Raw genomic sequence first — 57,671 nt, forward strand, 5'->3', positions numbered from 1 at the left:
TTTAGNNNNTGAGGGGGTTAGGTAGATTGAGTACATATCCGTTGCTGCGGTAACGGCTGCTTAGGGTTCCGCCCTTACGGCGGGTCACTTTTNNAAACGCCCAAAAGTAACCAAAAGGCTTTGCCCCACCACTCGGTGCCTCGCCTAGGCTCGGCGTACCCTCGCTCCGGCATTCATCTGGGGGCATCGCCTCCGGTCGGCTTCGCTTCGACCTCCTCTCGATGTGTGCGGCTTCGCCGCACGGCGCTACGCGCCCACCCCCCAGATGAACGCCTCCACTCGGCCTCCCGAAGGGGCGGGTAGATCAAGATCAAGAGCTGCAGGCGAGCTAACGCTCGGCCTAATGAGTGGTGAGAAGCCTCGGGTGTACACCGTCCATTGTAGGAGTGAGCCTGATCGCGATGGCGGCCTGACAGCCGACCAATTTCTTTCAGGCATGCACCAAACCTTGTGGGAGCGAGCCTGCTCGCGATGGGGGTGTGTCATCCGACCAATCTCTTGCAGGTACCCACATTCCACTGTAGGAGTGAGCCTGCTCGCGATGGCAGCCTGACAGCCGACCAATCTCTTGCAGGTACACCCATTCCACTGTAGGAGCGAGGCTTGCCCGCGATGGCGGCCTGACAGCCGACCAATTTCTTTCAGGCATGCACCAAACCTTGTGGGAGCGAGCCTGCTCGCGATGGGGGTGTGTCATTCAACATTGATGTCGGCTGACCCAATGCCATCGCGAGCAGGCTGACTCCTACAGGGAATGTGTGCTGATTTGAGGGGTGTGTTTAATTGTGTTTAGCGTTACTTCCTGAAAGCTACAGTTCCTTGCGCCGTTGCCTACGACTGCGCCAGAATCCGCCGGCTTGTGCGCTTTGTGCCTGGTCTTTATCGTTTCCGGGTCGCTGAATTCAGCGGCCAGGTTTAGCGACCTGAACAGGTATAAGCGCAACAAAGCTCCATTTTTATTGCAGGCTGATGTCTGCAGTCGTGTTATGGCGGCTGTGCGCGGGAGATCTTCGGATCTGCCGGGTGTCTAGGTGACCGGTTCGCTAACCTGCGTACAGCTGCCACCCCTTTATGTTTAGCGACAGGTACCGGTGGTTCCAACAGGTATAAATGGAGTTTCACCATGTTCAAAGCCACACCCAACCCCCCGCAATCCGACGACGTTTCCCCCTACGATCCCCTCGATCCCAAAAAGCTCAACGAAGCCGCCGACCGTGCGCTGGATCACTATCTCAATCCGCTGAAAAGCGCGATCCCGCCACGCAAGCCCAGCACCATTTACCTCATCGCCCCGGATATCGACACCGAAACCCTGTTGGTCAATGCCTGCGAATCCCTGGCATCGGCAAGTGTGCTGGCGAGTGATTTCGCAAGCCAGTTGCAAGGCCCCCAGCGCAACACCATGCTGGCGCTGCAGCAGGTCATCATGCTGGGCGAACTAGCAGTGAACCGAGCGCTGGATAACGTCGATCCGCAGGGGTAAGCCACACCACTGATCGTTCCCACGCAGAGCGTGGGAAGGATCAGCCGCTCGGTGGCGAAGCCGTCGTAAAACCAGTGAATGCGGTGTGTCAATGGAGATGCGTATGCCGGGTTTAGGTCTGCTGCGCATAGCAGTGAACCGAGCGCTGGATAACGTCGATCCGCAGGGGTAAGCCACACCACTGATCGTTCCCACGCAGAGCGTGGGAAGGATCAGCCGACGCAGGCACAAAAAAACCGCGACCCTCCCCCAAGGGCCGCGGTTTTTTATGCCTTGCGATTATTGCTGCAGCACGGTCGCCCGGTTGTCAGCACCCATCTGTTGAACGGTCGCCGTTTGGGTCATGCCACTCTGGTCGACACTGGCGGTGTTGCCGGTGCCGCCCTGGGTCACGTACGCCACGTTCATGGTGTCAGCCTGTTTGACGGTAATCATGTTGTCGCTGCCATACAGTTGCGTGGTGAACGCCTGGTTGCCCGTGCCGGACTGGTCGAACTCGGTGGTGTTGCCGGTGCCGTTGGTGGTGCCCTGGGCCAGGTTGGTGGTGCCGCGCTGGTCGGAGATCAGGATGTTGTCGCTGCCGTTCTGGTCGAAGTACAGCTCGTTATACGAATCGGCCTGGCTGATGGTGGTTTTGTTGCCGCTGCCGGTCTGGTTGGTGGTCATGATGTGGCCGACGCCATCCTGTTTGAAGCTGGCGATGTTGCCGTTCCCCGCCTGGGTGACGGTCGCACGCTGGTTGCTGCCGAATTGGCCGCCCAGTTGCGGGCCTTTCCAGTTGCTGGCGTAGACCTTGTTTTCAGTACCCACGGAGGTGGCGTTCAGCACATGGCTGTCGCCGCTCTGATAGGTGAAGTGCACGTTGCCGGTGCCTTGCTGGTACAACGCGAGCACCGAGCCGACGGAGTCGAACTGGTCGGCGTAGATGGCGTTGACATCGCCGACTTGCAGGACCTGGGCGTTGTTGTTTTGGCCAAAGCTCTGGTCGACCACGGTTTCGTTGGTTTGCCCGTACTGGTTGACGGTGGCCTCGCTGCCGGTTTGTCCGCCTTGCCAGACTTCCGTGGCGTTGAAGTCGCCAAACTGGTTGATGGTCACGACGCCGCCATTGCCGTCGCGCTGGTCGCCATAGGCATAGTTGCCTTCGCCGGCCTGGTTGATGCCGATCTCGCCGCCCATGTGCGCGATCTGTTCGGCGGTGCCGTAGTTGGCGGTGCCGTACTGGATGATCGTCGCGTTGTTGGCGATGCCCAGTTGAATCTGCTCGATATTGGCCTCGTTGGCGTCACCGAACTGGAAGGTCTGGCCTTTGGTGGCTTCCTGGCTGTCCTGATAGAGGAACGAGAAGTTGCCACTGCCCGCCTGTTGTTGCAGCGCCTGGTTTTCACCCATGCCGATCGACTGGCTGGCATGGGCGGTGTTGAGGCTACCGACCTGTTGCTGGACGATGGTGCTGCCGTTCTCGAACAGTTGCTCACCGTAACTGGCATTGAAGTCGCCGACCTGATCCTGGGTGATGGTGCCGGTGGCGGTGTCTTGCACCGCCATGGCATCGTTACCCTGACCCAGTTGCTGTTGGGCTGCGGTACTGAACGGGGCCGCGGTCTGTTTCACTTCGGCAATGTTGGCGGTGCCGACCTGGGCCTGGGTGGAAACGCTGTCGTCGGCCATCGCCTGGGCACTGACAATGACCAGTATGGCGGCGGTGAGGGGCGTCAGTTTGAACATGATGAAACCTCCAAGTGGTGCAGTGCTTTAGCGATATTGTTTAACCGAAACGCTCATGCCATTTCCCGACTGGGTCACGGCGCTTGAAAGCCCCGTACCGGCCTGGTCGATGCTGGCGTCGTTGTTATTGCCGTTCTGGGAAATCTGCGCGCGGTTGTGGCTACCGTTTTGTGTGATTGAGGCGGCGTTGCCGGAACCTTGCTGGGTGATCAATGCCATGAGGTCGCTGCCTTGTTGCAGGATCCAGGCTTCCTGGTTGCTGCCCGACTGGACGATGGTGCCAAGCAACGACTGGCCGTTCTGTTGCACCAGCGCCACGTTGGCCTGACCGTTCTGGTCGATCAGCGCGTGCTGGCCCACCGGTGGAGGCAACTCGCCGAGGTCGGCGGACGGTGCCAGGTCGTCGTTCTCCATCAAATCGTCGGCGCGCGCGCCTGCACTGCTGCAAAGCAGAAGCAGGCAGAGCAGGGCGGCGGTCGGCGTTTTCATGGCGTTGTCCTGTAGGAAGAGGCCGGCCCCACCCACCGACATCGGCGGGTGGGGCGAGGGCTCAGTTGGAGATGACCGTCACGGTACGCACGGTGCCTTGGGACGAGCGGATGGTCGCCGTCGGATTAGCTGACGGGATCACCGTGGTGCTGTTGTTCACCGTCAACCTCCAGCGGCCAGTCACTGGCACCGTGGTGGTGCCCAGCGTTACCAGCCCGGTCGGGGTGGTGACCTGCACGGTGATGGTGTTGCCGGTAATCACCGATGAGGTGCCCGCAAAGTCCCAGGTGAAGCGGTTATTGGAGCGGGCCGACACCGTTGCCGTGGTCACTGTGAACGTTTCCGCAGCAGGCCGTGGCGAGACTTGCACCGTGACCGTCGCCGGCGTCGACAGGGCGCCGAAGCTGTCCCGGGCGATGTAGGTGAAGGTGGTGGTGAAGGCCGTGGTGACCGTGGCCGGTGGGGTGTAGGTGACGACGGTGCCGTCAGTGGTGACGGTGCCGCGACCGGCTGGCGGTGGGGTCACGCTGGCGACGGCGAGCGGCACGTTGCCTTCCGGATCGGTGTCGTTGGCCAGCACGCTGATCGGAATTGCCACACCCAGGGTCGCGATGCTGTCGGCGACGGCCACCGGAGGCTGGTTAGGCGCCACGGTGATGGTCACGGTCGCCGGAGCGGTCGAGGCCAGGCCTTTGACGTCTTGAGCCTTGTAGGTGAAGGTCGCGGTCAGCGGTGCATTGACCACGGCCGGCGGGGTGTAGACCACCGAAGTCGTGCCGCTCAATGCCACGGTGCCTTGCCCGGCAGCCGGTGGGGTCAGTGCGGTGATGCTCAGCGGCGTGTTGCCGTCGGGGTCACTGTCGTTGGCCAGCAGGTTGAGGGTCAGCGGCACACCGAAGCTGGTGCTGCCGGTGTCGGCGACCGAGAGCGGCGCCTGGTTTTCGCCGGTGTCCGGTGCCGTACCGACGACCACGACTGGCTCGGTATCACTACCACCAGCGGCGGATTTGACCGTGACAGTGGCCGGTGGCTGGGTCAGGTCGGCAACGGTCAGTTTTTGCAGGGTGCCGGATTTCGACAGACGTCCGTAACCTTGCGCAACCATGTCAGGCACCGCCACTTCATCCGTGGAGGTGGCCTCGATCAGCAGGCTGTGATTGCTCCAGTTGTAGCGAGCGGTCTGGATTTTCACCAGGTCGGTGAGCTTGCTCGACACCGCTGTAGGTCGGGTGGTGCCGGTAGGGTTGGTGGCAGTGATCACCACGACCGGAGGTACGGGGCCGGTGATCAGGTGATTGCCGAAGAACAAGCCATTGTTGTCACCGACCATAGTGGTTTGGCAGGGCGTAGGCGGTGGGCCGGGTACCAGGGCGAGGGTTTCGCGCAAGCACAGGGTCGAGCTGTTGTCCGCTTTGCCGAAGACTTCGACCCGGGTGCTGCTGCCGGTACCCGAAGAAGTGCGGCGGTAAGTGGCACGGCCGAGCTCCACATGGGTTTGTGCACGGTTGTCGAGAACTTTGCCGGACACGGTGAAGAGGCTGGTTTCGATGGTCCCCGCCGGCCCCTGGATACGCACGAAGTTGGTGTTGTTGGGACTGCCGGTGACCGGCTCGGTGAGGTTCGGGTCACCGACAAAGGTTTCTACGGCCCCGGTGTCCGGGTTCACTTCGGTGTAAGGGCCGTTGACGCTGCGCAGGAACGGTCCGATGGCACCGTTGAGTGCCCCTGTGAAATTCCCCGGCACACCGACGCCGATGTCGCGTGTGATGTTGATTGCGCGACGACCGGGAGTCGTGACATTGACTGTTTCCACGCCATAAGGGTGAGTGATGGTGTAGGTCCCGGCGACGGGTACGTTGATCCGCATGCGAATCCGCGCAAAGCTGATTTGATCGCCATCGAGCGGATTGCCGCCGGCAAATGCTGCTTCTATCCCGGCGACATAGGCGTCCATACCATAGCCAGCGGCGTTGTTGGGAATGGTGGTCTCGGCGAGGAACCAGAAGGATTCATCTGGCCAGTTATCCGGGAACACCATCGGCAGGGTGTCGTCGAAAACGCCCGGTGCCGGCAGCAGGGTACACATGTAGGCCGGTGGCGTGGCAGCCGGCACCCGCGAGCTGGCAGCCCGGGACTGACACAGTTCCATCGAGAGTAAATTGTTGTCCTGATACCACATCGGGAATTTCCCGGTGGCGAAGGTATATGGGCCGAGGTCGACAGCCGCGAGTTGCGCGAATGCGCTGCCGGACAGCGATAGAGTCAGTCCCAGGGCGTTGAGCGCCAGGCGTGGCCAATTGTTCATGATGCCTCCTGATGAGGATCTGGGCATGTGAGCGTTCATGGCAGGATGACCACTTCTTCGGTATCGGTGCCGCCATTGGATGACGTCACTCGAACCTTGGCGGGTGGAATCGGCGAGATACCGGTGGCCAGTGATTTCACTGCGCCGTCGCCACTGAGGGCGCCGATGGCGACTCCTGTGCCGGACGTGGCGGTCAGCACCGGTGGCGAGGTCTCATCGCTGGTGGAGGCCACGACGGTTATTTGCCCGGTGCTCAGGCTGTACTCGGCACGCTGAATGACGACCAGGTCGGACAGCGACATCGACAGGGTGGTCGGTGTGCTGCTGGGGATAGCCACGTGGTTGTCGGCCGTCACTTGCAGGGTGCTCGGTAACGTCGGGTTGTTCGAGGACTGCGCATACCAGTTGCCGGTGGTGTCAGCCTCGGTCAGGTGCAGCGCCGGGTTGTTGCTGTCCAGGGTCACGGTGGCCGGTGGTGGCGGGGCCATGACGAACACGTCTTGCTGGGCTACCGGGGCGCTTTCACCGGCCTTGCGCGAGTAGGTGCTGCGCTGGGTAATCATCGGAGTCGGACGGACCACCGTCGATAACTTGCCGGAGATGGCCATCACCGTTGTGCGCAAGTCCAGTCCGTTGGGCCCTTCAATGCGGATGAAATTGGTGTTGAAAGGGCTGCCGGTGAAGGCTTCCGAAAGGTTCGGGTCGCCGACGAATTGCTCTGCCGCACCGGTCACCGGATTGGTTTCGGTGTAGGGGCCGTTGACGCTGCGCAGGAACGGCCCGACATCACCCTTGAGGGCGCCGTCATAGGTTTTCGGCACGCCGATACCGATGTCCCGGGTCATGTTGATCGCCCGCCGCCCGGGGGTATCGATGTTGAACACATCGACGCCGTAGGGGTGGGTGATCACATAGGTGCCGGCAGTGGGCACGTCCACACGAATGCGGATGCGCGCAAAGCTGATTTGATCACCTTCGAGCGGGTCGCCACCGCCGAAGGCCGCTTCGACGGCACTGACATAGGTCAGGTCGATGCCTCGGGCTGCATCGACAATGGCGCCGTCGCCGGTGAACCAGAACGCTTCATCGGGGAAGTTGGTCGGGAAGACTACAGGTTGTGCATCGTCGAAGATCCCGGGGGCTGGCAACAAATTACACATGTAGGTCGGCGCGCCTGGAGCGCTCGGGACTCGCGAACTGACCGCCTTGGACAGGCACAGATCGAGGGTTCGACCATGAGTGTCCTGATACCACGCGGCAAACGAGCCGTTGGCGGGAACATAGGGGCCGGGGTCGACGGCAAACAGCGCTGCCTGGGCAACACCTTGGGCTAGAGCGCTGACGACCAGGGCGGCCGCCGTTTTGGACAGTAAAGGGTGCATGAGTATTCCCTCTATCAGAGTACCTGCCCCGTAGGGATGGGTCAGTTGAGAGGGTTTTGGCAACTTCCATACCAATCTTTCAAAACACCCGGCAGAGGCCCGCAGTGAAGGCTTGGAGCGCGCAAACGGTTTCACGGGGCCGAGGGCGTAAGCGGGCGACTGTCCCCAGCATTGGGGGTAGATGGGGGCAGTGGGGCAGGGGGGGAATCGGTGGGGGGGACAAAACCCGAAGTCGGGCAAAGACCGGACAGTGGGCTATAACCCTATAGGGAGTTTCCGGGAACAACGTCCATGACCAGTCAGACCACAACCCTCCAGAAAGAAGAGGGCGATATCCGCCTGAGCTCACGCAAACAGCCGTTCAATCTGCTGCGCTGGTTCTCGCTCATCAGCATGGCAGTGATCGGCACGGTGGCCGTGGCGCTGGGTGCGGTGTCGACGCGTTTCGTGATTACCGAAAGCGTGCAGCGCGATGCGTTGCTTACGTCCCAGTTCATTCAGGCGATTGCCTCGGCCGAGGTGCGCCATGTCTCGATCCCCAACGTGCGGACCATGGGCGAGCTGCTGGATCCGCGCAAGGACAGGGACTTTCCCGAGGTTGACCCCATGGCCCGCGCCAGTGCCCGCGGCGAATTCCTCGACCATATCGAGCACCTGCCCGACGTGATCCTGGCCAATATTTATGCCCCTGACCGCATGGTGATCTGGTCCACCAACCCGGCGCTGATGGGCACCACAATCCATTCCGACGACGACCTGGACCAGGCCTTCTCCTCTAAGACGCCGGTTTCAGCCAGCTATCACAACGTGGACAAGGGGCGCATGGAGCAGAAGTTCATCACGCCACCGGACTACATCTTCATCGAGAACTACATTCCGCTTTTCGATGCTGACGGCGATACCGTCACGGCGATGGTCGAGATCTACAAGGAACCCAAGGACCTGATCGACCGCATGGAGCGCGGGCTGGTGCTGATCTGGCTGGCCACGGCCCTGGGCGGCGGCCTGATTTATCTGGGGCTGTACTGGATCGTGCGCCGGGCAGCGATCCTGCTGGCGACCCAACAAAAACAATTGATCACCAACGAAACCTTCGTGGCGCTCGGGGAGATGTCCTCGGCGGTTGCCCACAGCCTGCGCAACCCCTTGGCGACCATCCGTTCCAGCGCCGAACTGGCCCTGGAGTTCGACACTGGCCCGGCCCACAAGAACATCAATGACATCATCGGTCAGGTGGATCGCATGTCGAAGTGGGTCAGGGAATTGCTGCAGTCGTTACGCCCGCTCAACGATGAGGCCGAACCGGTGAACCTGGTGGCGGCCTTGCATGACAGCCTCATGGCCTTCGAGCATCAGATTGCCAAGGTCGGGGTGAAGGTGGTGTTCGAGCCGCAGGAGACGCCGATGGTGTTGAGCCAGCAGGTGCAGCTCACGCAGATCCTCAACAGTTTGCTGGCCAATGCCGTGGAAGCGATGGACAGGGGCGGCACGCTGACCATCACTCTGGAGCCGACCGATACGCGGGGGATTTGCGTCGTCGTGAGCGACACCGGCAAGGGCATGAACGAAGAACAGCGCAGCATGGCCTTCCGGCCTTTCTTTACCACCAAGCAAGGCGGACTGGGTGTCGGGCTGGTGCTGGTGAAACGGATCATGGAACGTTTTGGCGGCGCGGTGACCCTGGGCAGCCGTGAAGGCGAGGGCACGAGTGTCCGTCTGTCGTTCAAGCGGATCCCCTGAAACTGGGTGTGAACTTTCCCCGCTAGCGGGTGTCAGGACCCAGTCGTTTTCCCCGGTCGTGGCACATTGATGTTGATAAGCCATTGTTTTGTTGAGTGTTAATGCTTTTGTATAAAACTGTTACAAATCTGGCGAGGTCTTTGCAAATCCACCACTACCCCTTCACGATTTCGAGGCGGCTGGTGATGGACAGAAAAGCGCGGTTCCCCTTCAAATGGTTCGGCCTGATAACGCCTCTAAGCGTCCTCCTGACAATGGCTCTGGGCACAGCGACGCTGCGTGCCAGCCCCATCGATGACGAACGAGAGCCTGAGCCGAACGATCCTTCCAGATATTACGACGAACCCGCTGACGAAGCGGCGGCATTGAACGCCATCCTGACCATGCCCGAGGCCAACGAAGATTCCTTCGATTTGCCTGATGGCGTCAAAGGCAGCCGAGACACGACGCGCAAGGAAAACATCCTGCCGCCGGCCGTGCAGACCAGTTTCAATTACCCCACCAATGGCAAGCCGAGCCCTTTGTTTGGTGCTCAGCCGTTCACTCAGCAGCTGGTGCTGTTCGAAGAATTCGGCCCGGAAAAACTCGGCGTGACGCGCCAACGCGCCCCGGCCTGGCTCAGCCGCTGGATTCGTGAACCGGACCGCATGCTCGCGGAAAAGGACCCTATCGCGCTGGAGCTGTTTGAACGTTTCGACAAAATCCCGATGCCCAACCTGCGTCTGGATGAGAACGCTGCGCAGTCAATTATGGGATTTTTGCAGGAAGAAACCGATCGTCAGCAACCGCTGCAAGCGGCGCAGTTGCAATAGCGGCGAAATACTATCAGTGAAGCCGTCAACCGCGATCAATGCCACCTACACTGATCCCAGACACGGCTGAAAAGGCTTGATGCACTTAGCCAGGACACTCCCATGCAGACGCTGGAACAACAAAAAGTACCTGCGCCGGACACACCGGCAGCAGAAGGCCTGGGTCGAAGTGGGCAGTTCAATCTGCTGCGCTGGTTTTCGCTGGGCAGCTTTCTCATCATTGCTGCGGTGGCGCTGGGGTTGGGGTATGTGTCTACGCGATTTGTCGTCGATGAGAGCATCGAGCGTGATTCCATGCTGACTGCGCAGTTCATCCAGGCCATCGGCGATGCGGAAATTCGTCATGCCGGCATCACCCGCGAAAGAACCATGGGCGAGATGCTTGACCCGCGCGAGGACAACGCCTATCCCGACGTAGATCCCGGCGCCCGTGCCGCGGCCCGGATAGAGTTTCTCGATCATGTCGAGCACTTGCCGGACACGCTGTTGGCGGTGGTGTACGCATTGGATCGCACGGTGGTCTGGTCGACCAATCCACAGATGATCGGCATGCGCATCGAAGGTGATGATGAACTGGACGAATCTTTTGAAATGAAGGAACTGGTGTCCACCAGCTATCACGAGATCGACGATGAGCGTCCTGAGCAGAAGCTGCTGCGTGAGCCTGAATACCTGTTCGTCGAGAATTACATCCCGATGTTCAATGCCGACAAGAGCAAAGTCATCGCCATGGTCGAGATCTACAAGGAGCCGACGGATCTGGTGGAGCGCATCCAGCGTGGCTTCAAGGCGATCTGGCTGGCGACCCTGCTCGGCGGCCTGGTCATCTACCTTGGGCTGTTCTGGATCGTGCGGCGTGCGTCCAAGTTGCTGCAGAGCCAGCAAAAGCAATTGATCACTAACGAGACCTTTGTGGCCTTGGGGGAAATGTCCTCGGCCGTCGCCCACAGCTTGCGCAATCCGCTGGCGAACATACGCTCCAGCGCCGAACTGGCCCAGGAAATCGCGAGCCAGAGTGCGCAGAAAAACATCGGAGACATCATCAACCAGGTCGATCGCATGTCGCGTTGGGTCCGGGAGTTGCTGGTGTCGTTGCGGCCGATGAACGACGACTCCGAAACGGTGGACCTGGTGCTGGCCATCGACGACACCCTGAGTGCTTTCGACGCGCTGATCCGACGTTCGAACGTGGAGGTGCGCTTCACGCCGCAGACCTGTCCACCGGTCGTCAGCCAACAGGTGCTGCTCACCCAAATTCTTAATAGCCTGTTTGCCAACGCCCTGGAGGCCATGCCCAAGGGCGGCGTGCTCAGCGTCGATATTGAACAGCCCCGGTCGGGACAGGTGCGGATGACCTTGAGTGATACCGGCAAAGGCATGACCAAGCAGCAGCAACAGATGGTCTTCAAGCCGTTTTTCACCACCAAACAGGGAGGGCTGGGCGTTGGCCTGGCCCTCGTCAAACGAATAATGGAGCGTTTCGAAGGCTCGGTCGAACTGACCAGCCAGGAGCAGGAAGGAACCCGCGTCTGTCTCAATTTCAAAGTGGCAACGGGAGGGGAATATGGAGCACAGCATACTGCTGGTCGAGGATGATGAACTCCTGGCCGAGAATATTCAGACCTACCTGGAGCGCAAAGACTTCGAGGTGACGGTCTGCCACTCGGCTGAAGAGGCGTTGGATAAACTGGGTACGTTCACCCCTGATGTGGTGCTGACCGACAACTCGCTGCCGGGCATGAGCGGTCACGACCTGATCCAGAAGCTGCGCATCAGCGCGCCGGATCTGAAAGTGATCATGATGACCGGCTACGGCAATGTCGAAGATGCCGTGGTGGCGATGAAAGAGGGCGCTTTTCATTACGTCACCAAACCGGTGGCCTTGCCGGAGCTCAAGCTGCTGCTGGACAAGGCCCTGGCCACTGATCGAATGGAGCGCACGCTGTCGTTTTATCAGGAGCGCGAGGCGCAGAAGTCAGGAGTACAGGCATTGATCGGCGAATCGGCTCCGATGCAATACTTGAAAAACACCATTGCCCAATTGCTCGACGCCGAGCGGCGCATGGCCAACACCGACCTGCCGCCCGTGCTGGTGGAAGGCGAAACCGGTACCGGCAAGGAACTGGTGGCTCGGGCGCTGCACTTCGACGGCCCGCGCGCCAAGGGCCCGTTCATTGAATTCAACTGCGCGTCGATCCCTTCCAATCTGGTGGAGTCGGAACTGTTCGGCCACGAGAAGGGCGCCTTCACCGACGCCAAGGACCGTCGTGTCGGCCTGGTAGAAGCGGCTGATGGCGGCACGCTGTTCCTCGATGAAGTCGGTGAAATGGACCTGCTGCTGCAAGCCAAACTGCTGAAGCTGCTGGAAGACCGGACCATCCGCCGTGTCGGCTCGGTCAAGGAACGCAAGGTTGATTTGCGGGTGATCAGCGCAACCAACTGCAACCTCGAACAAATGGTGCAACAGGGCAAGTTCCGCCGAGACCTGTTCTTCCGTTTGCGCATTATTTCGATCAAGGTACCGCGCCTGTATGCCCGCGGCGAAGACATCTTGCTGCTGGCCCGGCACTTCCTGGCGATCCACGGTAAACGCTATGGCAAGCCGAACCTGCATTTCAGCGATCAGGCTGAAGAGTTGCTGCTCAGCTACAGTTGGCCGGGCAACGTGCGCGAATTACGTAACATGCTCGAGCAAACCGTGTTGCTGGCGCAGAGCGATACGATTGCCGCCCATCAGCTCAACGTCTGCCTGAGCCTGGTGGATGATCCGATCGTGCTGCAAGAGCCCCAGCACCACGAACCGCGCCCGACCTACAACGGCACCGAGTCGATGAACCTGCCGGAAGTCGAGCGCGACATGGTGCGCAAAATGCTCGACAAGACCGACTGGAACGTCACCAAATCCGCACGGTTGCTGGGCCTGAGCCGCGACATGCTGCGTTACCGGATCGAAAAGCTCGGCCTCGCACGCCCGGACAAACGCCAGTGGTGAGGTTTACTGCAACGTCGCCCCCTGACGGATAAGGCATTCGAGCACGCAGGTGGGGTCGAGGACTTCCTGGTTGACGTAGACGCCACGTACCGGATCGTAGGAGCGGATGAATACCCGGACTGAGGCATCCGCGATGGTTGGTAATACAGAGTCGCGGAACTCATGCTGGCTGGCGATCGGGATGAAATCCTGAGGCGCTGTCGGGATGTATGACCCAGGCGGTACGGTGCTCAGGGAGGGCGGCACCGGGTGGGCGAAGGGCTGGTCGGCCCCGTAATAATTGAAGTTGCTGCTGTAATCGGTGGTGGGTGTCAGCGTGTCGTCCGCATGGGCGCCGGTGATGGCGGTCAGGCTGAGGGTGATCAACAGCGTCAGATCAGATTTTTTCATGGCAACACCTGCGAAATCGGTTTTCCCGCACTTCCCCAAGGCCATTAACTATAGCTGCCCTGCGGGCACGCGTTCGCGATGCCTGGATTACAACATTCCAACAAATGCCCAATGGGTTTTTCAGAACGTTGATCTAGACTCGTGCCGGTCAACAAAGACCCGAATCCTGGAGTGCGCAATGGAAATGCCGACCAAAGAAAATGCCATCGCCAGCAACCGCGATGCCTGGAACGACTCCGCCCGACACCACAAGGATGCGCCCGATTGGCAGGCCCTGGTGAAGGCGGTCAGTCATCGCGATTTTAGCTGCTTCGATGACACACTTCGCGGTGTGCTGGAGCAGGTCGGCGTCGAGGGCAAGGACGTGGTGCAACTGGGCTGCAACAACGGACGGGAAAGTATTTCGCTGTTTGCGCTGGGGGCTCGCAGCGTGGTGGGCGTCGACCAGTCCGAGGCGTTTCTCGATCAGGCGCGGGAACTGGCGTCCCGCTCGCCGCATGAGCCCCAGTTCATCGAGGCCGACATTCATCACCTGCCGGCTGAACTGCATGAGCGCTTCGACGTGGCGCTGATTACCATCGGCGTCTTGAACTGGATGCCCGACATCGGCGAATTCTTCCACCATGTCGCGCAGACCCTCAAGCCCGGCGGTGCGTTGGTGGTGTACGAAACCCACCCCTTCCTGGAAATGGTCGACCCTGAGGCCGCCGATCCCTATCGTCTGGACAGCTCATACTTTCGCAGCAAGCCGTTCGTGCAGGACCAGCCGATCGTCTACGAAGGCAAAGTCGACCAGCAAACCGCGTCGTCCTACTGGTTCGTCCACACCCTGGGCGCCATCTTCACCGGCGCCATCGAGGCGGGGCTGCAGATCAGCCACTTCAAGGAGTACCCGCATTCCAACCGCGAGGAACTCTATGACCGGTATGAGCGGCAGACCGCGCAGTTGCCGTTGTGTTTTACGTGGGTGGGGGTGAAGCGAGCAGCCTAGCCAGAAGAATCTCTCAAAGCACCGAGTGATTGATCGAATGACCTGGCTGCGCACAGAGATCGATGCCGAGGGCATGGATGACCTTCAAAACCGTATCAAAGCGTGGTTTTGCACCGGGCGCGAAGGCTTTGTACAGGCTTTCGCGACCCATACCCGAGTCCTTGGCAATCTGTGTCATTCCGCGCGCTTTCACCACGTATCCGATAGCACGAAGAAATTCCTCGTTATCGCCCTCTGCGAGCACTTGTGAGAGGTACTCGCTAATGGCTTCGTCACTGTCCAGCAGTGCCGCCATATCGAAAGTAGTCAAAGTCTGGCTCATGTTTAAACCTCCTTTGCCAATTTTTTAGCCCGCCTGATATCGGCGGTTTGCGAAGATTTATCACCACCGGCCAAAAGCACAATGACGACACTGTTTCGCAAAGTGAAGTAGACCCGATAGCCGGCGCCGACGTCCACGCGCATTTCGGAAACGCCGTCTCCCACCGGCTTGATATCACCCAGGTTACCTGCAGAGGCACGATCAATGCGACGAGCGATAGCAATCTTCGCCCGCAAGTCACGAACTGAGGCATGCCATGCCACGAAGATCATAGTTTGTTGAACAATATAATTCATTGCTCAAATGTATCTACTTGGATACGAATGAGCAGTCAGGCGCTTCCTTCGCCAGGGATGGCTTTTCCCATAGATGTGTGGGACGTATCACGCTCTCGCCAGCGAAATCACCCGGCCCTCCTGTAGTTGATCGTCGTCGAACACAAAATCTGCGTGCGCTGAAAATCCACTGTGGGAGCGAGCCTGCTCGCGATAGCTCTCGGTCAGTCACATCAATACTGAATGTGCCGCCGCCATCGCGAGCAGGCTCACTCCTGCATTGGATCGTCGTCGAACACAAAATACGCATGCGCTGGAAATCCACTGTGGGAGCGAGCCTGCTCGCGATAGCTCTCGGTCAGTCACATCAATACTGAATGTGCCGCCGCCATCGCGAGCAGGCTCACTCCTGCATTGGATCGTCGTCGAACACAAAATCTGCGTGCGCTGAGGATCTACTGTGGGAGCGAGCTTGCTCGCGATGGCTATCTGTCAGTCACATCAATGCCGAATGTGCCGCCGCCATCGCGAGCAGGCTCACTCCTGCATTGGATCGTCGTCGAACACAAAATACGCATGCGCTGGAGATCCACTGTGGGAGCGAGCAGGCTCACTCCTGCATTGGATCGTCGTCGAACACGAAATATGCGTGCGCTGAAAATCCACTGTGGGAGCGAGCCTGCTCGCGATAGCTCTCGGTCAGTCACATCAATACTGAATGTGCCGCCGCCATCGCGAGCAGGCTCACTCCTGCATTGGATCGTCGTCGAACACAAAATCTGCGTGCGCTGAGGATCTACTGTGGGAGCGAGCCTGCTCCGGGCGGCGTTCCGACGAAAGCGGTGTGCCTGACACATTGATGTCGGATGTCACGCCGCAATCGCGAGCAGGCTCGCTCCCACATTTGAATCCCTCCGTACACAAAGCCCGTGTGCACCGCAGATCCACTGTAGGAGCGAGCCTGCTCGCGATAGCTCTCTGTCAGTCACATCAATGCCGAATGTGCTGCCGCCATCGCGAGCAGGCTCACTCCTGCATTGGATCGTCGTCGAACACAAAATCTGCGTGCGCTGAGGATCTACTGTGGGAGCGAGCCTGCTCGCGATGGCCGCAACTCGGTCTGTCTATCGGATATCAGGCGCTAGCCGCCCCCGTCACCACTGGCCGTCCCGGTTTGCGCAGTGGATCAAGTCGGGAGCCGGTGTAGCGGGTTTCGCGGTAGAAGCGCCAGCGGCCGAACAGGCCGTAGACGTGGGTGACGCGACCCTGTTCATGGTAGCCCATGCGGATGTGCAGCTTCAGAGCCGGGATGTTGTGGGTTTCGCAGACGTCCACCACCTTGTGGCAGCCTTGGGCGCGCATCGCGTCCCACAGGGCGATCTGGACGTCCACCGACAGGCTGGTGCCGAAATAGGCGCGGGTCATTTCACCGCCGAACTCGAAAAACTCACCGGGTTTGACCGGGAACCAGCAGCCGTAATAGTGGCGGTCGTGGTAATCGCGCGTGCTGCCCCAGATAAACCCGATCGCGTGGCCGTCTTCGTCCAGGTACATGTGCCCGGTGTGACCTTCGGCCGCGAGTTCGGCCATGGTCTCGACGCGGTCACCAAAATTCTTGGTAAAAGCGATGGCATTTTGCGGTGTGATGGTCTCCATGCGCACGCCCGAATAGGGGCGCAGTTTGTGCGGCGGTACCGGGCTGATCAGGTCGCGCTCCATCCATAAAAGCTCCCAGTGGAAGAACACGTAGCGTTTCCACAGCGTGTTGAACGTGCGGCTCAAGCCCTTTTGTTTTATGCGTTCGCGAAGCTTTTCGATGATGCTCATGACGCTCTCCTTAGCCAAGGCCAGGGTGTGGTTGGAAACGCTTTTGATGGGTATAGATCAAGCTTGAAAGTTCATGTCAAAGCGCCAGCTTTGAATGTGTTGCAACGTATGTAACTCATTCGAGCGCGGCTTCACCGGTCATCAAATGGCTGTTTGCAGCGCCATAGGACACTCGCGGAACACCGTGAAGGCGCCGCTCTAGCACGAGGGTTAGCGACTCGTCTGCCTGCAAATAGGCATCGCCGAAATCCGCGCCCAGCTGCGTCGGATGAGCCACGATTTCCAGCAGGCCGTCGGTCGGCATTTCTTCATTGCGCAGGTCCACCGGCGTGCACACATAATCGGCGGTCACACCCGCCAGGCTCTGCAAACGATTATTCAGCAAGGTCTTGAACACGCGCTTGGGCAAGCTCAGGTTTTGCCCCAGATTGCGCGCAAGACGCACGGCCACTCCTTGGCTGGCGGCGAAGCGGGCGACGATCTCACCGATGGGCCAGATGTTGTGAACGTGCTGATGGGAATCGATGTGGCTGGGCCGTACACCGTTGTCCACGCAGCGTTGCCATTGGGCGGTGAGCTCCTCCAGCACCGCGTCGCGGTCCCTGCGGCTAAGCCAGAGGCGATGGCGGGACAGGTTGAGATCGAAAACCCCGTTGCTGTCACAGAAGTTCCTTCGACCCAGAATCGACTGACTCAACGGACGCCCATACGTGAGGTTGAAATGCAGGCCGATCCGGTCCTTGAGCAACGGATGCTGGGCCATGACGCATGCCGCTTCAAAGGCCGGCATATTGGCCATAGCCGTGGCGGAGCTGATCACCCCCGCCTGGAAGGCACCGAGGATCACCGCGTTTTCGCACGGGCTGAGACCGAAATCGTCAGCGTTGACTATGACTTGGCGCGGCATGGTCGCTCTCCCTGTTTGTGTCGCTTGGCTTCGCTGCTTTGACCACTGCGGCAACGGGCGCCGGTGCAGTGGCAGCGGTCGCTGCTGCCCGTTTGGCTTGCCATTTCTGCAGTATGGGTTTGAGTCGCTGCCAAAGTCTCAGGGCCAGGCCCAACGCCAGGCCGCTGGGGCGCCAGGAATAGAAACTCCAGCGCCAATGCTCCAGTTGCCCGGTCATGCGTTCGTGCAGTTGATGGCTGGAGTTTTCCAGGCTCACCCGCGAGGCATCGATCCAGCGCCAGTGCTCGTCCAGCCCCCAGCGAATCCACTCGTCGAGCAGCACCCGACCGCTGCCCAGATCGGCGTATTGCGGCAGGAACGCCAGGTTGTAATCGTACAGCCGGCCTTGCTCGAGCAACCCGAGGCGATAGCTGATGCAGCGTCCGTCCAGTTCCAGCACCACGACCCGCACCAACCCCTGTTCGGCGAGGGTGGTGAAGGCTCGGTCCATCCATTGTCGGTGGCGTTCGTCGGCGAAAATCCCGACGCCTTCATCGCCTTTCCAGCTGACCGCTTCGACTTCACTGATGGCCTGCAACAACGGGCCCATGGTCGACGCATCGGGGGTGATCCGCCGAACGACAGCGCCACAGGCCGCGATGCGTTTGCGTGCGCGGCGCAGTTTATAGCGCGGGTCACCCGAGACTTCCTGGTGGTCCGCGTCGCTGATTACGTGCACTGGCACCCGACAGCTGAGGCGCCGTTCACCAGTCGAACTGTGCGCCATCCACTCGGTCAGCGCGCTTTCTTCGCCGACCGGCTCCGACAACTCGTTGAGTTGCAGCAGGGCATGGGGAAGCTGTCGACGGATCTCGATCAGTGCCTTGCGGATGTTCTCCGAGTCCGTTTTCGCAAGAAACGCGAGGCGGTCGGCAAGGGGATAGCCAAGGTGATGCAGCACGCGAAACGGCAGCCTGGAAAAACGTTCGACGGAGGCCACCAACGGCAAACACAAAACCAGCTCATGACCCTGCCAGCCAAGCAACACATGCAAGCGTTGCCCGGTGGTCAGTGCCTGTTCGGACGCGCGCATCCAGGCCAGGGTGTTGAACGGCGTGTGGTCCGTCACTCGCAGACGTAACGCTTCATAAGCCGTTTCCGGGAAATCAGCGGCGCACATCGAAGTGCGCCATTCGAATCGTGCTGCCATAGGGTCAGGTCACCGCTGCTGTAGCAGGTTCACGTGCCGGTTTGCGCAAGGCATCCAGGCGTGAGCCGCTGTAATGGGTTTCGCGGTAGAAGCGCCAGCGGCCAAACAGCTCGTAGACGTTCATGATCCGCCCTTGTTCCTTGTAGCCGGTGCGTATGTGCAACTTGAGAGCAGGGACATTGTGGAACTCACAGACATCCACCACTGTGTGGCAACCCTGGGCCGCCATGGCTTTCCACAATTCCGTTTGCAGGTCCATCGACAGCGCAGTGCCCCAGTACGCGCGGGTCAGCTCGCCGCCGAATTCGAAGAACTCGCCTTCTTTCACCGGGAACCAGCAGCCGTAATAGTGCTTGTCGTGATAGTTGCGTGCCGCGCCCCAGATGAAGGCCACGGCGTCGCCTTGATCGTTCAGGTGCATCTGCCCGGTGTAACCTTCGCGGGCCAGTTCGGCCATGGTGTCCACGCGGTCACCGAAGTAACGGGTGAACGCCACGGCGTTCTCCGGGGTGATGGTCACTACCTGCAGCGGCGGGTAGGGCCTGAGTTTGTGCGGTGGCACCGGGCTGACCAGATCGCGCTCCATCCACAACAGTTCCTGATGGGAAAACACGTAGTGCTTCCAGATTTTACTGAGGGTGGCGCGCAGGCCTTTTTGCCTGATGTGTTGGCTGAGTTTCTGTAAAACGCTCATTTTATTGACTCCTGACGGTCTCGGCCGTGAGTGGAGTGATGCGAGGCGCGGCGAATGGCCGGGGTCGCAAAGCAATAGTTGGCAATTCATGAGGCGCTCCAGCTGAGATTGAACAGGGTCCGTCCTGGCAGCTCGAAGCTGACGCGACCGTCCTGGCAATTGAAGGGTGCGTCGCGGGCGCGGTTGTCGGCACCGAAATAGCGTAATGAACCGTTGGCCAGCGGACACGGGGCACCGGTCAGGGCCACACGCTGCAAGCGCGTGGCTTTGTTGACGCCCAGAAGGCTGCGCTTCTGGTCCTCGGCCATGGCCAGCACGTCAACCTCGAAGGCGTCGTTCTCGAGGAGCAACACGTTGTGCAGCCAGTGCTCGCGGATGAACTGCTGGGCCAGGCCCACCGGCTTGAGTTCGAAGCGATCGTCGCCGAGGACGCGCAACATGCCTTTGGGGTAGTTCGGTTCGTCAGCGGCCTGGAACCAGCCCAGCATTTCCAGCAAGCCATCCTGGGACGAATTGATGACAACCGACGCCCACCACATCGATGCGAAGTGGGTTTCCTGATCATAAGGACTGAGGCTGGAGCCGCTGGACATGTTGGTCTGGTCCAGCAGCAAGGCTTTGCGCGGCCGACCCTGGGCGTCGAGGCCCACCAGATCGGCGGCGCGGCGCACGCTGTCACGGTAGACCCGTGTTGCCAGCAGGTCGCGAATCATCCATTCGTGCCAGGCCAGGGCATCGATGTTGTCGCCGGATTCGGCCAGCAAGCGCTTGGCCCAATCGATGCCGCGCTTGTCGGCGGCGTTGTCGGCAAACGGGCCGTTGACCAGCCGCGAACTGGCGGGCATGGCGATGCGCACGCCAGCCTTGGCGTTGGCGGGATTGCTGCGCACTTGCCGGGCCATGCTGTTGAAGATGCTTTGGTAGTTGGCATAGTCCGGGTAGTTGAGGTTCGGCTCGTCGGCAAAACCGATGTAGTGCGTGCCTTTGCCGCCCAGGGCCCGGGTCGCTGCGAGCCAGGCGTCGAGCCCGGCGTTGCTCTGGGTGTCGGCGCGCAGGTCAGCCTGGCGCTGGCTCCCGGCCAACAAGGTGATGTCCTGGGTGATGCCGAAGCGGTCCTGGTACAGCCGACGGAAAGCGTCTTCGTAGTGCGGATTCTTCGCTGTGATGTCGACGAAGCTGTAATAGGTTCCGGCTTGTGGCTTGAGTGCATCGAGCACTGCGTAACTCGATTCCGGCACCTTGACGTAGGGCAGGGCGATGCCCAGGTTCGGGGTCGGTCCCAGCATTTTATTGTGCAGTGTCAGCCGGACCTGGCCATCATCCTCGCGCAGGGGCTTGAGCTGCTGCGGATTTTGGGCGAAGAGGTTGGCGGTGCCGTCGAGCCAGAACGCCACTTTGCCACTGCCTTGCAGGCGCAGGCGCCAGACCTGTGCTTCTGGTGCGACGGGCAACTCGACCTTGTCGAACTGCCAATAGCCCCGATACGGTTTCAGCGCCAGCGCGACTTGTTTGCCGTCGCCCACACGCTGCGCTTGCAGGGCACTGACACCGCCGTGGAACTTGCCGGCCAACACCGCGTGTTCACCCGGCGCCACCTTGAAGTACAGCTCATCGCCATTGTGGGTTTCGGCGCTGAAATGCACCTTGGCCGGGGCGAACAACGCCACCGTACGTTCGTCGTGTTCAACCCGGTAGCGACGGAAGCTGTAGCCTGGAATTTCCAGTTGATAGTTCGAGGCACTAGGGGCCAACGACCAGCTCTGGCTGCCGCGCGATTCACTGGCGGCGATCAGGCGCTCGCCCTGGAGTTTGCCCTGGCCGTCGAGCAGGTACAGGCGTTCTTCGTTGGCATCCGCCTGCCACGCCGGCGCCCAGCGAACGGTCAGGGTGTCGGGGCGATCCGGTTGCAGGTACAGGCTGCCGTCGCGAATATCGGCCCAACGCATGGGCGCCGCCTGGGCGCTCAGCGCGAGGCCCAGGCTCAACAGCAGGACCAGGCGTTTCATGCCGACTTCCGTTGCAGCATGTGCAGCATCGGCGCTACATCGCTGGGCAGGATGATCAGGGTTTGCCAGACCGGCACACCGCTCAACCGGCAGTACATCACCAACAACGCCAGGGTCACCGCGACGTAGGCGATGGACGATGCCGCCGCCGCGCCGACGATCCCGTAAGCCGGGATCAACACCAGGTTAAGCGCCAGGTTCAGCAAGGCGCCCAGCCCCATCAACAGCGAAATCGTGCCGGGACGGTTTTTGCCCAGCAGGTCCAGGCGCAGGATGCTCGCGTAGCACAGACCGAGCAGGCCCGGCAGCAGCGCCAGCAAGGCAGGATACGCCGGCTGATAGGCCGCGCCGAACAGCGTCACGATCAGCCATTCGCCTATCACTGCCATGGTCACGCAGGCGCCAAGCATTACTGTGGCGGTCAGGCGCAAGGCCAGCGGCGTCACTTTGTCGATGCCTTCTTCCTGTTGCAGCAGGCGTTTCATCAGCGGCGTGGTCACGGCTTCCGGGACAATCAGCAGCAACTCGGCAGCGGCGCTGGCCATGGCGTAATGACCGAGCGCAGTGCTGCCGAGCAGGGCGCCGATGAACAGGTAATCGGAACGCAGAATCACTTGCTGGAACAGCAGGTCGGGATGGCTGCGGGCGCTGTAGCGCAGCAGTTCATTCTGACTGGCGCGGTCCCATTGCAATTTCAGGGGCTGAGCACGTTTGAGCCAGAACCAGCCCGCCAGCACTACCAGGCTGATGCCTGCCAGCCAACTGATCAGCGCCGCTTCCAGCGCCGAGTCTTTCCACATCCAGAACAAGGCGAGAAACAGCAGCAGCGGCGCCAGGGATTCCACCAGGCGCAACGCATTGAATGCCACCACGCCGCCGGAGGCGTTGTGCAAGGTCAGCAGGCCACTTTTCAGTACGGTCAACGGCACCGCCAGCAACAACAGCCAGGCGAGCAGGCCCAGTTGCGTGGTGATGTCGAGTTCACTGCCGAACTCGCGCACCAGGGCGACCACCAGCAAGGTCAAGAGACCCGCCAGCAGGCAACCGAACACCAACACCTGACTCAGCAGCAAACCCATCGGCCGCTGCTTGGCCGCCTGAAAACCCACCGCCGAATTCAGCCCGCCGCTGGTGGCGGCGCTGATCAGGTCGGGCAAGGTGCTGAGCAGGGCAAACAAACCCCGTTCGCTCGGCCCGAGGATCCTTGCGAGCAACACGTTGCGCATCAGCCGCAAACCGATCATCGCCAGTTTGGTGCCCATGCTCAGGGCCAGGTGCTTGAGGTAATGGCTGCGGCTCATGCGCGTGCCCCGCGGTACAGGCGCCAGGACAGCAGCTGCGGATTGCGCGCCACCCGTTGGCTGACGCCGAAGCGGGGCAGGTTCAAGGGATCGTCGGTGCCCCGATAAATCCCGGTGCCGGTGCCCAGGGCGAACGGGTAATCATGATCGGAAACGTGTTCGCGCACCCGCGCATCGTTGTCGCCGTTGGGGTAGCAGTAAACCGGCAGCGGCCGGTTGCAGCCATTGTGCAAGGCGTCGCGGCTGCGGCTGAGTTCTTCATGCAAACGCTGATCGTCGAGACCGGTGAGAATCGAGTGGCTGGCGCCGTGCGGGCCGAACCGCACCAGTCCTGAGGCTTCCAGGGCGCGCACCTGATGCCAGTCCAGCGCCTGGGGCAATGACTCGTCCGGGCACTCGTCGGTCAGGCGATTCAGGTCAGCCGGGCTGAGGGTTTTCAGGCTTTGCAGAAAATGCAGCAAGGCCAGGCTGCGACGCTCCACATCCAGTTCCTCGAAGGGCACCGGCAAGGGCCGACCGACCTCTTTCAGGCAGTCGATCAATTGCTTTCGAGCACGTTCGCCGTGGCTGCCCCAGAGGGTTTCACCGATGCTTTCCCACCAGAACCGCTGACGGCTGCCGATGAAATCGGTGGAGAGAAAAATGCTCGCCGGCACCTGGTATTTTTGCAGCAGCGGGAAGGCATTCAGCGCATTGTCACGCCAGCCGTCGTCGAAGGTCAGGGTGATTTTCGGGCGATCCGACCTCACCTTTCCGGGTTGCAGGATGTCCATCAACGACACGCAGTCGAAGTGTTTTTTCAGCCACACCAGCAAATGTTCGAAGGCCTTAGGCCCGACGCACAGCTCATTGCGGTGCGGCAGGTCGGCGGCGTGGTCGGTGGCCAGCACCCGGTGCAGCATCAGGATCACGCCGGCGCCTTGCAGCTGATTGCGGCCCACCGACGAGTTGAGATAAAGCCAGCCACTGGTGCGTTTTAATAATTGTTTGATCGCCATGGCTCAGTCCTCTCAACGGTTTTGCTCAGGGTTCCACTGGGCGTACCGCTGCCCCCGCAGGAACTGCCACAGACCGATACTCATCCCGGCCAGGGTCACCAGAAGGAACGCGGCGAGACGGAAAGGTTTGGGCAGCCGGTGTTGCGAATCCAGCAGGCCGGCGATGGCCACGGCGTAACCAAGCAGTTGTGCGACCAGGCTGAGGCGATAGAAACCGTGTTCTTCCCACAGCCAGAAATTGCTCAGCAACAGCGGCAGCAACAGGATCGGCGCCAGCCGGCGGATCAACTTGTGGCTGATCAAGGCAATCGAATACAGGCCATGCTTCAGCGGATTGAGCAGCTCGCTGCGCTGGGCCAGGCTTTGCAGACCCCCGACGGTGACGCGCTGACGACGACGGAATTGTTTGTCCGCTTCGTCGACGCCGTGGTCGATCACCTGCGCCTCGGGCACATAAACAATGCGCTTGAACGCCACCGGCGCGCAGGTGCTGATGAAGAAGTCATCGTTGACCTCGGCCGGCACCTCCTGGAACAACTCACGGCGCAGGGCGAGCAGGGCGCCGTCGGCGGAGACCATGCAGCCGGTGCGGTTCTCCACGCGGCGCAGCCAGCCTTCGTAATGCCGATAGAGGCTGTCGCCGATGCTCAGGCCACCGCCGGTGACCGGGATCACCATGTGCCCGGCGCATGCTCCGACCTGTGGATCGCACAGCGGCGCCAGCAGGTGACCGAGGGTGTCGCGGGACCATTGGTTGTCGGCGTCGGTGAACACCAGAATGTCCCCGGTACTCAACGCCACGCCGGCATTCAGGGTCGCGGCCTTCCCCTGGCGGGGCAGGTCGAGAATAGTGATGCGCGGGTCGATGACTTTGCGCGCACAGGCCACGGTGTCATCGGTCGAACCGTCGCTGGCCAGAATGATCTGCAGCGAGGCCGGCTGATAATCCTGGGCGAGCAAGGTGCGCAGCTTGTGTTCGATGTGCCGCGCCTCGTTGTGCGCGGCAATCACGATGCTGATGTTCATCGGTTCCGGCGCCGCATGACGCCGCGCCGCAAACAACGGCGCCAGTAGCGTCAACAACAGCGGGTAACCGAGATAGGCGTACACCGGCAATAACAGGCACAACCAGAAAATGAATTCAGCCACGGGCAGGCCTCCTGGCTTTCCAATGACACATGCTGAGGATGAACGCGGCACCGGCCAGGTGCAGACGCAGCCAGTGCAGGCCCCAGAGTTGCAGAGTCAACAGCAGGTCGCGGTGCTTGAGGGTCTGGCGCATGCTCAAGGCGAGCGCCGGAATGCTGGTCAGGAACAACATGAGCGCCGCATGATGAGGGAAGCCATCGAGCAGGGCGGAGATCGCCAGGAAATCCAGGAACCAGGCGGCGAGTGACATCAACGGAAAGCGCAGCAACCGCAGACTCATCCCATGGCTGCGCAGGAGCTGCAGATGGCTGCCCTGACGCCAGAATTCCTTGCCCATCCATTCACGCCAACTGCCCTCGTAACCCCAATGCAAGGCGACGGTCTGATTGACCGAGAGCAGGCGGGCGCCCGCGTGGGAAAGGCGCATGGTGAAATCCTTGTCCTCGCCGGTGCGCAGGGTCTCATCGAAACCGCCGACCTTGTCGAACCAGGGGCGGCGCATCAACAGGTTGGAACTGGGCAGCCAGCGCACCGTTTGCACTGTCTCGTTGTTCGGACGCAAGGTGCGACGTTGCCAGGCGTTGGCGTACCACGGGGCTTCGGCCGGGGTGTGCAAATCCAGCCCGAGGACGTCGACCTGAACCGCGGGCTCGATTTTCAACAACAGCGTGAGCCAGTCTTCGGGCATCTCGACGTCGGCATCGATGAAGGCCAGCCAGTCTCCGGTGGCGACAGCGGCGCCGCGATTGCGCAAGGCGCCAATCATCAAGCCCGGCAGCACCAGCACCTGCGCGCCCAGTTGCCGGGCAATGTGCGGGCCCTGATCTTCGGAGCCGTTGTCGGCCACGATCAGCTCACATTCCAGCCCGGCGGCGATGGCGGCGCGTTGCGCTGCCAGCAGGGTCCGGGCGATGTGATGGGCTTCGTTGTACATCGGGATGACAATACTGATGCGGCTCATGCCTTGGCCTCCACGAGTGGGCTTTCTTCGGCTTTCAAACGCAGCACGCTGGTCAGGGCGAGCATGATCCACACGTACTTCTGGTTGGGCGCGCTGAGGAACATCAGGAACAGGGCCAGCGACAGAAAGCTCATGCTCAGGTGCGTCAGCAGATCCGCCTGCTCGCGGTTGCTTCGCTGTATCCATGCACGACGGGCGCGGACCAGGTTGTACAAACCGAGGCCGAGCATGCCGACGAACAACAGGCCGGCGGGAATCCCCAGTTCACTGAAGATTTCCAGGTAGGTGTTGTGGGCGCGGCGGTACAGGTCACCGATTTTGCGGTTGGCCGAAAACGCCTTGGCGTAACCGGTGGTGGCGTAGTGCAGGGGGAAGGTGCCGGGGCCGGTGCCCAGTAGCGGGTTCTCACGGATCATCTCGCTGCCGACCACAATGTACGAGGCGCGACGGCCGAGGGATTGGTCCTGACTCTTGGCGCCAGCGCTCAAAATGCTCAAGGACTGAATACGCTCGATGTAACCCTTGGGCATCGCATAAAGGGCCAGCGGTATCACGATCACCAGGCCCAGCATGGCAAACCCCAGATGCCGTGGACGGATGCGTTTGAGCTCGAGGCGGTAGTGCCAGACGCCGATCATCAGGCTGAGGAACAGCACCACCAGCCCCGAACGGGATTCGGTCTTGGTCATGCCGCCCAGCAGCAAAATGCAGCAAGCGACCCAGAACACCCGATGCAGGAAGTGCGGGCTGCGCACCACCAGCAGCAAGGCGAGTGGCACGGCGAAGGCGATCAGCATGGCAAAGGCGTTCGGGTCTTCCAGCAGGCCGGCAGCGCGCCCCTGGTCCTGATATTTACTGGAGAACATTGCCAGCACGCAGGTCGCCGTGACACTGATAGTGACCATTTTGGCGAACAGGTTCATGTTCATCTCGCGGCCGATCAGCAGGGTGATCACAAACAGCACCAGGCCGACACTCAGCTCCCGCAGATGCCCCATCGACATGTCCATGTTGTCGGTGTTGATCGTGCTCAGCAGGTACAACGCCATGAACCAGATCAGGTAACGCCAGATATTGCTGCGCAGACGATCGGAGGGAATCTGGTGGATGGCCAGTTGCAGCATCAGGATCACGGCCAGTGACGCGCCGAGGAACTTGGTGCCCGACAGCGAACTGTCCTTGAAGAAACCTTCGAACGGCACCAGCGCCGCAATCCCGAGCAAACCCCAGGTGGGTTTTCGGTAAAGCATCGCGACACCGACCAGGCCCAGCACCGCCCCCGGCGCCAGATACGGATAAGGGCTGGCCAGCAAACCAAGGCAGACCAGGCCGAACAAACTGACGATCGAGAGCGGAAAGATCACGCGCGTGCCTCCCGTGCAGTACGGAGATAAAGTTGCGACCAGCGTTCGGCCAGGGCCTTGAGGTCGTAACGGTCCAATTGCGTTCGTTTTGCGTTGTCGATCAGGTCGCGGGCCATGGCCGGTTCAGTCAACAACGAGCCGATCTGCCGGGCGAGGGCGGCGCTGTCGGCGGGTGTCGCCAGCAGGCCGTTGTGCCGGTCTTGCAGCACATCGGGAATCCCGCCGACGCCAAACGCCACCACCGGCACGCCGGCTTGCATCGCTTCGAGCAGAATCATCGGCGTGCCTTCGGTGCGCGAGCTGATCACCAGCGCATCGAGTTGTCGCCACCACACACTCATGTCGGTCTGGTAACCAGGCAGGGTGATGCGGTCCTGTAAACCCGCTTCGTTGATACGCGCCAGCAGCGCCTCCCGTTCCGGGCCGTCGCCGAGCATCACGGCGTCCAGTTGCGGGTGTTGCCGGCAGAGTGGAATCAGCGCATCGAGAAAAAAGTCCGGGCCCTTTTCACTGCTCAGCCGCCCGACGTAACCGGCCAGCCAACGCTGGCGGTCCACGCTGTGCGGCAACAGTCCGGTAGCCGCCGGTAAACCATTGGGAATCACCTGCAGCTTTTCCGCCCGGACGCTGGCCTGACGGCACAGCACGGCGATGCTTTCGGCAACGCAGACCACGCGATTCACCGACGCGGTGCGGCACAGTTGCAGGCTCAACCAGGTGTAGAACTTCTGCTTGCGGCTGCGCGGTGTGAAACCGTGCTGGGTAATCACCAGCGGCAGGCGCAACAACGTGGCGCCCACCCAGCCAAACAACAGGCCCTTGAAGTTGTGCGTATTGATCAACGGCCGTTCCGCCCGGCGCTGGCGCAAATGCGTGAGCAGTTGCCCCAACCCCGCGCAACCCCGGCAGTCGACCCCCGCCTGGCGAAACCGCGCGATCAAGTCTGGCGGCGCATCGAGAAACAGCACTTGGTGCTGCCCCGGCGTCGCCAGGCAATGGTCCAGCAGCATCCGCTCAGCCCCATAGAAGCCACCGCTGCTGAGCAAATGAATGATCGGCAGGGAAGGGATGAGCGGCGCGTTCAATTGCGCACCCAATGCACGAGGCCAGGCACAGACCAGTTGCTGTGCGGATTGGTCGGTTCCACGTTCTGATCGTTGATCACCAACAGCACCGGCAAGCCCAGTTCGTGGGTGATTTGCGCTGGGTGTTTGAAACGGTGATCGAAGAACTCACGCACGTAGACCAGGGCAATCGCCAGCAACAGACCGGTGAACAACCCGAATGGAATGATCAGCATCGGTTTCGGAAACGCCGCTTCGGTGGGCTCATACGGCGGGCTGAGCACCCGTGCGTTGGACAGGTCGTTGTCCAGCGAGCGTGCGCTGCTGCTTTCGGCGAAGCGCTGGGCATAGGTCGAGAACGCCGCATGCAACGCGTTGATCTCGGTGTCCATCTGCCGCAGCTTGCTCTGGGTTTCCTGCAACTGATGGATGCGGTTCTTGAACTCGGCAATGCGCGCGGTTTTCTGGTCGATCACCGAGCTGACAATCGCCAGGTCAGTGTTGCGCTCCTGAATCCGGTTGCTGACTACTTTCAGAAACTGCTGACGGGTGCGGGCAATTTGCTCGCGGGTCAGCAACATCGGTTCGCTGCCTGGCTGGAAGATCGCCAGGTCGTTCATGTAACGGCTGACCTGCGTGGTCAGGGCCTCACCCATCTGTTTGATCTCGCGGTCTTCAAACGCCACGTTGTCCACCGTGGTGGTGAAGGTGTAGGGGAAGGTGTAGTCGTTGAGTTTCGAGTTGCTCGCTGCGGCCAGGCTGGTTTTCAGGTAGTCGAGCCAGCGTTGGCTTTGCAGCAGGCGGTCGCGGTACAGGTTGAGCGCTTGCTCCTCGGTGTTGATGGCGTTGAGGCGGAAGGTGATTTCTTCCTTCGGATCGGACGAGCCGACCGCTTCAAGCAGACCCAGCCGAGTGCCTTCCAGACCATCGAGACGCACCTGGTATTGCTTCTTCTTGGTTTCGTAGAACGACTGCGGCAAGTCGATCGATTGCAGTGCCTGACGGCTCGTCAGGTAGTTCTGCAGCAAGGCTGCGACAAACTTGGTGCCTTGGGCCGGATTGTCGAAGCTGTAGATGATGGAGATCACGTTGGAGCCTGGCAGGGTCTCGATTTTCAGACTGTCGATCGCCTGTTGGGTCAGAGCATCCAGCGCCGTGTCGCGTACCGGGTCGGTTTCCAGGCCCAGGGTGGCTTTCATCGGGTTGATCACGTATTCACGCAGTGGCGTGGTCACGTACTGTTTGAAGGGCTGGGTCACCAGTTTGTTGAAAACGCCAGGGGTAGGCGTGTACTCACCCTTGTCGCGCAACTCGCTGATGGTCTGCCGGATCAACGCCGGCGAGCGCAGGATATTGCTCTCGGTTTCCATGTCCGCCAGGGACGGTGGAATGAACGAGGCGTTCTCCTGGTTGAGGGACGTCGTGGCGTCTCCCTGTGAGAGTTTTTTGGACTGCACGATCACCTGGGCGGTGATATCGAAGCTCTGTTTGAGCATCAGCGGCAAGACCAGGGCGATCACTGCAAAGACCAGGAAGACTCGTTTCACCAACTGCTTGTTGGCGAAGAAGATCCTGAAGAACTCGTGCAGGTAGTTTTCCTTTGGATTCATGGTCGGTCACCTGAGAGTCAGTTGTTGTTGCTGTCTTTGTTGTCGACGCGGTAGCCGAAGCTGAAGCCCACGCCCTGGAACAACACCACGTCCGCCAATTGCCGCGCGAGCTCACCGGCGCTGGCCAGTTTGGTCTTCGGCACATAGAGCATGTCGTCCGGTTGCAGGTACGCGATCTGCGACGCATCGCCGGCGAGCGCTTTTTCGACGTCATAGCGCACGGCCTGCACCTGGTTACCGTTGCGGCGCATGATCATTACCGAATCGAGCCGTGCCTTGGTGTTGCTGCCACGGGCCAGGGTCAGCGCTTCAAGCACCGAGACCGGCCGGCGAATCGGGTAGGAACCCGGTTGGCCAACTTCGCCCAGCACATAGATTTCGTTACCCGCCGTGGACTTCAGCAGCACGTCGACGGTCATCCGCCCCGGCAGTTGCGCGTAGCGTTTGTTGAGGAAGGTTTCCAGTTGATTGACGGTCATGCCTTGCAGCGGCACGGCGCCGATTTCCGGGAAGCTGGCGTAGCCGTCGGTGCCCACGGTGATCTCCCGGCTCATGCCGGTAGCGGGGTGGTTCAGGGCACTTTTGAGGTTCGACTCGTTGCTCAACGGGCTGATGACCTGCACGGCCAGCTGGTTGCGGTTAGGCTGGAACAGCTGTTTGCGCTGGTAGGCGCGCTGGATTTCCTCACGCGCCTGTTCGGACGTCAGCCCGGCGATTTTCACCGAGGTGTTGGCGCCCGGCAGTTCAATGGTGCCATCGGGCAGCACCAGTTGATTGCCGTTGAGCTGGCTGGCGGCGGTGAAGTTCAGGCCGATCTGGTCACCGGACTGGATGCGGTAGGCGTCCGAGCCGCTGGTGCTGATGTGAAAGATCACGTCCAGCACGTCCTGTGGCCGCAAGGTCTGTTCGACTTTGGGCATATCGGTGGCCTGGGCATTGGCCGGTGAGGCCGTGAGGATATTCACCGGCATGTTCTGGGTTTCGGAAGTGCTGGAGCAACCTGCAAGCGGCAGCAACAGCAGGACAAGCATTTTGGCGTTCATGTCGTCATCCTTTTCTGATTGCTCACAGGTTTTTGTAGAGCCATTTCGGCATGTAGTACTTACGTCGGTTGAAGACGCTGCCGACCAGTTTTGCGCCGGCCTGGGTCAAGCGCTGAACCGCCGCCTGGGCCACTTCCCAGCGCGTATCTTCGGAGCGCACGACCATGATCACGCCGTCCACCTGGGTGCTGATGATCATGGTGTCGGCGGCGGAATACACCGCGTCGCCGTCGATCACCACAAAGCGATACTGACTGCCGAGCTGATCGAGCAACGGGCCCAGGCGTTCGGGTGTCAGGTGTTCGGTGCCGCGCACATACCGGCCGTTAGGCAAGATGTGGAAGGGCAGGCTGGACACATTCACCACGCAGTCCTGCAGCAATGGCGGGCTCTGGGTGTTGAACAGCAGGTCGCGAAAACCGCGCTCCTTGGTCAGCCCCAGCTGCTGCGTGAGGTTGGTCGATGACTGGCTGGCATCGACCAGCAGCACCTCGCCGCTACTCATTTGTGCCAGCTGACTGGCCAGCGCCAGGGCACTGGTGGTGGTGCCTGCGCCGGGGTTAGCGGCGGTGAGGAATAGGATCCGCAGATCTTGATCGAGCACGGTCGACGTCAGGTTGGACTCGCTCGGGTTGGCAATGCTTAGGCTTTTGGCTGATGAACCGTCCATTTAACTCGCTCCGTGGCCGCTGAATACTTTGAAGGGGGTTTTCAACAGGATCTTCAGATCAAGCAACAGGCTCTGCTCGGCGATATAGCTGAGGTCCAACTCAACGCGCTGGTCGAAGTCGATATTGCTGCGCCCGGAGATCTGCCACAGGCCGGTCATGCCGGGGTAGATGCTCAGGCGTGCAAGGTGATTGTCCTTGTAGCGGTACGCGTTGAACGAGGTTGGCCGCGGGCCCACCAGGCGCATGTCGCCCATCACCACATTGATCAGGTTCGGCAGCTCATCCAGGCTGCTGCGCCGCAGGAAACCACCGATGCCGGTGATGCGCGGATCCTTGTCGATCTTGAAATCGATCGCGTCGGCGCCGTGCTTGTTCAGGTGACGCAGGGACTCCTTGAGCTCCTCGGCGTTGGCCACCATGGTGCGAAACTTGTACATGCCGAACTTGCGACCGCGGTAGCCCGTGCGTTTCTGCACGAACATCACCGGTCCCGGGCTGCTGAATTTGATCGCCAGCGCCAGGCCCAACAGGATGGGCGAGATCAATAGCAGAATGACCAGCGCGCCGAAGCAGGCGACCACGCGGTTGGTGCGTGACAACGTCCAGGGGCGACCGCCGTCACGGCCGGTCATCCAGCCACGACCCTGCATATGGATCGCGGTGTCGAGGCGCATTCGGTGCTCCGGGTCCAGGCGCTTGTCCCGGCGCATCTGTTGCAGGGGCACCGTTTTTTCATGTCCAGTCATAGAATCCTCCGCTGAAGTTCAGCCGCTAGCGGCGCGTGGGCGATAGGCAGTGGGTAGTAATCGCGGAACCAGGCGATGAAGCGCCCGAGTCCCTCATCCAGCTCGATACAAGGCTGAAATCCGGTCGCCCGAGCCAGGTCGCTGGCATCGGCGCAGGTGTTGAGCACGTCGCCCGGCTGCAGCGGCAGCAACTCGACGAGGGCTTTTTGTCCAAGGTGTTTTTCCAGCAGCGCCAGGTAATCCTTGAGCTCCACCGGGTGCTGGCCGCCGATGTTGAAGATCCGCCACGGCGCCATGCTGCTGGCCGGGTCCGGTTGTTCACGGTCCCATTCGGCGTTGGCTTGCGGTGGACGCTCGATCAGGCGTGCGATGCTTTCGATGATGTCGTCGATGTAGGTGAAGTCGCGCTGGTGCTCGCCGTAGTTGAACAACTTCAGCGGCGTTCCTTCGGCAATCGCCCGGGCGAACTGGATCGGCGACATGTCTGGCCGCCCCCAAGGCCCGTACACGGTGAAAAAACGCAGGCCGGTGCAGGGAATGCCATACAGGTGGCTGTAGCTGTGGGCCATCAGCTCGTTGGCTTTCTTGGTCGCGGCGTACAGCGACAGCGGATGGTTGACGCCGTCCTTCACCGAATAGGGCGTGTGCTGGTTCGCGCCGTAGACCGAACTGGACGAGGCATAGATCAGATGCTTGACCGGGTGGTTGCGGCAGCTTTCGAGAATGTTGAGGAACCCGCTCAAATTGCTCTCGAGGTAAGCCCTTGGGTTCTCCAGCGAGTAACGCACCCCGGCCTGGGCGGCGAGGTGAATCACCACCTCAGGCTTTTCACGGACAAACAGGGCCTCGATGGCCGGACCGTCGGCCAGGTCAACCGTCGCGAGCTGGAAAGCGCCAACCTGCTCCTGCACCCAATCCACGCGGTCGTGTTTGAGTTGCGGGTCGTAGTAATCATTGAAATTGTCGAGGCCTAGCACCTGGTGCCCGTCACGGATCAGCCGCAACACGCAATGGGCACCAATGAAACCGGCCGCTCCGGTGACGAGAATCTTCATGGTCGCGGCGCCTCGGGAACGATGTGCCGCAGGCCAATGCCGCTGTAGTGCAAACCGGCCGCCGCCACTTGTTCCGGGTTGTAGAGGTTGCGACCGTCGACGATCACCCGCGAGCGCAGTTTGCTCGCCAGCAAGTCAAAGTCGACCACACGGAAGTTCTTCCACTCGGTGCAGATCACCAGGGCGTCGGCATCTTCCAGGGTGTCGTCGCGGGTGGCGCACAGGTGCAAGTTATTGCGGTAGCCGTAAATGCGCCGGCATTCGGACATGGCTTCCGGGTCATAAGCCTGCACGCTCGCGCCTTCGGCCCAGAGCGCTTCCATCAGGTAACGGCTGGGGGCTTCGCGCATGTCATCGGTGTTGGGCTTGAACGCCAGGCCCCAGATCGCGATGGATTTGCCGGCCAGGCCGTTGGGGAATTGCGCTTTCAGTTTGCTGAAGAGGATGTGACGCTGACTGTCGTTGACGTCGGTGACGCTGCGCAACAGGCGCAACGGCATGCCGTTATGTTCGGCAGTGTGCAGCAGGGCACGCAGATCCTTGGGGAAGCACGAGCCGCCGAAACCGCAACCCGGGTAGATGAAGTGGTAGCCGATGCGTGGGTCCGAACCGATGCCTTTGCGCACCGCTTCAATGTCAGCTCCCAGCAGCTCGGTGAGGTTGGCCAGTTCGTTCATGAAACTGATGCGCGTGGCGAGCATCGCGTTGGCCGCGTACTTGGTCAGCTCGGCGCTGCGGTTGTCCATGAACATGATCTTTTCATGGTTGCGGCAGAACGGCGCGTAGAGCTCGCTGAGCTGGCCGCGGGCTTCTTCGTCGTCGGTGCCGACGATGATCCGGTCCGGGCGCATGCAATCGGCGAGGGCGCTGCCTTCCTTGAGAAACTCGGGGTTGGAGACCACCCGCACAGTGAGGGCGCTCTTGCCACGGCGCAGCAGTTCTTCGTTGGCGGTGGCAGACACCTGGTCCGCGGTGCCGACCGGCACGGTGGACTTGATGATCAGGGTGCGATCGGCCTCCATGTAACTGGCGATCTGGCGGGCTACATTCAGTACGTGACTGAGGTCGGCCGACCCGTCTTCATCGGCGGGCGTGCCGACGGCGATGAAAATCAGCTCGGCGTGTTCGACTGCATCGCTGGCCTGGGTCGTGAACAGCAAACGGCCGGCCTTGATGTTCTCTTCCAGCGTGCTGGATAACCCCGGTTCGCTGATCGGCGGCACGGCCTGTTGCAATTGCTTGATCTTGTTCGGATCGATGTCGACACATAAGACACGATGTCCGACATCGGCCAGTGCCGCTGCTTGTATCAGGCCAACATAGCCCGTACCAAATACGCTCACGTCCATATTGGCGTGCCTCGTAAGACGGTGGAAAGAACTTAAATAAGACTGTCAAAAGGGGTATAGCCCAGCGCTGGGAAAACGTGTCAGCAAAATGACATGTTGCACTGCTATAACAGCCCCATTTTTGGGGCGTTTTGCCATCAAGTGCTTGCCGCTGCTGGATTTGCCGCGGTTTTGACGGGTTTTTCACATGTCGAAGAAAACGATAAACGGTCGTAGGGCATGAAACACAAGGGTTGTAGCGGTTCGAGTGTGTCAGATTTGAGTCAACGTTTTTTTGACGCTTTGTGTAAAAACCCGACATTTCTTGCGCTTTGATGGCCCGGTGCTAGTGTCAAAAAATGGCCGACAATCTATTGGCCAACGGACGGCCGCGAGCATCGGAAAGACTATGATTCGATACCTTAAAGAACTGCTCTTAGTTCTCTACTTATTCAAAAATTACGACTATTACCTGGAACGCCTGAGCGCAATGGGAATAGGTTTTCCAGTGCTGCTGTTTGGCGGGATGTTTATCGCGCTAACCGTGGCGCTTTTTATGACCGCTTACATTCGCCAGACATTGATCCGTCATCTATTTGCCCTGGTGATGTTTGTGTCCGCGGTGTTTTTCGATGTCTATACCCGCGTCACGGCCGACTACCTGACCTACAGCAGCTTCGTGTCGCTGGTGTATTCCGGTGGGTTCATTCAGGAGGCGGCGTACCAGTACCGCGACGCGATCATCAGTGGGGTGGTCGGCGGCTTGCTGCTGTTGTTCGGCATCGGGCTCAAACCGCGTCGGCGAATGCCATTGCCCGGTGCGTTGCTGGTGGCGGCGCCGGTGCTCGGGGTGCTGCTGCTCAGTGCGGTGTTGTTTGTGCGCGCTGGCGAAGGCGCCCGTGGCCTGCCGATCATGTACACGCCGCTGGCTTATTTGAATCTGTTCACTTATGAAGCCCTGCACAACACCGTCGGCCCGCGCGAGCCTGTGAGCCTGGCGCGCAACGACGCGCCGCCGGGGCACGACATCGTGCTGGTCATCGACGAAAGCATTTCCGGCAACTACCTGGACATCAACGCGCCGTTCGGTGTGCACAGCAACCTCAAGGAACCGCGCCCGGGCGTCGCGATCTTCAATTACGGATACGCCGCGTCCATTGCCAATTGCAGCGCCGACACCAACATCACCCTGCGGTACGGCGGCACCCGCGCCGACTACATGCGCATCAACAGCACGATGCCGTCGATCTGGCAGTATGCGAAGAAGGCGGGCCTGCGCACCGTGTACATCGATGCCCAGCGCACCGGTGGCAACTTGCAGAACCTGATGAACGAAGCCGAGAAAAAGGACATCGACGAATTTGTGCAGTTCGACCAGACCAGCGTGCGTGATCGCGACATGGCGGCAGCGGCGAAACTGATCGACCTGCTCAACGACGGCAAGCCTGAGCTGGTGGTGATCAACAAGGTGGGCGCGCATTTTCCGGTGCATGACAAGTACCCGGACGCGTTCATGGCCTATCGTCCGACACTGCCTCGCGGGCAGTTTGTCGAGATCGCGGACACCGGCAAGCGCGATGGCTTCAACGGTCAGCCGGATGACTGGCTGCTGTACCGCAATGCCTACAAAAACACGCTGCTGTGGAACGTCGGGGAGTTTTTCTCCCGGGTTTTCGCCCAGGCGGACATGAGCAACGCGCTGCTGATCTACACCTCGGACCATGGGCAAGACCTGCATGAACGAGGCAACCCAGGGTTGAATACGCACTGCGGGGGCGATCCGGTGGAAGAGGAGGGCCTGGTGCCGCTGGTGGTGATTCAAGGCGATCAGTTGCGCACACTGGATTGGCCGAAGGCGCTGGCCGCGAACAAGGATCGGTCGAGTCACTACAACATCTTCCCGACGCTGTTGCAGTTGATGGGCTATGACTTGGCGGGGATCGAGTCGGTGTATGGCAAGCCGTTGAGCGTGCCGACCGCGGACGAGTTTACGTTCAACTATCGGTTCAATGCCCGGTTGGGGGCGAAGCCTGAATGGAAGCATATTGATCTGAAGAGCATTGTGACGCCGGGGCAGGCGGCGACGAGTGTGGCGGTGGGGCAGTGAGGTTTTGGGTTGTCTGATCCGGCCTCTTCGCGGGCAGGCCACGCTCCCACGGGACCGCGTTGTTTACCAATGCTGTGAACGACGCGGTCCTGTGGGAGCGTGGCTTGCCCGCGAAGAACGATAACGCGGTGCCGCTACCGTCCGCTATCCTAGGCGCACTGCCATCAGCGAGCCTCCCCCCATGCTTCAGGTCAAGGGCGTCTTCAAAAGCTACGCCACTGCGCAAGGTCCGTTGCCGGTGCTGCAAGGTGTCGACCTGACATTGAAACCCGGCAGCAGCCTGGCGCTGATGGGCGAGTCGGGCAGTGGCAAGAGCACCTTGCTGCACTTGATCGCCGGGCTGGACAAGGTCGATCGCGGCAGCATTCAAAGCGGCGAACATCGGCTGGACCAGATGAACGAAGGGCAACTGGCGAACTGGCGGCGGACTGAAATTGGCCTGGTGTTCCAGCAGTTCAACCTGATCGGCAGCCTGCGGGTCGAGGACAATCTGGCGTTTCAGGCGCGCCTGGCCGGGCGGCATGATCCGCGCTGGCAGGCGCATCTGGTGCAGCGACTGGGCTTGAGTGATTTGCTGCGGCGTTACCCTGAGCAGCTCTCCGGAGGGCAACAGCAGCGAGTCGCTTTGGGTCGCGCCCTGGCGTCGAAGCCGAAATTGCTGTTGGCCGACGAGCCCACCGGCAGCCTCGATGAAGCCACCAGCGATGAAGTATTGAAGTTGCTGCTGGAATTGCTCGACGACAGTCCTACCACCCTGTTGATGGTCACGCATAGTCATCGCGTTGCCGCACGCCTGGCGGAACAAGTGGTGCTGCACCGCGGCCATCTGGCTGGCGCGGGCGAGCACTGAGGTGCGCGTCTTTCGTGAAACGTTGCGGGCGCTGCTCAGCCATTGGTGGCAGCACCCGGTGCAATTTTTCAGTGTGCTGGCCGGGCTTTGGCTCGCCACCAGCCTGCTGACCGGCGTAGAGGCACTGAACAGCCAGGCGCGTGACAGCTATGCTCGAGCCAGTCAGTTGATCGGCGGCGAACCGCAAGCCAGCCTTAGTGCGCCCAGTGGCGCGACCTTTTCCCAGCAACTGTTTGTCGACCTGCGTCGCGCGGGCTGGCCGGTATCGCCCGTGTTGCAAGGGCGGGTGACGCTCAAGGGCCATGAGGAGCAACGTCTACAGCTGATGGGCATCGAACCGGTGTCGCTGCCGGCCGGCTCGGCGGTGGCGGGGCGGTCGTTGGCGATCGAGCAAATTGTCGAGTTTTTCACCCCGCCGGGCCGCACCTGGATTTCGCCGCAGACTTTGCAAGCGTTGGGTCTGCATGAAGGTGAACAGCCGCTGAGCGTGAGCGGCGTGGCATTGCCTCCGCTGCACGTTCAAACCGATATGGCCCCCGGCATGTTGCTGGTGGACATCGGCTTCGCCCAGCAGATTCTCGGCCTGCCGGAGCAACTGTCGCGCCTGCTGTTGCCCAAGGATTTCAGTGCCGCACTGCCCGATCAATACAAAGGCCAGTTGCAGCTCAAAACCAGTGGGGAAGAAAACAACCTTTCGCGGTTGACTGAAAGCTTTCACTTGAACCTCGATGCCTTGGGGTTTCTGTCGTTTGTAGTCGGCTTGTTCATCGTTCACGCCGCGATCGGGCTAGCGCTGGAGCAACGTCGAGGCTTGCTCAGAACCCTGCGCGCCTGTGGGGTCAGCGCTCGAATGCTGATCACGTGTCTGGTGGTTGAGCTGGGAGCGCTGGCGCTGATCGGCGGCCTTGCCGGCGTCGCCAGCGGCTACCTGCTGGCCAGCGTGCTGTTGCCGGATGTGGCCGCCAGTCTGCGCGGTTTGTACGGTGCCGAAGTGGCGGGGCAGTTGAGCCTCAGTCCGTGGTGGTGGTTCAGCGGTGTGGGCCTGAGCCTGCTCGGCGCGTTGCTGGCCGGGGCCAACAGTCTGCTGCGGGCGGCACGTCTTCCGTTGCTGGCTTTGGCCGATCCGCAGGCCTGGCATCAAGCTCACGCGCGCTGGTTACGGCGTCAGGGTTGGGTCGCGGCACTGGCTGCTGTCATCGCGCTCATCGCCTTGTTCCGGGGTGAGAGCCTGGCCAGTGGCTTTGTGCTGATGGCGGCGCTGTTGATCGGTGCCGCACTGGCCTTGCCGGTGGTGCTGAATCTGGTCTTGAACCTGGCGTTGAGCCGCAGTCATTCGGTGCTCGGCCAATGGTTTCTCGCCGACTGCCGTCAGCAACTGCCGGCGCTGAGCCTGGCCCTGATGGCGCTGCTGTTGGCGCTGGCGGCGAACATCGGTGCCGGCAGCATGACCGCCGGTTTCCGCCAGACCTTCAACGACTGGCTCGAACAACGGCTGACCGCCGAGCTCTACATCAATCCACAAAACCCGGCACAGTCCCGAGAACTTCACACCTGGCTCAAACAGCAGCCTTCACTGACGGCCGTGCTGCCCAACTGGCAGGTGTCGATCCAGCTCCAAGGCTGGCCGGCAGATATCTTCGGCGTGATCGATCACCCGACCTACCGCCAGCATTGGCCGCTGCTGGAAGCCTTGGGCGACAACCCCTGGGACCGTTTGGCCAAGGACGATGCGCTGATGCTCAGCGAGCAACTGGCCCGGCGCTTAAAGGTGCGGCTCGGCGATCACCTGACCATTCCCACGCCGGGCGGCCCGTGGTCGCCGCGGATCGTCGGGATCTACGCCGACTACGGCAATCCCAAGGGCCACATACTGGTGAACGGCAATCATCTGCTGCGCGGGTGGCCGCAGCTCACGCCCAATCGTTTCAACCTGCGCATCGAGCCCGCGTTGATTGCGCCGTTCCTCAAAACGCTGCAAACACGTTTCAGCCTGGACGACAGCCGAATCGTCGATCAGCAGCAACTCAAAGGCTGGTCGAGCCAAGTGTTTGAACGCACCTTCGCCGCCACCGCCGCCTTGAACAGCCTCACCCTCGGCGTGGCCGGTGTGGCGTTGTTTATCAGCTTGCTGACCCAGAGCCAGAGCCGTCTGGGTCAACTCGCGCCACTCTGGGCGCTGGGGGTGACGCGGCGGCAATTGATGCTGCTCAACCTTGGNCAAACCTGGTTGCTGGCGGTGCTGACGCTGGTGCTGGCGTTGCCGTTGGGGATCGCGTTGGCGTGGTGCCTGGACACGGTGATCAACGTGCAGGCATTTGGCTGGCGATTGCCGTTGCGGGTGTTTCCGTTGCAGCTGTTGCAGTTGATGGGCCTGGCGTTGTTCGCGACCTTGCTGGCATCGGCGTGGCCGCTGTATTCGCTGTATCGCACGCAACCGGCGGACCTGCTGAGGACGTTTGCTCATGAGGATTAAGGTCGGTCTTTTGTTATTGGCGTTGCTGAGCGGCTGTGATGATTCGGTGCCTGAGGAGAAGGGCTTCGCAGGTCTTGGTGGTGACGCCTCCGTATTCACACCAGTGGTGCCCGGCCGGGTGTTCAGCTTCCCGGCAGACCACGGTCCCCACGATGGTTTCCGAATCGAATGGTGGTACGTCACTGCCAATCTCAAAGACGCGCAAGGCAATCTGTTCGGCGTGCAGTGGACTTTGTTTCGCAGCGCGTTGAAAGCTGTCCCGGAGCAGTCGGGTTGGGGCAATCAGACCATTTGGCTGGGGCACGCAGCCGTGACGTCGGCAACCGCCCATCACGCCGCCGAACGCTATGCCCGTGGCGGGGTTGGTCAGGCGGGGGTGAGTCTCGCACCGTTCAATGCCTGGATCGACGATTGGCGTTTCAGCAGCCAGGGGCCCGATGCCTTGGCAGATCTGCAACTCAGCGCGCGGGACAAGGGCTTCAGCTACCAATTGCGGTTGACGTCCACCCGTCCACTGGTGCTTCAGGGCGACAAGGGTTTCAGTCAGAAATCCGAACAAGGGCAGGCGTCGTATTACTACAGCCAGCCGTTCTTCCAGGCCAGTGGCGCGCTGGAAATCGATGGCAAAACTTATCAGGTCAGCGGTCCGGCCTGGCTCGATCGCGAATGGAGCAGTCAGCCGTTGACGGCCAATCAAACAGGTTGGGACTGGTTTTCGCTGCACCTGGACAGCGGTGAACAGGTCATGCTTTATCGCATGCGGCAAAAGGACGGCGCGCCTTATCTCACAGGCACGTGGATCGATGCTCAAGGCCAGACTCAGTCATTGCATGCCTCCGACATCAGCCTCACACCGCAGGACACTGCCAAAGTCGCCGGCCGTGAAATGCCGGTGCGCTGGGCGATCAAAATCCCGGCCAAACATCTCGACATCTCCATCACCGCCCTCAATCCCAACGCCTGGATGGATTTGCGCATTCCTTACTGGGAAGGCCCCGTGCAATTCAAAGGTGGCACGGGTTATCTGGAAATGACCGGGTATTGAGTCGGAACTCTCGGTTCGGCGACGGCCTCCTAAGTTAACAAGCCCATTCAATGGAGCCCGTCATGAGCGAAGACCTCAAGCCACCTGACCTCGATGCCTGGCAGCGCTTGTTCGAAGACAAGGCCTACTGGCAGCAATCCCCCGACGCCCACTACAGCGAACTGCTGCGGGTGGCCGACGACTTGCTGGGGCAGGGCGCCATTGACCTGGAACAGTGGCAGACATTGAAGGCCAAGGCCGAGCAATCCCACAAAGACTCGCCTTCCGTAAACGTCGCACAAGAGGTCGATGATCCCGAAGCCTGAGGAGATCCACATGAAACCCCAATCACCCGACATCGAAAAACACCCCGACGAACCGCGCCCAGCGGGCGAAGTCGAGCGCGACAACGACGCCCTGCGCTCCACCGATCCGACCCGGCGCAAGGAAAGCGGCAAGGGCACGCAAAGCGGTGAATCCACCGCGCAAGAAACTGCAAAAAATCCCTGAACTGCGTCTATGCTGAGTTGCACAGTCGGCGCTGACCCTCGGGCCAGAGCCGTCTGCTGCCACCCAATCACAGGGAAAGTATGCTTATGAAACTCCACGCACTGACGAAAGCCATCACCCTCGCTACCTTGCTGTCTACCACCAGCCTTGGCGCCATGGCTGCGGACATTCCGCTGTCTGCCGTTGTGGAAGCGGACGAGGTCACCACCAAAGTGGTCTCGGTCGACGCGGCGAATCACCGGGTTGTCCTGGAAGGACCGGAAGGGCGTCAGGTCCACGTGCAACTGACCGACAAGGCGAAGAACCTTGGTAATCTGAAAGTCGGCGATCAAGTCGACGTCAAGGTCACCAGCGCCGTCGCCGCCTACCTCGACACCGATGTCGACAAAGGCTTGCCAGGCACCGTCGAGCGCACCGGCGAAGTCCGTGCAGCCCCTGGCAGCGACAACCCGGGCGGCGAAGCCTACCGCCAAGTGCAGGTTCAACTGAAAATCACCAAAATCGACTTGAAGAAAAACCAGCTGACCTTTGAAAACCCTGCCGGCCAGTCCAAGACCATCGACGTTGTACGGCCCGAAGTTCAAGCAAAACTGAAAGACCTGAAAGTTGGACAGAGTGTCGTCGTGACCTACACCGACATCCTCACAGTGACCAGCAAACACTGAAGTTGAGTATTAGCTCTATATATTGATTGTTCTTGTACAGTTTTTTTGTATAAGAACAATCAGTTTTAATGGTCTAGCTGGTGAGTTTTTGTCGTCGTACAAATAATATTTAAGATGACATTTAATTAATGTTGTATCGATAAATTTCATGATTATGTATGCGGACAACTTCGCCAACTTCCATTAAAATACTTCCCGTTCGCCCAGTGGCAAGGCTCTTTACCAGTGCATGGATTGCCGAGGCCATTACACTGGGCGAACACCTCCCGGGTACGATATGCACCTGCAGCAGCACGTCAACGCCGAATCCCGCATGTCGTTTCGCGACCTCAAACACACCTCCAAGCTCATTCGTAAACTCGGCAACTCCGATATTTTGCGCTGCAACACAACAAAGTCATCAACCTCAAACAGGCCGTGTCATCAATAACGACATAGTCATCGCGTCGGGTGAATACTTTTCCTTCTGCCGCCCGACCCGCAAACGCGGTTACGTCGAAGGCATGGACCTGTCATTTGGTGGCCATTCATTCGCCGCTTTTAGTGGTGGAGCGGTCAAACCACAGCTTCGATCGGTTTCCTGATGAAGGTCGGATACTGCCATTCGGTTCAGAGGCGGCGAAGTAAAGGGCAGGGGAGTGAGGTGTTGGAGAATGAGCGGCTTTATCGGCATTTTCAGTTGAAGTTGAAGTTGAAGTTGAACGTGGGCGAGCAGCAGTTGGAAGGGGAATTGTTGTGTGATCGGGTGCGGGGGTTTTTGGTATCACATTTATCAGGTTGGCATCGGTTTTTGCGCGAGGTTTCCTGATGAAGGTCGGATACTGCCATTCGGTTCAGAGGCGGCGAAGTAAAGGGCAGGGGAGTGAGGTGTTGGAGAATGAGCGGCTTTATAGGAAGCTGGTGGTTGTTAAGTATGAGGTTGGGGAGAGTTTGTTGGCGGTGAATGTATAAAAAAAGGGCGATCATAAGATTGCCCGTTTTTTGTTATATAAAGCTGTGCCTGTAAACGTCAGCCTATGACATCCAGCAAATCGCAGCCGTTGCGTCGCGCCCTTTGACTTCATAATGCCGAACTATCTACCGGCGCCTTTTCCTCTTTTTTGCTGAGGTTGGTCTTAAAGTACGTCATGAAATCCTGTCCTTCAGCAAAGGCGATGTGCCGCCGTGTCATGTAATACGTCGAGGGGAGCCTCAGCATCAATCAGCAGGGAAGGGATCATGCAGTCGATGCCGGTGATTGGCATGTATCGAGCCATGTCTGATTCTCCTTTCTCTCAAGACTCAGTGCCCGACGGAACGTCGGACGCCTCGCCGGGTGGATCGAGGTTATCCAGCGCTCGGTTTACCAGCAGCTCGCCCAGGACGGCCAATTGCTGAATCGACAGCGCGAGGCTGCGGTGTGAACCCTCGAGTTCACAGGCCAGGTCAGTGGTGAGAACGTTGAGTGAAGCGAGGGTTTCGCAGGCATGACTTAGCAGGGTTTCGGTGTCGATGTTGGGGAGGATGGTGAAGACGTGGCTGACGGGGTCAGGTTTTTTTGGGTCGCGGAGGCGGGCGCTGACGGCGCGTTGGGTGGCTTTGCTTAGTTCTATCGGTTTCGTAGGGGGAAACGTCGTCGGTTTCGGGTGGGTTGGGTGTGATTTTGAACATGGTGAAACTCCTTGATCAATGAGGCCACCACGCATCGCTGCTAAACGAAAGGTGGCGACTGTACGCGGGTTAGCAGACCAGGGATCAAGGAACCCGGCGCACCGAAGTGCCCCACGCACAGTCACCAAAACGCCAATCAGGAGGCAAAAAAACCGACTGATCAAGAGGGGACATTGCGTGCCTTGATATTTACCGAGCTGCTAAACCCGATCGCTGCATTTGCAACGACACGGAAACGATATCGGCATGGGAAGCTGAGCGCAAGTTCGAATATACGCCGTAGCTTGCAGGAAATCTCCGACGGAAAATGGGGACAGATTTATTTTCTCTAGTGAAAATAAATCTGTCCCCTTTTTGCTGCTGCTCGGTCTTTCCAATATTGAGGAACTTTTTTAAAAGTTCCCTATCTACAGGCGCATCTAGGTGTTGGTTATGTCCGTAAGGATGTACTGCTTCTCGACCCTTGCCTTTTAAGGTTGTAAGGTGAGTCCTACACTTAGCTCAAAAAGCGGCCCCTTTTCATGTTGCCTTGAGTGGTGCAACTAAAACTGTTGAGGAACCCCATCCTTCATGATGTAAGGTGCACCGCCTTCTTTCGCTCTATCCAAATTCGACATGCCTTTAAACGAAGGAAGAAACCCTTTAGCCTTGACTGGAGACCGGCTAATGGGTGTCCCGTTTCTTTAGGGTTTTAGTTGTCTTTTTGGGCGTTGTAGGTTCGTAGCATTTCCTCTGAACCGTCCCAGTTCGGGGGCGTCTCCCAATTTATATTTTTCTTTTTTCCAATTATTGCGCCAATAAATGTATTTTTTTCATCATAAAAAATGCGACCGTCCCAACTGATACTGTCAATGAAGCGCATTGATAGTATTGCGTCAGGCGCCATACTTGAAAGCGCATTTAAAAGCTCTTCAAGTCCTGGCATTACCGATGAAGTTGTGTTTGCAATTTCTTTTTGAGTGGTGAGTTATTTTTTATACGCATCGCTAGTTTTTTTTATAATGTAATCGTTTTTAAAAATGAAACTTTCGTTAGTTGTTTTTTTTAATAGTTGAGCCGATTTTATCCCGTCGTCTGCGAGATGAAAGTTTTGCTGTAACAAATCTAATATATTCATGGTTTAAATATCTCGATATCCCCGCTACGGGGTACTTTCAAGAGAACTTCTTGCTCCCCCCCCCCCAACGATCTTTCGAATACTGCCATGACCACTTGTCCCCTTCTTTGGGGGCGCCAATTTTAACTCTCAGAATAAGTCCATCCTCTTTCGCAAATTGCCTGGCGATATCAGGTGATCTTGTCCATGAAGTATATGGTGAAAAAGGGGACAGATTTATTTTCTCTAGTGAAAATAAATCTGTCCCCTTTTTGCTGGTCCCCTTTTTGCTGTATATCAACACAAGGGAAAGAGTCAGGTCGCTCATTCCTTCCTCCTTTGTCCACAGAGGTGTATCGAGGGCTAAGCCAGAGCCATCCTTGTACTCATAATTATCTATCTTTTCTACGAAAGACGCTGGAGGTAATGCCAATGTATTGCCGTACTCGGAGATTCTTGCATTAATATCCGGTTCGTTGAGTATTCCATACTAGTTTTTGCCGGAAATTTTATCAAGATCACCAATAACCAGTGCGACAATAAGATCTATTACCTCTAGTTAGAGGCTCTTGTCAATTTTCACTTTCATCGGTTTCCTGGTATACGAGTCGAAGTCTCCGGATTAACATCAAGGATTTCCCAGGGATAGATTTATTTTAGAATGCAGAAATATATTTATCCCTTACTCTCTAGTCTCTGAGAGTTTAGTCTTGGTATTCAAAGCTTCCTCGGTATGTAAATAGATTATTTCTGATTTTAGTGTTTTGGGGAGTGCCCGAGAAGGAGTAGTCGTAGATTGCAACTATGGTGTCTATAGGCGCATCGGTCAGAGGAGTGTTTTTATTTTTCATGTCAGACGCGATGTCAAGGTCGTATGAGCATCCGTCAATTGCATTAATTAGAGAATTGGTTGGCTCGATTTTATCTGCTTCGACAGTGTCATCGTCAACAAAACCAAGTGAGAAAGCCTTACTGAACTCAGAGCCAAGAAAGTCTCCGTCGTCAGAATACTCTGAGCTCATCACATCTCGAAGAGTAGACGGTTCCCAATCGGTGTTTGCCGTCCAAATAGAAACGATTTTTTTCGAGCCCATTTTTTGTTTCCTCAATTTTTTAGTCCTGAAGGTAGAGCATCGGCACCGCCTTCCAATCGCCGTCCAGCCCACTCATTTAGGCCTTTTCGGAATTCACTGTGATCTTTGGAGTTGTCGATAATGTCTAGGATTTCATTATGCGCTTTCGTCGAGCCTTTACCGCCATGGTGCCCAGCAGGATTGACAAATTTCACATCTGAAATTGCGGACCGTAGCTCATAAATTTGTTCTGCATTCACTCCCCAGCGCTTGAATGTATCCGCTCTCGAAACCATGTGCCATTCGTGAATTCCACTTGGGTACCTCAACCTGGCTTTAATGAAGTCCTGATAGGTTTTGTTGGACCAAACCGTATCAAATTCGTCTGGAGTCAACTCATTGAACCACTTATTAAATGCGCCATCTTTGACACTTGGAATGCTACCGCCGGGAACCAATTCCTCTAAGGACTTTGTTTTAGGAGTACAGTTTGGCTCGCAACCATCTCCACCNGGACATGTATTCAAGCCTAGCGGATCTACCCACCCCGTAGGGTTCGGCACGTACTGGTACGCGTTGATCCCACCCGCCAGCTTTACCGGGTCAGGCGTCAGGTAACGACCACTGTCCGGATTGTAGTAGCGATGGCGGTTGTAGTGCAGCCCGCTTTCCGCATCGAAATATTGGCCCTGAAAGCGCAGCGGGTTGTCGATTTCGGCGACGTCGAGGGTGGCGAGGTTGCCGTAGGCGCGGTACTTCGCCGACCACATGATCTGGCCGCTGTAGTCAGTGAGTTCCTGCGGGGTGCCGAGGTGGTCGAGTTGGTAGTAGAACGGTTCCGCTTTGAGCGGGCCTTCGCCATCGAGCATGGCCAATGGGCGGAAGGTGCCCGGTTCATAGATGTAGCTGCGGTAGCGGTTGTTGGCGCTTTCGGCGATGAGACGTTCGCCTTGCCACAGGAACTCAGTGGTGTGGCCATCCACGATCTTGGCGATACGGCGGCCAAAGGCGTCGTATTTGTAGGTTGCATTACTGCCGCCGGGGAGGCTGACGCCGATCAGGCGGTGTTGGCAGTCGTAACGGTATTCAGTGACGAGTTTTTGTCCGGTTCCTCGACGTTCACGGCTCAAATTGCCATAGGCGTCGTAGTCGTAATGTCGATCACCCTGCATCAGCAGGCGGTTACCTTTGACGTTGGCCAGGCTTGCAGCCTGCTGATCACCTTGGCCGAGCAGGTTGCCTGCCGGGTCATGGGCGAAACTTTCCGGCGTGGTGCCACGAACGTTGATCAGCCGGTCGAGCGGGTCGTAATGATAGCTACGATTGCCTTTGCGGCTGTCGTCGATACCCGCGAGATTGCCATTGGCATCGTAGGCGTAGCGACGCTGGAACAGGTTGCGATCTTGCTGACCCACGGTGTGGGCTTGCAGTCGGCCTTGTTCGTCGTACTGGTATTGGCTGAGCAACAGACCCTGTTGAAAAAGGGGACAGATTTATTTTCTCTAGTGGAAATAAATCTGTCCCCTTTTTGTCAATTTTTTTTATTTTTTGAATCTGTGAATTACAACTTCACTTTCTAGTTGGTATCCGGATACAAAATCCGATAGACCTGCGTTTACGATGTCTTCCCATCCGGCGGGAGTGGTTCCTATGTCATCTGTATATTCAAGCCATTCAGCTTCTTCAAATTTTTTATCACTAGCATCAAAAGTCTCACCTTGTTGAATAGAGACTTTAGTTATGTCTTTTGTGCATATATCAAACTCGCAGGCGGCTCCGTATATAGTGCCTTCTGGCGATTTTATAATTATCAAGTCTGCGCCTTGACCGTATGTGCTCACATATGCATCTGCAGCATAGAATATTTTTTCCATATGATCCTCACATCGGGAATGCGGTAACAACGTTATTTGTGTTTGGTTTAACTACAATTCTAATTGAGTTCAATACCGGATGACCGTCCGCTGCGCCTGGGAGTCCACCTTTAAATCCTGCATTTGGGTATGGGACATCGTAGATCCAGTTTCCGTTACCAGGTTGTTCGACGTATGGGGTTATACCATCGCGCTTGGCTATCGCCCACGCATTTTCCGTCGCTTTTATTGGTTCCTCTGTAAAGACACCATGAGGTACCGGTCTGGTGGGGTCGTCCGCGCCATGTCGACGTATTAGTTTTATCAAGGTCGATGATTTCATCAAATTTTTCCTGCGTCATCGGCAAGCCTTCGGGCTTTGTCGCATTTGCAGAGTTGTTGGGTGGTTTGCATGCATCACCGCCTGGACATGTATCCAACCCCAACGGATCCACCCACCCCGTAGGGTTAGGCACGTACTGGTAGTTATTCAACCCCCCAGCCAGCTTGATCGGATCCGGCGTCAGATACCGTCCAGTGCCCGGATTGTAGTAGCGATGCCGGTTGTAATGTAAGCCCGTTTCCCCATCGAAGTACTGACCCTGGAAGCGCAGCGGGTTGTCGATTTTGNCGANGTCGAGGGTGGCGAGGTTGCCGTAGGCGCGGTACTTGGCAGACCACATGATCTCACCGCTGTAGTCGGTCAGTTCCTGCGGTGTACCGAGGTGGTCGAGTTGGTAGTAATACGGTGTGGCCTTCAGCGGGCCTTCACCGTCGAGCATTGCCAGCGGCCGGAAGCTGCCCGGCTCATAGATGTAAGTGCGATATCGGTCATTGGCACTTTCCGCGATCAGGCGTTCGCCTTGCCACAGGAATTCGGTGGTGCTGCCATCCACGATCTTGGCGATACGGCGGCCAAAGGCGTCGTATTTGTAGGTTGCATTACTGCCGCCGGGGAGGCTGACGCCGATCAGGCGGTGTTGGCAGTCGTAACGGTATTCAGTGACGAGTTTTTGTCCGGTTCCTCGACGTTCGCGCGCCAGGTTGCCGTAGGCGTCGTAGTCGTAGTGGCGGTCGCCCTGCATGAGCAGGCGATTGCCTTTGACGTTGGCCAGGTTTGCGGTTGGCTGGTCGCCCTGGCCCAGGAGGTTGCCCGCCGGGTCGTGGGCGAAGCTTTCCGGGGTGGTGCCACGGACGTTGATCAGGCGGTCGAGCGGGTCGTAGTGGTAGCTGCGATTGCCTTTGCGGCTGTCGTCGATACCCGCGAGATTGCCATTGGCATCGTAGGCGTAGCGACGCTGGAACAGGTTGCGATCTTGCTGACCCACGGTGTGGGCTTGCAGTCGGCCTTGTTCGTCGTACTGGTATTGGCTGAGCAGCAGGCCTTGTTGACGTTGCTGCTCGCGGCCGGCGCTGAACTGGTGAGTGGTTAGGCGTGAGCCGTTGAGGTCGATGCTGCTCAGGCGACCACCGGATTGGTGGCGGTAGTCGAGTTTGCTGCCGTCGGGGAGGCGGCAGTGGCTCAGTTGGCCGAGTTTGTCGTACTCGTAACGCGTGGTGCCCCAACCCTGGTGTTCGGTGATCAGGCGGTCTTGCAGGTCGTATTCGTAGGCGAGAGGCCAGTGGCCGTCGTCGACGTTTACCAGGCGACCCAATGCATCGTAGCTGTAGTGAATTTCTTCGCCATCGGCCAGGGTTTTTACCAGCAAGCGCCCAGCGGCGTCGCGCTGGTACTCGGTAATCAGTTCGCTACCGTCGTCGCCAAATTCGGTTTTCTTCAGCAGGTTGCCGTTGAGGTCGTANNCGTAGGCGGTGCGCTGGCCGTCAAAACCGATTTCCTGCTGGATCAGGCCATTGGGGTGGTAATCGAGCTGGTAGGTTTCGCCGACTTCGTTTTCGATCTCGCTGAGCAACAGGCGCGAGTTGTCGTAGTGGTAACGCAGTTGGCTGCCGTCCGGGTTGATGCGACGGCTGACCAGATGCAGGTTATCCGCATACTCGTAGCGGGTGACGCGGCCCAGTTCATCGCGTTCGGCGGTGACTTTGCCGTAAGCGTTATAGGTGAACGCACGGGTTGCACCGCCGGGCAGAGTGATTTGCGCGAGGCGGTTCGCGGCGTCCCATTGATAGTGGAGGCCTCCTTGGAGGACGTCGGTCAGCAGCCACAGTTCGTTCCACTTGATTTTCGTGTGTTGGGTCAGGGCTCGGAAGTAGCCACTGACCAGCAACGGCTGATCGCGGTTATTCCAACCCAGTTGATGGCGGCTGCCATCGGGGTGGCGGATTTCCAGCAGACGGCCCTGGCGATCGTAGCTATAGAGGGTGGCGTTGCCATCCGGGTCAATCTGTTGAGTGATGTCGCCCTGGTTGTTGCGTTGATACTTCCACGTGGCTTTGCCGCGATGAACATCGCTAACGAATCCATTGCTGTATTCGTAAGTAACAGGTTCATCTTCTGGGGGAATGACAGCCGTCATCAGGCCGTCTTCGTCATACCGGTATTCGGTCACGGCACCCAGTGGGTCTTTTTCCGCGATCAATTGGCCTTTTTCGTCATAGGCCTTGAGGTGTTCAGCTCCGTCGGGGTCAACCTTGCTGATCAATCGCGCTTTATCGTCGTGGGTGTAGACCTCTTCGCTGCCATCGGCGTTGGTAACGGTCACGCTACCTTTATCGTCCCAGGCGTAATGCGCTTCCATCTGCGAGAAACTCGCCCAGTGATGGATGCAGCGAGCCAACTTGCCTTCGCTCTCCCATTCCCAGAAGAAACTGGCGCCGCCTGCCAGTTCCCGCTCAAGAATCACGTGTTGATCGTCGTAGCGATAGTGCTCGGCTTCGCCGGCAGCGTTCTTCGCTTCGATCAGGCGATGCTGGGCGTCATAGCTGTACGTAACCAACGTCTGGACGGTGTTCCAGGCGTCTTCCAGATTGTCTGCCGGAAGGAACTGCTGATAGTCGACGGCAACGATGTGCTTACGGTCATAACGCAAGAGCAGGGCGCGACCGGCACCGTTATCGAGGCGTTTGATCCGGCCGTGAATGTCACGGGTGATATGCAAGCGGTTGCCATAGCTGTCGCTGATGGCGATCAGGGTTGCGCCTTTGCTGTTGAAGCGGAAGTGGTAGAACGAAGGACGGTTGCCCGCCTGCGCCAGTACCAGTTCCGATGGGTCGTCACCGATAAAAATCGCAGCCCGGGACAGGCTGTTGGTGATGGCGGGGCGTTGCTGGCTCGGCAACGGAAATGGCGTGGCCCGGTTTTCGTGGTCAGTCCAGATGACCTCGTCACCGTTGATTTCGATACGGTGGGCCAGCGCATGGCTCCAGCCGTAACCCAGACCACAATCGATTTCCACGGCACTGGTTCGGTACAGGCGCGTCCACTCAAAGGGCAACAAACCGTCGAGCTGGCCATCACTCAGCGTCAACAGCTCTTCGCCGGTGACCATCGAAACGGGGCACTTGTCTGTACAGGTTTTAGCGGCGGGCTCAGCACTTTTGTCGGCAGGTGTCGTCGCCTGTCTGGAAACGTCATCGCCGGTCTTCCCTTTGCCCAGTTTGGCGTTTTTCTTCCCGTCAAAACGCAACTGCGCCAAACCCTTCTTCATCTGCGCCGTCACACCACGCGCCGCAACAGCCGTGTACTTCGTGACGTATTCCATGAAGCCTTTGATGATCTTGAACACCGACTCCACAAAACCGGTGACCGCCTTGATGATGATTTCGCCGTACTTCTTCAACCGTGCAGCAAGGTAGATGACGCCAGTACCTTCAGCCGCAATGGTCAGTACAATCGAAATGACGATATCGATGGCGATGCCGACAACCGCCGCCGTGGTCATTTTCGCGACGTCGCCGGCCATCTTCATCGGTGGCAGGCCCGCGAGCCAGATAACGGCGCTACGTACCATCAGGAACAGGGCGGCCTCGTCGCTGGCCAGCAACATGGCCTTTTTCATGACGTCGGGCGCTTGTTTGGCCAGATCGATAAGTTTCTGGGTGCCAGCCCCGAGATCCTTCGCAAACTTGCTCGGGTCTTGCAGGATGTCGAGCACCAGACTGATGCCGTCCCAGACGCCTTTGATCGCTTCCCAACCACCCTCAAGAATGCCATTGCCGACGGCCATGGCGGTGCCTGAGGCGGATACGTTGGACCATTGCGGTTTGAAACCGGCCCACTCCTTGCGCAGGAAGCCTTCCAGGTCCGCGGTGAGACCGCCATAGGAGCTGAACAACGTATCAATCTGCGCCGATGTCACTTCATTGTGAACGCGGATCTTGTAGAACTTGCCGGGCACACCACCTGTCCAGGCCGCTTTGCCTTGAGCATCCAGTTTGACCTTGCTGATCGCGCCGCCTTCTACCGCGACGATTTCGACTTCGATATCGCCCAGCGGAATGTCATAGACCGATTCGAATTTGCTTTCGATCAGCAGCGGGCCTTTGAGGGGACACTGAGCCACGTTAGAGGAGAAGTCACCGTCGGTCATGCTGACCGATTTACTGGTGCCGGCAACCTTTATCACTCGTTCCATGCCGAGCAGGGAGGGTAGGTCTGTTGCGCGGCTGCCTTTATCGGCGACCTTCGCGTACCAGGTTTTGGTTTGTTCCTGATACAGCTTCAGACTGTCCTTGAACGTACTCAGTTGGTTGTCAACGTAGGCAACGCGATCCATCAGCCTTGCTCCAGAATCAGGTGGTTTAACAGTACTTCATTCAGGTTTTGCGGAGCATCCGGGCGACCCACGAAACGTGCGATTTTCAGCTTCAGGTTGCTCTCAGGGTAAGCGGCGTAGATGTCTGGACGTTCCTCTTCCAGCCATTGCATCAAGTTGCCAATCAGGGTTGACGGGTTTTTCTTGGCCAAGCCATCGAGCAACGTCTTGGGCACTTCCCACCACGGCCAATCCTTCGCTGGCGGCACAACCCGCGGCCCAACCTCCAGACGCTTCCCATTAATCAAATACCGATCAAACACCGGCAGCACTTCACCCGCCGCATCACCCAATCCTTCAAGAATCGGCAAGATATGCCGCCCATCCCAAAACCGGAAAAACACCTCGGTCCCATCGGGCATACGCACCTGGGTCAAACTGCGAAGGTGTTCGAACACCACCTCAGGCGTGCTGGATGAAACCGCCAGCCAACCCCAGTCCCGCGCATCCGTTTCGGCAATCCACTGCAGAAAACCGGAGGTGGGTTTCAACTCGACGAGGTAGGGCATGACCTGTTGCCAGCCCGCGTAGGGCGTTCCGCCCCAGATCGGGGTCGCTTGGGTCATGGGTTCATTTTGATAAAGCGTCTTGAGCGCTTCAGCATCGCTGGCGGCGCTGACGATCAGGTACAGGCGTTCGTCTGCTTGCAACGGTTTGCTGATTTCCCCGGCTGGTGAATGGGGCAATGGCCGGAAGCATCGAGGTGGCATGAAGGGGTAGGTAGTAGCACCCCCGTTTTTGCTTGCGCTTTATACGAAGCAAGGGAAGGGGCAACGACTTGCCCAGCCTTATCCGCATCCGCCTGCTTCAACACCCCCGGCAACAACGGCGCCGCTCCCGTCCCGCTACCCGGCCCACCCCCGGAGTTCATGTTGATCACCGGCCCACTCAGCGTCACGCCGCCAGCATCGATCTTGATAAAGCTGCCACCGCCGATCAGCGTCAACTCACTACCCGCTTCAAGCACGACTTTCATGCCGCTGCTCAGGTGAATCTCCTGGCCGGCATCAATGAACTGACCGGTGCCAATCTTGATGTGCTGGTTCACGCCCACGGTCAGGTGGTCGTTCGCCCGGGCCTCGACTTTGCGGTCGGCGTAGACGGTGTGGTGTTCTTCGGCCTTGAACTCGCTGTAGCTGTTCTTCTCCACGGTGTCGTGGCGTTCGTTGCCGACGCGGATTTTCTGGTCGTGTTCGACGTTTTCGTCCCAGTCGCGCTGGGCGTGCAGGAAGATTTGTTCCTGGCCTTTCTTGTCTTCGATGCGCAGTTCGTTGAAGCCGCCACCGCCCTTGGAGCTCAGGGTTTTGAAGGTGCTGCGGGTTTTGTTCGCCGGCAGCGGGTAGGGGACGACGTTTTCCTTGTGGTACAGGCAGCCGCTGACCAGTGGTTGGTCGGGGTCGCCTTCGAGGAAGGTGACGAGCACTTCCATGCCGATCCGCGGAATGGCGATGCCGCCGTAGTGGGCGCCGGCCCAGGCGGAGGAGACGCGCAGCCAGCAGCTGGTCTTGTCGTCGGCCTGACCTTCGCGGTCCCAGTGGAATTGCACTTTGACGCGGCCGTACTGGTCGCAGTGGATCTCTTCACCCTTGGGCCCGGTGACCACGGCGCTTTGGCTGCCGAGGATGCGCGGCTTTTTCTGCGTTAGCGGCGGGCGGTTCGGCACGTCCCACGGGGTGGCCTGGAAGCGGTTGCGGTAACCCTGGTGGAAATCGCCCTTGAGGCTGGTGGTGTCGCTGGTCACCGACTCTTCCAGCACTTGCGGCTGTTTGCCTTCGTGCAGGACTTCGGTCAGCAGCCACAGGTCGTTCCATTTAGGCTTAGGGTGTTGGGTCAGGGCCAGGAAGTGGCCGCTGACCAGCAAAGGCTGATCGCTTTTGCCTTCGGCCAGTTGGAAGTCGCTGCGGTGACGTTCAAGGTTGCGCTTGGCCAGGTGTTTGCCGCGCTCGCGGTCGAGGAAGCGGCCGGGGTAGTCGTAGTCTTCGAGGTCGGGCAGGGCGTCGCCACGGTTTTCGCTTTCGAGGGTGATGCGCGGTTTTTCGAAGTCGTAGTCGCGGCGGGTGGTGCGGCTGGTACGGGTTTCCAGGCGCAAGTCGAAGCGCTTGATCACCGGGTCGTTGGCGACCATGCCGGAATCTTGCTGATAGGCCACGGGCGCGAGTTTCGGGAACACCGTCTGGTCATCGCCGAACACCAGTTTGTGGGCCGTGGCGCTGTGCTGGAAGTGGTAGTGGATACCTTCTTCCTCGCACAGGCGCTGGATGAATTGCAGGTCCGATTCATCGTACTGAACGCAGTAAATGCGCTCGGGATAGATCGCCCCGACCTTGAATTCATAGGCGTTGCTTTGGATGCCGTGCTCTTCGAGGACCATGCCGATGATTTTCGGCACGCTGAGGTTCTGGAAGATGCGTTGGTTGATGCGGTGCGCGAGGTAGGACAGTTGCGGGCGCAGGGTCACCGCGTAGCGGGTCAGGCGTTTGCCGGAATCACCTTGGGCGGCGCGATAGATCTGGCCATGGATGCCGCTGCCGTCAGGCGAGAGCTGCAAAAAGGCCGGTTTGTGCAGCAGGGTCTCGAGGTCCAGGGACGGCTGTTCACTGACCAGCTCCACCTCAAACACAAAAGGCTGGCTGATGGCTTCCCGACCTTGCAGGGAAAAGACCTGAAAGTCGCTGGAAAGACCTTCGATGGTCAGGGCAAAGTGAGTTTGATTGGCCGGCGCGAACATCCCTTGTTCCTCGTGCAGTGCTGCGGCATGCGCTGACACCCGGAAACCGGGTCAACGGACGCGAAATTCTGGAAGGGCGGAAACAACATCGACCAGCAGAGCTGGCCGATGCGTGAAGCGGTCAGCCGCAATTAAGCGACTGGCTGACGCCAGTCATCGGAACCCGAAGTACCGGATACTTCGTGGGTCCAGGTGATTTTGCGGTAGGTGAACTGTACTTCTTCCAGGTGGGTGAAGTGCGAGTTCGACGGATCCTGGCAGTTGTGCATTTTGTTGTTGATGGCGACGATGATCGCGTCTTCCAGTTTGGTGGTGTAGTAATGCTCTTGGGTACCTTGAGCCGAAGTGCGGTACCACTGGATAACGATTTCGCTCATGCGCTCGCCGGAGGTCAGAGCAGCTTGCAGCAGTGGCGAAGCCTTGTCGTAGACCTTGGTGATCACGACTGGCTTGTGAACGCGCTGACCGGTTGGCTGGCCGGACTGTGGGTCACGCGGGATGATCACGTCGTGGCTGAAAGCCTGAACCATGACTTGGTCTTCGTGACCTTCTTGATAAGTGTTGCCAACCGAGTCGGCGGTGAATGCGCCGGCGGTGATCAGACCTTGTTTTTCGCCAGTGACGGACATGTACGCTGGAGTAGCCATGGATGTGCTCCTTGCTGAATAAAGTAAGAGTGCCCGGGAGGCGGTATCGCCCGGTGGGTGCATGACTGTCATCAAGGTCCGTGCCAGAAACGGTTAAACCCATACAAATCAAGGTGTTGAGGATTTTATTAAAGTGCCTTGAAGGTTTTTGTAAGGAGCGCCGCAGGAATGTGCGCAAGTTCTTGCGCAGCACTGCGCAAGAACTTGCGCACTTGGCCGGAGAGCCTGGCAGGCTGGGCGATCAGCGATCCTGCAAGCGCATTTGACGCGAGCAGTGCGCAACTTCTTGCACAGCAAGGCTTTGCGCCATCACTGAAAGGCATGTGGCATCCGGTGCAACGAATCGACGGGCCGGGTGGTCCATAAAAACAGCGCCGTCGAGAGTCCGAACAACCTGGAAGTGGAGTGAGAACGACATGAAAATCCTGATGGTTTTAACGTCCCACGATCAATTGGGTGATACGGGTAAGAAAACCGGCTTCTGGCTGGAAGAATTCGCAGCACCGTACTTTGCGTTCAAGGACGCCGGCGCTCAACTGACCCTGGTCTCGCCCAAGGGTGGCCAACCGCCGCTGGACCCGAAAAGCGACGAGCCGGACGCGCAGACGGCTGCCACTGATCGCTTTCGCAAAGATTCCGCGGCGCAGTCCGCATTGGCGTCTACCGCTCTGCTTAGCAGCGCGAGGGCTCAAGATTACGATGCGGTTTTCTATCCGGGCGGTCATGGTCCGTTGTGGGACCTGACCGAAGACAAGAACTCGATTGCGCTGATCGAAGCGTTCATCAAGGCGGATAAACCGGTCGCGGCCGTTTGCCACGCACCGGGTGTGTTGCGTCACGTCAAGGGTGCGGATGGCCAGCCTTTGGTCAAAGGCAAGCGGGTGACGGGGTTCACCAACACTGAGGAAGAGGCGGTGCAACTGACGAAGGTCGTGCCGTATCTGGTGGAGGACATGCTCAAGGAGAAGGGGGGCATTTACTCCAAAGGTGAGGACTGGGCGAGCTATGTGCTCACGGATGGCTTGCTGATCACCGGGCAGAACCCGGCGTCGTCCGAGGCTGCCGCTGAGGCGTTGTTGGCAAAACTCCGCTAAACACGGAATCTCAGCGGATTGAAGTTTCTATGTGGCGAGCGAGCTTGCTCGCGCTGGGCTGCGAAGCGGCCCCAAAAATTCTACGTATGACGGAGATTTTGTGAGTGCTGCGCACTCAAGCGGGAGCAAGCTCCCTCGCCACACATTGCAATCGGCTGGCAGTTCGTTGAGTCAAATCAGACGCGACAATCTCGAAGTCTCAAAACATTGTTCGATCGAGCGCCGCTGCGTCTCGGCATACAACCCCAATTCATCAATGGTCGGCCGCCCCAGCGCCTGTTCAAAGGCCTGCTGGTTCGAATGTCCGCCATAATTCACCTGCGCCGCATCCCCCAGGTTCGACTGGAAAATCCCCGCTGCACTG

Annotated in this window: 45 protein-coding genes and 5 pseudogenes (2 of these 50 cut by a window edge); 15 read left to right on the forward strand and 35 right to left on the reverse strand. The window is 59.1% G+C overall.

Annotation, left to right across the window (positions count from 1 at the left end):
• Both B7L09_RS29280 and B7L09_RS29290 read left to right on the forward strand, forming a co-directional pair.
• Positions 1 to 25: pseudogene (locus B7L09_RS29280) on the forward strand (CsgG/HfaB family protein); it begins 878 nt to the left of the window's first position.
• A 1,098-nt stretch (positions 26 to 1,123) separates the two neighbouring features.
• Positions 1,124 to 1,483, forward strand: coding sequence for a DUF6124 family protein (locus tag B7L09_RS29290; RefSeq protein WP_094471723.1), 360 nt, complete (start codon positions 1,124 to 1,126; stop codon positions 1,481 to 1,483).
• Between the two features lie 279 nt (positions 1,484 to 1,762).
• Here the strand turns inward: B7L09_RS29290 and B7L09_RS29295 are convergent, their stop codons facing one another.
• The 4 genes from B7L09_RS29295 to B7L09_RS29310 all read right to left on the reverse strand — a co-directional run bounded on the left by B7L09_RS29295 (position 1,763) and on the right by B7L09_RS29310 (position 7,387).
• The gene (locus B7L09_RS29295; RefSeq protein WP_094471724.1) at positions 1,763 to 3,211 is read right to left on the reverse strand and encodes a curlin; all 1,449 of its coding nucleotides are present in this window, start codon (positions 3,209 to 3,211) and stop codon (positions 1,763 to 1,765) included.
• 27 nt (positions 3,212 to 3,238) lie between these two features.
• Positions 3,239 to 3,700 (reverse strand): curlin, encoded by a 462-nt coding sequence (locus B7L09_RS29300; protein ID WP_077750527.1) that lies wholly within the window; start codon positions 3,698 to 3,700, stop codon positions 3,239 to 3,241.
• Between the two features lie 61 nt (positions 3,701 to 3,761).
• Complete coding sequence (locus B7L09_RS29305) at positions 3,762 to 6,005, reverse strand: Ig-like domain-containing protein (RefSeq protein WP_094471725.1); 2,244 nt, start codon at positions 6,003 to 6,005, stop codon at positions 3,762 to 3,764.
• Positions 6,006 to 6,040: 35 nt separating this feature from the next.
• Entirely contained in the window at positions 6,041 to 7,387 is a 1,347-nt protein-coding gene (locus tag B7L09_RS29310; RefSeq protein WP_094471726.1) for a hypothetical protein, read from the reverse strand.
• A 291-nt stretch (positions 7,388 to 7,678) separates the two neighbouring features.
• Here B7L09_RS29310 and B7L09_RS29315 point away from each other — a divergent pair, with 291 nt between their 5' ends.
• The 4 genes and pseudogenes from B7L09_RS29315 (at position 7,679) to B7L09_RS29330 (ending at position 12,931) form a co-directional block, all read left to right on the forward strand.
• Complete coding sequence (locus tag B7L09_RS29315; protein ID WP_094471727.1) at positions 7,679 to 9,127, forward strand: sensor histidine kinase; 1,449 nt, start codon at positions 7,679 to 7,681, stop codon at positions 9,125 to 9,127.
• 185 nt (positions 9,128 to 9,312) lie between these two features.
• Positions 9,313 to 9,738, forward strand: a pseudogene (locus B7L09_RS32090) (copper oxidase); the annotation flags it as partial.
• A gap of 303 nt (positions 9,739 to 10,041) precedes the next feature.
• Positions 10,042 to 11,535, forward strand: coding sequence for a sensor histidine kinase (locus tag B7L09_RS29325; protein WP_094471729.1), 1,494 nt, complete (start codon positions 10,042 to 10,044; stop codon positions 11,533 to 11,535).
• Entirely contained in the window at positions 11,504 to 12,931 is a 1,428-nt protein-coding gene (locus B7L09_RS29330; RefSeq protein ID WP_094471730.1) for a sigma-54-dependent transcriptional regulator, read from the forward strand. Before B7L09_RS29325 ends, B7L09_RS29330 begins: the two co-directional genes overlap by 32 nt.
• Positions 12,932 to 12,934: 3 nt before the next feature.
• Here B7L09_RS29330 and B7L09_RS29335 read toward each other — a convergent pair whose 3' ends face one another.
• On the reverse strand, positions 12,935 to 13,321 hold the full coding sequence (locus B7L09_RS29335; protein ID WP_094471731.1) for a hypothetical protein: 387 nt from the start codon (positions 13,319 to 13,321) through the stop codon (positions 12,935 to 12,937).
• A 178-nt stretch (positions 13,322 to 13,499) separates the two neighbouring features.
• Between B7L09_RS29335 and B7L09_RS29340 the strand changes: the two genes are divergently transcribed.
• Complete coding sequence (locus tag B7L09_RS29340) at positions 13,500 to 14,312, forward strand: class I SAM-dependent methyltransferase (protein WP_094471732.1); 813 nt, start codon at positions 13,500 to 13,502, stop codon at positions 14,310 to 14,312.
• Positions 14,313 to 14,325: 13 nt separating this feature from the next.
• Here B7L09_RS29340 and B7L09_RS29345 read toward each other — a convergent pair whose 3' ends face one another.
• The 19 genes from B7L09_RS29345 to B7L09_RS29435 form a co-directional block, all read right to left on the reverse strand.
• On the reverse strand, positions 14,326 to 14,634 hold the full coding sequence (locus B7L09_RS29345; RefSeq protein ID WP_010455651.1) for an addiction module antidote protein: 309 nt from the start codon (positions 14,632 to 14,634) through the stop codon (positions 14,326 to 14,328).
• A 2-nt stretch (positions 14,635 to 14,636) separates the two neighbouring features.
• Positions 14,637 to 14,930, reverse strand: coding sequence for a type II toxin-antitoxin system RelE/ParE family toxin (locus B7L09_RS29350; protein WP_010455649.1), 294 nt, complete (start codon positions 14,928 to 14,930; stop codon positions 14,637 to 14,639).
• Positions 14,931 to 16,043: 1,113 nt separating this feature from the next.
• Entirely contained in the window at positions 16,044 to 16,736 is a 693-nt protein-coding gene (locus B7L09_RS29355) for a GNAT family protein (protein WP_094471733.1), read from the reverse strand.
• Positions 16,737 to 16,851: 115 nt separating this feature from the next.
• Entirely contained in the window at positions 16,852 to 17,643 is a 792-nt protein-coding gene (locus B7L09_RS29360; protein ID WP_094471734.1) for a ChbG/HpnK family deacetylase, read from the reverse strand.
• Complete coding sequence (locus B7L09_RS29365; RefSeq protein WP_094471735.1) at positions 17,615 to 18,832, reverse strand: GNAT family N-acetyltransferase; 1,218 nt, start codon at positions 18,830 to 18,832, stop codon at positions 17,615 to 17,617. Before B7L09_RS29365 ends, B7L09_RS29360 begins: the two co-directional genes overlap by 29 nt.
• A 4-nt stretch (positions 18,833 to 18,836) precedes the next feature.
• Positions 18,837 to 19,526, reverse strand: a complete 690-nt coding sequence (locus B7L09_RS29370; RefSeq protein ID WP_094471736.1) for a GNAT family N-acetyltransferase — start codon at positions 19,524 to 19,526, stop codon at positions 18,837 to 18,839.
• 86 nt (positions 19,527 to 19,612) lie between these two features.
• Positions 19,613 to 21,532, reverse strand: a complete 1,920-nt coding sequence (locus B7L09_RS29375; RefSeq protein WP_094471737.1) for a hypothetical protein — start codon at positions 21,530 to 21,532, stop codon at positions 19,613 to 19,615.
• Positions 21,529 to 22,833 (reverse strand): lipopolysaccharide biosynthesis protein, encoded by a 1,305-nt coding sequence (locus B7L09_RS29380; protein WP_094471738.1) that lies wholly within the window; start codon positions 22,831 to 22,833, stop codon positions 21,529 to 21,531. Before B7L09_RS29380 ends, B7L09_RS29375 begins: the two co-directional genes overlap by 4 nt.
• Positions 22,830 to 23,831: a polysaccharide deacetylase family protein gene (locus B7L09_RS29385; RefSeq protein WP_094471739.1), complete on the reverse strand. Its 1,002-nt coding sequence runs from the start codon at positions 23,829 to 23,831 to the stop codon at positions 22,830 to 22,832. Before B7L09_RS29385 ends, B7L09_RS29380 begins: the two co-directional genes overlap by 4 nt.
• Before the next feature lie 12 nt (positions 23,832 to 23,843).
• Positions 23,844 to 24,980, reverse strand: a complete 1,137-nt coding sequence (locus B7L09_RS29390; protein WP_094471740.1) for a glycosyltransferase — start codon at positions 24,978 to 24,980, stop codon at positions 23,844 to 23,846.
• Positions 24,973 to 25,941, reverse strand: a complete 969-nt coding sequence (locus B7L09_RS29395) for a glycosyltransferase family 2 protein (RefSeq protein WP_094471741.1) — start codon at positions 25,939 to 25,941, stop codon at positions 24,973 to 24,975. Before B7L09_RS29395 ends, B7L09_RS29390 begins: the two co-directional genes overlap by 8 nt.
• On the reverse strand, positions 25,938 to 27,305 hold the full coding sequence (locus B7L09_RS29400; RefSeq protein WP_094471742.1) for an O-antigen ligase family protein: 1,368 nt from the start codon (positions 27,303 to 27,305) through the stop codon (positions 25,938 to 25,940). The genes B7L09_RS29395 and B7L09_RS29400 overlap by 4 nt, the downstream gene beginning before the upstream one ends.
• Positions 27,302 to 28,390, reverse strand: coding sequence for a glycosyltransferase family 4 protein (locus tag B7L09_RS29405; RefSeq protein WP_094471768.1), 1,089 nt, complete (start codon positions 28,388 to 28,390; stop codon positions 27,302 to 27,304). Before B7L09_RS29405 ends, B7L09_RS29400 begins: the two co-directional genes overlap by 4 nt.
• Positions 28,387 to 29,979: a GumC family protein gene (locus B7L09_RS29410; protein WP_094471743.1), complete on the reverse strand. Its 1,593-nt coding sequence runs from the start codon at positions 29,977 to 29,979 to the stop codon at positions 28,387 to 28,389. The genes B7L09_RS29405 and B7L09_RS29410 overlap by 4 nt, the downstream gene beginning before the upstream one ends.
• 17 nt (positions 29,980 to 29,996) lie before the next feature.
• Complete coding sequence (locus B7L09_RS29415; protein ID WP_094471744.1) at positions 29,997 to 31,022, reverse strand: polysaccharide biosynthesis/export family protein; 1,026 nt, start codon at positions 31,020 to 31,022, stop codon at positions 29,997 to 29,999.
• A 22-nt stretch (positions 31,023 to 31,044) separates the two neighbouring features.
• Complete coding sequence (locus B7L09_RS29420; protein WP_094471745.1) at positions 31,045 to 31,692, reverse strand: CpsD/CapB family tyrosine-protein kinase; 648 nt, start codon at positions 31,690 to 31,692, stop codon at positions 31,045 to 31,047.
• Positions 31,693 to 32,439 (reverse strand): sugar transferase, encoded by a 747-nt coding sequence (locus B7L09_RS29425; protein WP_094471746.1) that lies wholly within the window; start codon positions 32,437 to 32,439, stop codon positions 31,693 to 31,695. It lies immediately after the preceding gene.
• Positions 32,436 to 33,494 (reverse strand): NAD-dependent epimerase, encoded by a 1,059-nt coding sequence (locus tag B7L09_RS29430; RefSeq protein WP_094471747.1) that lies wholly within the window; start codon positions 33,492 to 33,494, stop codon positions 32,436 to 32,438. Before B7L09_RS29430 ends, B7L09_RS29425 begins: the two co-directional genes overlap by 4 nt.
• Positions 33,491 to 34,843 carry a UDP-glucose dehydrogenase family protein gene (locus B7L09_RS29435; protein WP_094471748.1) on the reverse strand — a complete coding sequence of 451 codons (1,353 nt, stop codon included), beginning with the start codon at positions 34,841 to 34,843 and terminating at the stop codon, positions 33,491 to 33,493. Before B7L09_RS29435 ends, B7L09_RS29430 begins: the two co-directional genes overlap by 4 nt.
• 388 nt (positions 34,844 to 35,231) lie before the next feature.
• Here B7L09_RS29435 and B7L09_RS29440 point away from each other — a divergent pair, with 388 nt between their 5' ends.
• From B7L09_RS29440 to B7L09_RS29465, 7 genes are all read left to right on the forward strand, one after another.
• Complete coding sequence (locus tag B7L09_RS29440; RefSeq protein ID WP_094471749.1) at positions 35,232 to 36,929, forward strand: sulfatase-like hydrolase/transferase; 1,698 nt, start codon at positions 35,232 to 35,234, stop codon at positions 36,927 to 36,929.
• A 181-nt stretch (positions 36,930 to 37,110) separates the two neighbouring features.
• A complete protein-coding gene (locus tag B7L09_RS29445) occupies positions 37,111 to 37,779 on the forward strand; it encodes an ABC transporter ATP-binding protein (RefSeq protein ID WP_094471750.1) in 669 nt (222 codons plus the stop codon).
• 1 nt (position 37,780) lies between these two features.
• Positions 37,781 to 40,252: an ABC transporter permease gene (locus B7L09_RS29450; RefSeq protein ID WP_094471751.1), complete on the forward strand. Its 2,472-nt coding sequence runs from the start codon at positions 37,781 to 37,783 to the stop codon at positions 40,250 to 40,252.
• A complete protein-coding gene (locus B7L09_RS29455) occupies positions 40,242 to 41,297 on the forward strand; it encodes a lipocalin-like domain-containing protein (RefSeq protein ID WP_094471752.1) in 1,056 nt (351 codons plus the stop codon). Before B7L09_RS29450 ends, B7L09_RS29455 begins: the two co-directional genes overlap by 11 nt.
• A gap of 62 nt (positions 41,298 to 41,359) precedes the next feature.
• Positions 41,360 to 41,602: a hypothetical protein gene (locus tag B7L09_RS29460; RefSeq protein WP_094471753.1), complete on the forward strand. Its 243-nt coding sequence runs from the start codon at positions 41,360 to 41,362 to the stop codon at positions 41,600 to 41,602.
• 10 nt (positions 41,603 to 41,612) lie between these two features.
• Positions 41,613 to 41,786 (forward strand): hypothetical protein, encoded by a 174-nt coding sequence (locus B7L09_RS32100; RefSeq protein ID WP_176457791.1) that lies wholly within the window; start codon positions 41,613 to 41,615, stop codon positions 41,784 to 41,786.
• Positions 41,787 to 41,872: 86 nt separating this feature from the next.
• On the forward strand, positions 41,873 to 42,451 hold the full coding sequence (locus tag B7L09_RS29465) for a hypothetical protein (protein ID WP_094471754.1): 579 nt from the start codon (positions 41,873 to 41,875) through the stop codon (positions 42,449 to 42,451).
• Between the two features lie 1,274 nt (positions 42,452 to 43,725).
• Here the strand turns inward: B7L09_RS29465 and B7L09_RS32585 are convergent.
• The 10 genes and pseudogenes from B7L09_RS32585 to B7L09_RS29520 form a co-directional block, all read right to left on the reverse strand.
• Positions 43,726 to 44,101, reverse strand: a pseudogene (locus tag B7L09_RS32585) (DUF6124 family protein).
• Between the two features lie 691 nt (positions 44,102 to 44,792).
• Entirely contained in the window at positions 44,793 to 45,026 is a 234-nt protein-coding gene (locus tag B7L09_RS29480) for a hypothetical protein (protein ID WP_141213517.1), read from the reverse strand.
• A gap of 229 nt (positions 45,027 to 45,255) precedes the next feature.
• Positions 45,256 to 45,681, reverse strand: a complete 426-nt coding sequence (locus B7L09_RS32960) for a DUF7668 domain-containing protein (RefSeq protein WP_438269359.1) — start codon at positions 45,679 to 45,681, stop codon at positions 45,256 to 45,258.
• A 220-nt stretch (positions 45,682 to 45,901) separates the two neighbouring features.
• A complete protein-coding gene (locus tag B7L09_RS29490) occupies positions 45,902 to 46,291 on the reverse strand; it encodes an immunity 22 family protein (protein WP_010455588.1) in 390 nt (129 codons plus the stop codon).
• A gap of 11 nt (positions 46,292 to 46,302) precedes the next feature.
• Positions 46,303 to 47,748 (reverse strand): annotated as a pseudogene (locus tag B7L09_RS29495) (RHS repeat domain-containing protein); the annotation flags it as partial.
• A 63-nt stretch (positions 47,749 to 47,811) separates the two neighbouring features.
• Positions 47,812 to 48,144 carry a hypothetical protein gene (locus tag B7L09_RS29500; protein WP_010455584.1) on the reverse strand — a complete coding sequence of 111 codons (333 nt, stop codon included), beginning with the start codon at positions 48,142 to 48,144 and terminating at the stop codon, positions 47,812 to 47,814.
• A gap of 386 nt (positions 48,145 to 48,530) precedes the next feature.
• Positions 48,531 to 52,799: pseudogene (locus B7L09_RS29505) on the reverse strand (RHS repeat-associated core domain-containing protein); the annotation flags it as partial.
• Entirely contained in the window at positions 52,799 to 53,548 is a 750-nt protein-coding gene (locus B7L09_RS29510) for a DUF4123 domain-containing protein (protein ID WP_094471756.1), read from the reverse strand. The gene B7L09_RS29510 and the pseudogene B7L09_RS29505, both read right to left, overlap by 1 nt.
• The gene (locus B7L09_RS29515) at positions 53,461 to 55,566 is read right to left on the reverse strand and encodes a type VI secretion system Vgr family protein (protein ID WP_094471757.1); all 2,106 of its coding nucleotides are present in this window, start codon (positions 55,564 to 55,566) and stop codon (positions 53,461 to 53,463) included. The genes B7L09_RS29510 and B7L09_RS29515 overlap by 88 nt, the downstream gene beginning before the upstream one ends.
• Positions 55,567 to 55,697: 131 nt before the next feature.
• Positions 55,698 to 56,213, reverse strand: coding sequence for an Hcp family type VI secretion system effector (locus B7L09_RS29520; RefSeq protein ID WP_054051032.1), 516 nt, complete (start codon positions 56,211 to 56,213; stop codon positions 55,698 to 55,700).
• A 416-nt stretch (positions 56,214 to 56,629) separates the two neighbouring features.
• Here B7L09_RS29520 and B7L09_RS29530 point away from each other — a divergent pair, with 416 nt between their 5' ends.
• Positions 56,630 to 57,307, forward strand: a complete 678-nt coding sequence (locus B7L09_RS29530; RefSeq protein WP_094471759.1) for a type 1 glutamine amidotransferase domain-containing protein — start codon at positions 56,630 to 56,632, stop codon at positions 57,305 to 57,307.
• Positions 57,308 to 57,478: 171 nt separating this feature from the next.
• Here the strand turns inward: B7L09_RS29530 and hglS are convergent, their stop codons facing one another.
• Positions 57,479 to 57,671, reverse strand: partial view of a 2-oxoadipate dioxygenase/decarboxylase HglS gene (gene hglS / locus B7L09_RS29535; RefSeq protein ID WP_094471760.1) — the final stretch only. 1,199 nt of this gene lie beyond the right edge of the window; the window shows 193 of its 1,392 coding nt (coding positions 1,200-1,392); its start codon lies off the right edge, out of view; its stop codon occupies positions 57,479 to 57,481.

The sequence above is a fragment of the Pseudomonas mandelii genome (assembly GCF_002251635.1).
GTDB classification, from domain to species: domain Bacteria; phylum Pseudomonadota; class Gammaproteobacteria; order Pseudomonadales; family Pseudomonadaceae; genus Aquipseudomonas; species Aquipseudomonas mandelii_B.

Coding starts and splice junctions, on each gene's coding strand:
- B7L09_RS29290 (WP_094471723.1), top strand. CDS start 1,124: ATGTTCAAAGCCACACCCAACCCCCCGCAATCCGACGACGTTTCCCCC.
- B7L09_RS29425 (WP_094471746.1), bottom strand. CDS start 32,439: ATGACTGGACATGAAAAAACGGTGCCCCTGCAACAGATGCGCCGGGAC.
- B7L09_RS29360 (WP_094471734.1), bottom strand. CDS start 17,643: ATGCCGCGCCAAGTCATAGTCAACGCTGACGATTTCGGTCTCAGCCCG.
- B7L09_RS29445 (WP_094471750.1), top strand. CDS start 37,111: ATGCTTCAGGTCAAGGGCGTCTTCAAAAGCTACGCCACTGCGCAAGGT.
- B7L09_RS29330 (WP_094471730.1), top strand. CDS start 11,504: ATGGAGCACAGCATACTGCTGGTCGAGGATGATGAACTCCTGGCCGAG.
- B7L09_RS29465 (WP_094471754.1), top strand. CDS start 41,873: ATGAAACTCCACGCACTGACGAAAGCCATCACCCTCGCTACCTTGCTG.
- B7L09_RS29530 (WP_094471759.1), top strand. CDS start 56,630: ATGAAAATCCTGATGGTTTTAACGTCCCACGATCAATTGGGTGATACG.
- B7L09_RS29520 (WP_054051032.1), bottom strand. CDS start 56,213: ATGGCTACTCCAGCGTACATGTCCGTCACTGGCGAAAAACAAGGTCTG.
- B7L09_RS29420 (WP_094471745.1), bottom strand. CDS start 31,692: ATGGACGGTTCATCAGCCAAAAGCCTAAGCATTGCCAACCCGAGCGAG.
- B7L09_RS29350 (WP_010455649.1), bottom strand. CDS start 14,930: ATGAATTATATTGTTCAACAAACTATGATCTTCGTGGCATGGCATGCC.
- B7L09_RS29315 (WP_094471727.1), top strand. CDS start 7,679: ATGACCAGTCAGACCACAACCCTCCAGAAAGAAGAGGGCGATATCCGC.
- B7L09_RS29295 (WP_094471724.1), bottom strand. CDS start 3,211: ATGTTCAAACTGACGCCCCTCACCGCCGCCATACTGGTCATTGTCAGT.
- B7L09_RS29395 (WP_094471741.1), bottom strand. CDS start 25,941: ATGAGCCGCATCAGTATTGTCATCCCGATGTACAACGAAGCCCATCAC.
- B7L09_RS29515 (WP_094471757.1), bottom strand. CDS start 55,566: ATGTTCGCGCCGGCCAATCAAACTCACTTTGCCCTGACCATCGAAGGT.
- B7L09_RS29480 (WP_141213517.1), bottom strand. CDS start 45,026: ATGCCAGGACTTGAAGAGCTTTTAAATGCGCTTTCAAGTATGGCGCCT.
- B7L09_RS29435 (WP_094471748.1), bottom strand. CDS start 34,843: ATGGACGTGAGCGTATTTGGTACGGGCTATGTTGGCCTGATACAAGCA.
- B7L09_RS29325 (WP_094471729.1), top strand. CDS start 10,042: ATGCAGACGCTGGAACAACAAAAAGTACCTGCGCCGGACACACCGGCA.
- B7L09_RS29385 (WP_094471739.1), bottom strand. CDS start 23,831: ATGGCGATCAAACAATTATTAAAACGCACCAGTGGCTGGCTTTATCTC.
- B7L09_RS29340 (WP_094471732.1), top strand. CDS start 13,500: ATGGAAATGCCGACCAAAGAAAATGCCATCGCCAGCAACCGCGATGCC.
- B7L09_RS29460 (WP_094471753.1), top strand. CDS start 41,360: ATGAGCGAAGACCTCAAGCCACCTGACCTCGATGCCTGGCAGCGCTTG.
- B7L09_RS29355 (WP_094471733.1), bottom strand. CDS start 16,736: ATGAGCATCATCGAAAAGCTTCGCGAACGCATAAAACAAAAGGGCTTG.
- B7L09_RS29415 (WP_094471744.1), bottom strand. CDS start 31,022: ATGAACGCCAAAATGCTTGTCCTGCTGTTGCTGCCGCTTGCAGGTTGC.
- B7L09_RS29370 (WP_094471736.1), bottom strand. CDS start 19,526: ATGAGCGTTTTACAGAAACTCAGCCAACACATCAGGCAAAAAGGCCTG.
- B7L09_RS29375 (WP_094471737.1), bottom strand. CDS start 21,532: ATGAAACGCCTGGTCCTGCTGTTGAGCCTGGGCCTCGCGCTGAGCGCC.
- B7L09_RS29510 (WP_094471756.1), bottom strand. CDS start 53,548: ATGCCACCTCGATGCTTCCGGCCATTGCCCCATTCACCAGCCGGGGAA.
- B7L09_RS29305 (WP_094471725.1), bottom strand. CDS start 6,005: ATGAACAATTGGCCACGCCTGGCGCTCAACGCCCTGGGACTGACTCTA.
- B7L09_RS29490 (WP_010455588.1), bottom strand. CDS start 46,291: ATGGGCTCGAAAAAAATCGTTTCTATTTGGACGGCAAACACCGATTGG.
- B7L09_RS29310 (WP_094471726.1), bottom strand. CDS start 7,387: ATGCACCCTTTACTGTCCAAAACGGCGGCCGCCCTGGTCGTCAGCGCT.
- B7L09_RS29335 (WP_094471731.1), bottom strand. CDS start 13,321: ATGAAAAAATCTGATCTGACGCTGTTGATCACCCTCAGCCTGACCGCC.
- B7L09_RS29440 (WP_094471749.1), top strand. CDS start 35,232: ATGATTCGATACCTTAAAGAACTGCTCTTAGTTCTCTACTTATTCAAA.
- B7L09_RS29300 (WP_077750527.1), bottom strand. CDS start 3,700: ATGAAAACGCCGACCGCCGCCCTGCTCTGCCTGCTTCTGCTTTGCAGC.
- B7L09_RS29345 (WP_010455651.1), bottom strand. CDS start 14,634: ATGAGCCAGACTTTGACTACTTTCGATATGGCGGCACTGCTGGACAGT.
- B7L09_RS29430 (WP_094471747.1), bottom strand. CDS start 33,494: ATGAAGATTCTCGTCACCGGAGCGGCCGGTTTCATTGGTGCCCATTGC.
- B7L09_RS29380 (WP_094471738.1), bottom strand. CDS start 22,833: ATGAGCCGCAGCCATTACCTCAAGCACCTGGCCCTGAGCATGGGCACC.
- B7L09_RS29455 (WP_094471752.1), top strand. CDS start 40,242: ATGAGGATTAAGGTCGGTCTTTTGTTATTGGCGTTGCTGAGCGGCTGT.
- B7L09_RS29410 (WP_094471743.1), bottom strand. CDS start 29,979: ATGAATCCAAAGGAAAACTACCTGCACGAGTTCTTCAGGATCTTCTTC.
- B7L09_RS29500 (WP_010455584.1), bottom strand. CDS start 48,144: ATGGAAAAAATATTCTATGCTGCAGATGCATATGTGAGCACATACGGT.
- B7L09_RS32100 (WP_176457791.1), top strand. CDS start 41,613: ATGAAACCCCAATCACCCGACATCGAAAAACACCCCGACGAACCGCGC.
- B7L09_RS29365 (WP_094471735.1), bottom strand. CDS start 18,832: ATGGCAGCACGATTCGAATGGCGCACTTCGATGTGCGCCGCTGATTTC.